58 protein-coding genes and 1 rRNA gene (1 of these 59 running past the window's edge) are annotated in these 57,671 nt (G+C 35.1%); 36 read left to right on the forward strand and 23 right to left on the reverse strand.

The features are described 5' to 3' along the window. The first annotated feature begins 129 nt into the window (after positions 1–129). Positions 130–244, forward strand: a 5S ribosomal RNA gene (gene rrf, locus B9T31_RS15775). A 140-nt stretch (positions 245–384) separates the two neighbouring features. On the opposite strand, the gene B9T31_RS15780 is transcribed toward rrf, so the two are convergent. From B9T31_RS15780 to B9T31_RS15790, 3 genes are all read right to left on the reverse strand, one after another. Next, the gene (locus B9T31_RS15780; RefSeq protein WP_086182891.1) at positions 385–891 is read right to left on the reverse strand and encodes a DUF1440 domain-containing protein; all 507 of its coding nucleotides are present in this window, start codon (positions 889–891) and stop codon (positions 385–387) included. A gap of 226 nt (positions 892–1,117) precedes the next feature. Further along, the gene (gene argF, locus B9T31_RS15785) at positions 1,118–2,032 is read right to left on the reverse strand and encodes an ornithine carbamoyltransferase (RefSeq protein WP_086182892.1); all 915 of its coding nucleotides are present in this window, start codon (positions 2,030–2,032) and stop codon (positions 1,118–1,120) included. Between the two features lie 106 nt (positions 2,033–2,138). Continuing rightward, positions 2,139–2,792, reverse strand: a complete 654-nt coding sequence (locus B9T31_RS15790; RefSeq protein ID WP_086182893.1) for a TetR/AcrR family transcriptional regulator — start codon at positions 2,790–2,792, stop codon at positions 2,139–2,141. A gap of 211 nt (positions 2,793–3,003) precedes the next feature. On the opposite strand from B9T31_RS15790, the gene prpB reads away from it, so the two are divergent. The 5 genes from prpB (at position 3,004) to B9T31_RS15815 (ending at position 7,198) form a co-directional block, all read left to right on the forward strand. Then, positions 3,004–3,888, forward strand: coding sequence for a methylisocitrate lyase (prpB, locus tag B9T31_RS15795; protein ID WP_086182894.1), 885 nt, complete (start codon positions 3,004–3,006; stop codon positions 3,886–3,888). Positions 3,889–3,891: 3 nt separating this feature from the next. Next, positions 3,892–5,028 carry a 2-methylcitrate synthase gene (gene prpC, locus B9T31_RS15800; RefSeq protein ID WP_086182895.1) on the forward strand — a complete coding sequence of 379 codons (1,137 nt, stop codon included), beginning with the start codon at positions 3,892–3,894 and terminating at the stop codon, positions 5,026–5,028. Between the two features lie 249 nt (positions 5,029–5,277). Then, positions 5,278–5,511 (forward strand): hypothetical protein, encoded by a 234-nt coding sequence (locus B9T31_RS15805; RefSeq protein ID WP_086182896.1) that lies wholly within the window; start codon positions 5,278–5,280, stop codon positions 5,509–5,511. A 451-nt stretch (positions 5,512–5,962) separates the two neighbouring features. Beyond that, positions 5,963–6,184, forward strand: coding sequence for a hypothetical protein (locus B9T31_RS15810; protein WP_086182945.1), 222 nt, complete (start codon positions 5,963–5,965; stop codon positions 6,182–6,184). Positions 6,185–6,604: 420 nt separating this feature from the next. Continuing rightward, the gene (locus B9T31_RS15815; protein ID WP_086182897.1) at positions 6,605–7,198 is read left to right on the forward strand and encodes a LysE family translocator; all 594 of its coding nucleotides are present in this window, start codon (positions 6,605–6,607) and stop codon (positions 7,196–7,198) included. An 866-nt stretch (positions 7,199–8,064) separates the two neighbouring features. Here the strand turns inward: B9T31_RS15815 and B9T31_RS15825 are convergent. Further along, positions 8,065–8,340 carry a putative quinol monooxygenase gene (locus B9T31_RS15825; RefSeq protein ID WP_086182898.1) on the reverse strand — a complete coding sequence of 92 codons (276 nt, stop codon included), beginning with the start codon at positions 8,338–8,340 and terminating at the stop codon, positions 8,065–8,067. A gap of 584 nt (positions 8,341–8,924) precedes the next feature. Next, a complete protein-coding gene (locus B9T31_RS15835) occupies positions 8,925–9,134 on the reverse strand; it encodes a DUF2798 domain-containing protein (RefSeq protein ID WP_322853505.1) in 210 nt (69 codons plus the stop codon). Positions 9,135–9,407: 273 nt separating this feature from the next. Between B9T31_RS15835 and B9T31_RS15840 the strand changes: the two genes are divergently transcribed. Then, positions 9,408–10,568: an MFS transporter gene (locus tag B9T31_RS15840; RefSeq protein ID WP_086182901.1), complete on the forward strand. Its 1,161-nt coding sequence runs from the start codon at positions 9,408–9,410 to the stop codon at positions 10,566–10,568. Between the two features lie 174 nt (positions 10,569–10,742). Then, complete coding sequence (locus B9T31_RS15845; protein ID WP_086182902.1) at positions 10,743–11,222, forward strand: hypothetical protein; 480 nt, start codon at positions 10,743–10,745, stop codon at positions 11,220–11,222. A gap of 49 nt (positions 11,223–11,271) precedes the next feature. On the opposite strand, the gene accC is transcribed toward B9T31_RS15845, so the two are convergent. The 4 genes from accC to B9T31_RS15865 all read right to left on the reverse strand — a co-directional run bounded on the left by accC (position 11,272) and on the right by B9T31_RS15865 (position 14,999). Next, a complete protein-coding gene (accC, locus tag B9T31_RS15850) occupies positions 11,272–12,636 on the reverse strand; it encodes an acetyl-CoA carboxylase biotin carboxylase subunit (RefSeq protein ID WP_086182903.1) in 1,365 nt (454 codons plus the stop codon). Between the two features lie 17 nt (positions 12,637–12,653). Continuing rightward, a complete protein-coding gene (gene accB / locus B9T31_RS15855) occupies positions 12,654–13,070 on the reverse strand; it encodes an acetyl-CoA carboxylase biotin carboxyl carrier protein (protein ID WP_086182904.1) in 417 nt (138 codons plus the stop codon). 16 nt (positions 13,071–13,086) lie between these two features. After that, complete coding sequence (gene aroQ / locus B9T31_RS15860; protein WP_086182905.1) at positions 13,087–13,542, reverse strand: type II 3-dehydroquinate dehydratase; 456 nt, start codon at positions 13,540–13,542, stop codon at positions 13,087–13,089. Positions 13,543–14,348: 806 nt separating this feature from the next. Further along, positions 14,349–14,999 carry a hypothetical protein gene (locus B9T31_RS15865; protein ID WP_086182906.1) on the reverse strand — a complete coding sequence of 217 codons (651 nt, stop codon included), beginning with the start codon at positions 14,997–14,999 and terminating at the stop codon, positions 14,349–14,351. A 98-nt stretch (positions 15,000–15,097) separates the two neighbouring features. Between B9T31_RS15865 and ispF the strand changes: the two genes are divergently transcribed. Further along, a complete protein-coding gene (gene ispF, locus B9T31_RS15870; RefSeq protein WP_086182907.1) occupies positions 15,098–15,586 on the forward strand; it encodes a 2-C-methyl-D-erythritol 2,4-cyclodiphosphate synthase in 489 nt (162 codons plus the stop codon). On the opposite strand, the gene B9T31_RS15875 is transcribed toward ispF, so the two are convergent. The 4 genes from B9T31_RS15875 to B9T31_RS15895 form a co-directional block, all read right to left on the reverse strand. Further along, a complete protein-coding gene (locus tag B9T31_RS15875; protein WP_086182908.1) occupies positions 15,574–16,098 on the reverse strand; it encodes a protein tyrosine phosphatase family protein in 525 nt (174 codons plus the stop codon). The genes ispF and B9T31_RS15875 overlap by 13 nt on opposite strands. A gap of 74 nt (positions 16,099–16,172) precedes the next feature. Further along, complete coding sequence (locus B9T31_RS15880) at positions 16,173–17,264, reverse strand: 3-deoxy-7-phosphoheptulonate synthase (RefSeq protein ID WP_086182909.1); 1,092 nt, start codon at positions 17,262–17,264, stop codon at positions 16,173–16,175. A gap of 167 nt (positions 17,265–17,431) precedes the next feature. Further along, entirely contained in the window at positions 17,432–18,310 is an 879-nt protein-coding gene (locus tag B9T31_RS15885; protein WP_086182910.1) for a sulfite exporter TauE/SafE family protein, read from the reverse strand. A 410-nt stretch (positions 18,311–18,720) separates the two neighbouring features. Continuing rightward, entirely contained in the window at positions 18,721–20,274 is a 1,554-nt protein-coding gene (locus B9T31_RS15895) for a PepSY-associated TM helix domain-containing protein (RefSeq protein ID WP_086182912.1), read from the reverse strand. 707 nt (positions 20,275–20,981) lie between these two features. On the opposite strand from B9T31_RS15895, the gene lpxB reads away from it, so the two are divergent. Together lpxB and B9T31_RS15910 are read left to right on the forward strand one after the other, a co-directional pair. Then, positions 20,982–22,166 carry a lipid-A-disaccharide synthase gene (gene lpxB, locus B9T31_RS15905; RefSeq protein ID WP_086182914.1) on the forward strand — a complete coding sequence of 395 codons (1,185 nt, stop codon included), beginning with the start codon at positions 20,982–20,984 and terminating at the stop codon, positions 22,164–22,166. A 191-nt stretch (positions 22,167–22,357) separates the two neighbouring features. Continuing rightward, entirely contained in the window at positions 22,358–24,268 is a 1,911-nt protein-coding gene (locus B9T31_RS15910; protein WP_086182915.1) for a 5'-nucleotidase C-terminal domain-containing protein, read from the forward strand. A gap of 133 nt (positions 24,269–24,401) precedes the next feature. Here the strand turns inward: B9T31_RS15910 and B9T31_RS15915 are convergent, their stop codons facing one another. Beyond that, on the reverse strand, positions 24,402–25,910 hold the full coding sequence (locus B9T31_RS15915) for an acetyl-CoA C-acetyltransferase (RefSeq protein WP_086182916.1): 1,509 nt from the start codon (positions 25,908–25,910) through the stop codon (positions 24,402–24,404). A 240-nt stretch (positions 25,911–26,150) separates the two neighbouring features. Between B9T31_RS15915 and B9T31_RS15920 the strand changes: the two genes are divergently transcribed. From B9T31_RS15920 to B9T31_RS15930, 3 genes are all read left to right on the forward strand, one after another. Then, positions 26,151–27,536, forward strand: coding sequence for a 3-oxoacyl-ACP reductase (locus B9T31_RS15920; RefSeq protein WP_086182917.1), 1,386 nt, complete (start codon positions 26,151–26,153; stop codon positions 27,534–27,536). 132 nt (positions 27,537–27,668) lie between these two features. Continuing rightward, positions 27,669–28,523: a MaoC/PaaZ C-terminal domain-containing protein gene (locus tag B9T31_RS15925; RefSeq protein ID WP_086182918.1), complete on the forward strand. Its 855-nt coding sequence runs from the start codon at positions 27,669–27,671 to the stop codon at positions 28,521–28,523. A 175-nt stretch (positions 28,524–28,698) separates the two neighbouring features. After that, entirely contained in the window at positions 28,699–29,649 is a 951-nt protein-coding gene (locus tag B9T31_RS15930; protein WP_086182919.1) for a tyrosine-type recombinase/integrase, read from the forward strand. Here the strand turns inward: B9T31_RS15930 and B9T31_RS15935 are convergent. The 7 genes from B9T31_RS15935 to B9T31_RS15965 all read right to left on the reverse strand — a co-directional run bounded on the left by B9T31_RS15935 (position 29,624) and on the right by B9T31_RS15965 (position 34,052). Then, on the reverse strand, positions 29,624–29,875 hold the full coding sequence (locus B9T31_RS15935; protein ID WP_228146070.1) for a hypothetical protein: 252 nt from the start codon (positions 29,873–29,875) through the stop codon (positions 29,624–29,626). The genes B9T31_RS15930 and B9T31_RS15935 overlap by 26 nt on opposite strands. Further along, the gene (locus B9T31_RS17720; RefSeq protein ID WP_171264783.1) at positions 29,872–30,027 is read right to left on the reverse strand and encodes a hypothetical protein; all 156 of its coding nucleotides are present in this window, start codon (positions 30,025–30,027) and stop codon (positions 29,872–29,874) included. Before B9T31_RS17720 ends, B9T31_RS15935 begins: the two co-directional genes overlap by 4 nt. 57 nt (positions 30,028–30,084) lie before the next feature. Continuing rightward, positions 30,085–31,551, reverse strand: coding sequence for a recombinase RecT (locus B9T31_RS15940; RefSeq protein ID WP_086182920.1), 1,467 nt, complete (start codon positions 31,549–31,551; stop codon positions 30,085–30,087). A 35-nt stretch (positions 31,552–31,586) separates the two neighbouring features. Further along, entirely contained in the window at positions 31,587–32,405 is an 819-nt protein-coding gene (locus B9T31_RS15945; RefSeq protein ID WP_086182921.1) for a PD-(D/E)XK nuclease family protein, read from the reverse strand. 3 nt (positions 32,406–32,408) lie between these two features. Then, positions 32,409–32,603 carry a hypothetical protein gene (locus tag B9T31_RS15950; RefSeq protein WP_086182922.1) on the reverse strand — a complete coding sequence of 65 codons (195 nt, stop codon included), beginning with the start codon at positions 32,601–32,603 and terminating at the stop codon, positions 32,409–32,411. 199 nt (positions 32,604–32,802) lie between these two features. After that, the gene (locus tag B9T31_RS15955) at positions 32,803–33,348 is read right to left on the reverse strand and encodes a hypothetical protein (protein ID WP_086182923.1); all 546 of its coding nucleotides are present in this window, start codon (positions 33,346–33,348) and stop codon (positions 32,803–32,805) included. 242 nt (positions 33,349–33,590) lie between these two features. Beyond that, complete coding sequence (locus tag B9T31_RS15965; RefSeq protein WP_086182925.1) at positions 33,591–34,052, reverse strand: hypothetical protein; 462 nt, start codon at positions 34,050–34,052, stop codon at positions 33,591–33,593. Between the two features lie 113 nt (positions 34,053–34,165). Here B9T31_RS15965 and B9T31_RS15970 point away from each other — a divergent pair, with 113 nt between their 5' ends. From B9T31_RS15970 to B9T31_RS15990, 5 genes are all read left to right on the forward strand, one after another. Beyond that, positions 34,166–34,417, forward strand: coding sequence for a YdaS family helix-turn-helix protein (locus B9T31_RS15970; RefSeq protein WP_086182926.1), 252 nt, complete (start codon positions 34,166–34,168; stop codon positions 34,415–34,417). A 9-nt stretch (positions 34,418–34,426) separates the two neighbouring features. Next, entirely contained in the window at positions 34,427–34,741 is a 315-nt protein-coding gene (locus B9T31_RS15975) for a hypothetical protein (RefSeq protein ID WP_086182927.1), read from the forward strand. 54 nt (positions 34,742–34,795) lie between these two features. After that, positions 34,796–35,851 (forward strand): hypothetical protein, encoded by a 1,056-nt coding sequence (locus B9T31_RS15980; protein ID WP_086182928.1) that lies wholly within the window; start codon positions 34,796–34,798, stop codon positions 35,849–35,851. Between the two features lie 167 nt (positions 35,852–36,018). After that, positions 36,019–36,432, forward strand: coding sequence for a hypothetical protein (locus tag B9T31_RS15985; protein ID WP_416202547.1), 414 nt, complete (start codon positions 36,019–36,021; stop codon positions 36,430–36,432). Between the two features lie 19 nt (positions 36,433–36,451). After that, positions 36,452–36,958 (forward strand): hypothetical protein, encoded by a 507-nt coding sequence (locus B9T31_RS15990; RefSeq protein WP_322853504.1) that lies wholly within the window; start codon positions 36,452–36,454, stop codon positions 36,956–36,958. 90 nt (positions 36,959–37,048) lie between these two features. Here the strand turns inward: B9T31_RS15990 and B9T31_RS15995 are convergent, their stop codons facing one another. Together B9T31_RS15995 and B9T31_RS16000 are read right to left on the reverse strand one after the other, a co-directional pair. After that, positions 37,049–38,059, reverse strand: coding sequence for a hypothetical protein (locus tag B9T31_RS15995; RefSeq protein WP_086182929.1), 1,011 nt, complete (start codon positions 38,057–38,059; stop codon positions 37,049–37,051). A gap of 184 nt (positions 38,060–38,243) precedes the next feature. Continuing rightward, on the reverse strand, positions 38,244–39,146 hold the full coding sequence (locus tag B9T31_RS16000) for a DUF2971 domain-containing protein (protein ID WP_086182930.1): 903 nt from the start codon (positions 39,144–39,146) through the stop codon (positions 38,244–38,246). 99 nt (positions 39,147–39,245) lie between these two features. On the opposite strand from B9T31_RS16000, the gene B9T31_RS16005 reads away from it, so the two are divergent. From B9T31_RS16005 to terL, 17 genes are all read left to right on the forward strand, one after another. Further along, a complete protein-coding gene (locus B9T31_RS16005) occupies positions 39,246–39,575 on the forward strand; it encodes a hypothetical protein (protein ID WP_086182931.1) in 330 nt (109 codons plus the stop codon). Next, a complete protein-coding gene (locus B9T31_RS17860; RefSeq protein ID WP_171264784.1) occupies positions 39,575–39,748 on the forward strand; it encodes a hypothetical protein in 174 nt (57 codons plus the stop codon). Before B9T31_RS16005 ends, B9T31_RS17860 begins: the two co-directional genes overlap by 1 nt. A 1-nt stretch (position 39,749) precedes the next feature. Continuing rightward, positions 39,750–41,384, forward strand: coding sequence for a portal protein (locus B9T31_RS16010; RefSeq protein WP_086182932.1), 1,635 nt, complete (start codon positions 39,750–39,752; stop codon positions 41,382–41,384). Then, positions 41,381–41,710, forward strand: coding sequence for a hypothetical protein (locus B9T31_RS16015; RefSeq protein ID WP_086182933.1), 330 nt, complete (start codon positions 41,381–41,383; stop codon positions 41,708–41,710). The genes B9T31_RS16010 and B9T31_RS16015 overlap by 4 nt, the downstream gene beginning before the upstream one ends. After that, positions 41,703–42,386 carry a hypothetical protein gene (locus tag B9T31_RS16020; protein ID WP_086182934.1) on the forward strand — a complete coding sequence of 228 codons (684 nt, stop codon included), beginning with the start codon at positions 41,703–41,705 and terminating at the stop codon, positions 42,384–42,386. The genes B9T31_RS16015 and B9T31_RS16020 overlap by 8 nt, the downstream gene beginning before the upstream one ends. A 9-nt stretch (positions 42,387–42,395) precedes the next feature. After that, the gene (locus tag B9T31_RS16025; RefSeq protein WP_086182949.1) at positions 42,396–43,295 is read left to right on the forward strand and encodes a phage capsid protein; all 900 of its coding nucleotides are present in this window, start codon (positions 42,396–42,398) and stop codon (positions 43,293–43,295) included. A 62-nt stretch (positions 43,296–43,357) separates the two neighbouring features. After that, positions 43,358–43,714 (forward strand): Gp49 family protein, encoded by a 357-nt coding sequence (locus tag B9T31_RS16030; protein ID WP_086182935.1) that lies wholly within the window; start codon positions 43,358–43,360, stop codon positions 43,712–43,714. Positions 43,715–43,772: 58 nt separating this feature from the next. After that, positions 43,773–44,333 carry a hypothetical protein gene (locus B9T31_RS16035; protein WP_086182936.1) on the forward strand — a complete coding sequence of 187 codons (561 nt, stop codon included), beginning with the start codon at positions 43,773–43,775 and terminating at the stop codon, positions 44,331–44,333. Beyond that, positions 44,333–46,351 carry a carbohydrate-binding protein gene (locus B9T31_RS16040; protein ID WP_086182937.1) on the forward strand — a complete coding sequence of 673 codons (2,019 nt, stop codon included), beginning with the start codon at positions 44,333–44,335 and terminating at the stop codon, positions 46,349–46,351. Before B9T31_RS16035 ends, B9T31_RS16040 begins: the two co-directional genes overlap by 1 nt. 1 nt (position 46,352) lies before the next feature. Further along, a complete protein-coding gene (locus B9T31_RS16045; protein WP_086182938.1) occupies positions 46,353–46,811 on the forward strand; it encodes a GNAT family N-acetyltransferase in 459 nt (152 codons plus the stop codon). Continuing rightward, entirely contained in the window at positions 46,804–47,289 is a 486-nt protein-coding gene (locus B9T31_RS16050) for a hypothetical protein (RefSeq protein WP_086182939.1), read from the forward strand. Before B9T31_RS16045 ends, B9T31_RS16050 begins: the two co-directional genes overlap by 8 nt. After that, the gene (locus B9T31_RS16055) at positions 47,277–47,714 is read left to right on the forward strand and encodes a hypothetical protein (RefSeq protein ID WP_086182940.1); all 438 of its coding nucleotides are present in this window, start codon (positions 47,277–47,279) and stop codon (positions 47,712–47,714) included. Before B9T31_RS16050 ends, B9T31_RS16055 begins: the two co-directional genes overlap by 13 nt. Continuing rightward, positions 47,714–49,777, forward strand: a complete 2,064-nt coding sequence (locus tag B9T31_RS16060; protein ID WP_171264785.1) for a methyl-coenzyme M reductase — start codon at positions 47,714–47,716, stop codon at positions 49,775–49,777. The genes B9T31_RS16055 and B9T31_RS16060 overlap by 1 nt, the downstream gene beginning before the upstream one ends. Next, the gene (locus B9T31_RS16065) at positions 49,777–52,653 is read left to right on the forward strand and encodes a transglycosylase (RefSeq protein ID WP_086182941.1); all 2,877 of its coding nucleotides are present in this window, start codon (positions 49,777–49,779) and stop codon (positions 52,651–52,653) included. Before B9T31_RS16060 ends, B9T31_RS16065 begins: the two co-directional genes overlap by 1 nt. Before the next feature lie 198 nt (positions 52,654–52,851). Beyond that, entirely contained in the window at positions 52,852–56,400 is a 3,549-nt protein-coding gene (locus tag B9T31_RS16070) for a hypothetical protein (protein WP_086182942.1), read from the forward strand. A gap of 349 nt (positions 56,401–56,749) precedes the next feature. Further along, positions 56,750–57,085 carry a hypothetical protein gene (locus tag B9T31_RS16080; protein WP_086182943.1) on the forward strand — a complete coding sequence of 112 codons (336 nt, stop codon included), beginning with the start codon at positions 56,750–56,752 and terminating at the stop codon, positions 57,083–57,085. Beyond that, positions 57,085–57,671 carry the 5' portion of a phage terminase large subunit gene (gene terL, locus B9T31_RS16085; protein ID WP_086182944.1) on the forward strand. The gene runs 1,063 nt beyond the window's last position, so 587 of the gene's 1,650 nt are visible here — the first part of the coding sequence; its start codon is at positions 57,085–57,087; the stop codon falls past the right edge of the window. The genes B9T31_RS16080 and terL overlap by 1 nt, the downstream gene beginning before the upstream one ends.

Below are 57,671 nucleotides of genomic sequence, written 5' to 3' on the forward strand. Positions count from 1 at the left end.
TGAAAAGCTAAGTAAAATGAACAAACTAATTAAACTCAGATATCTCTGTTAATAACTCTTTTGACCAAGCAACGGCACGTAGTGTAGAAATACAACGAATAAGACCAAATGCAAAGTCATAACAGTTGTGCTGGCGACAATAGCAAGAGTGAACCACCTGATCCCTTCCCGAACTCAGAAGTGAAACCTCTTTGCGCTGATGGTAGTGTGGGGTTACCCATGTGAGAGTAAGTCATCGCCAGCTCATTAAATCCTAACCCCCTTAATCAACAGATTAAGGGGGTTTGTTTATGGAATATTAAAGCCGGGATAATAAGAGTAAAGTTAAATTTATCAGTCTCAAAATATTGAATCTAGAATGCTTAATAAAATAAAACTATAGCTTTATTTAATGAAAGAAAGACGTAAGTTTTGTCTTATCGCTTCAATTGTCCAGATCCAAAATGCCGTACCAACAAATTCAGAAATTAAAGCTTTTGTTCCCGCTATCCAAAGCCATCCTGATAAACCTAAAAGTGGCACGACAAGACCGTGAGCAAGTACAGAAACTCCTATACCAAATATAATTCCATGTAACATTTTAGCTTTCACAAAATATTCATTTAAAATACAATATAGAACAGCAATGGTAATGGAAAAAAGAATATGAACGCCATTGCCTCCCCAATTAATTGTATAATCCATCCATTGATAGGTCATGTTTTCTGTATGAAATCCTAACTTTTCAAGTAAGACGATAGGTGGTGGGGGTGTTTCAATAGTTCTAGGTGGGATTAAGCCCTCAAATCCTGATTTAACAAGTGCAGAAATTATTCCTGCAATAATTCCAATATAAATAGCTAGACATAAGTGCCTTGAATTTTTTGCAGTTTTTTCAAATAAATTATTCATTAATTTAGCCTTTATCTAATCATTTAAATTTTTAGTGTATGAAGTTCATACAGAATTAACATGGCGAATAAAAATGAAATATTATTGAATTGTTGTTTTAGATTATATTGATTGTTTATGTTACTTTTTAAGTGATAGAAATGATTAGAAAGTTATTTTTAAAAATAATCTGAAGTATATATAAATAAAAGCACCTAAAAAGGTGCTTTTATTGCTTAGCAGATCTTTACTTTAAATTTTCATTAATTAAAAACTCAACTAAAGCTTTTTGAGCATGTAAGCGATTTTCAGCTTCATCCCATACCACGGCATTTTTATGATCAAGCATATTTTCTGAAATTTCTTCACTACGATGAGCGGGTAGACAGTGCATAAATAAACAATCTGAATGCGCTAAACTCATGAGCTTTTCATTTACCTGATAATCAGCAAATGCTTTTTCACGAATTTTTTGTTCTTCTTCTTGTCCCATGCTTGCCCAGACGTCTGTAACGATCAGATCTGCATTGACAGCAGCATCTTCAGCTGTGTTGACAAGCTCCGCGCAATGAGCAAACTCTGATAAAAATTTCTCTTGTGGTTCATAACCCTTTGGTGTTGCAATTTTTAAATTAAAGCCCCACATGTGTGCAGCTTCAATATATGAGTTACACATATTGTTGCCGTCACCAATCCAAGCAACAGTTTTACCTTCAATAGCCCCACGGTGCTCAACAAATGTTTGAATATCAGCGAGCAACTGACATGGGTGATGATCATCAGTTAATGCATTAATTACAGGAACTTTAGAATAAGAAGCAAAACGTTCTACAATATCATGACCAAATGTTCTGATCATAACAATATCTAACATGCTTGAAATAACGCGTGCAGAATCTTCAATTGGCTCACCGCGACCAAGTTGTGTATCGCGAGAAGATAAAAAAATTGCACTGCCACCAAATTGGCTCATTCCAGTTTCAAACGATACACGTGTACGCGTACTCGATTTTTCAAAAATCATCCCCATGACTTTACCCACAAAAGGCTGAAAAATTTCGTGGTTATGTTGTTTGCGTTTGAGTTCAATACCGCGATGGATAATTTGGTTCAATTCTGATGTTGAAAAATCACGTAAAGTAAGAAAGTGACGCAGAGCCATGGTTACTCCACAATAATTGCTGAGTTAAAACAACAATTAGTTGTTGGTTGGTTAAAAGAAAAAACAATCGATAACTATACTATACAACAGGAAAAAAGCAAAAAAACTAGACTTTTTGATGAGCGGCTAAGAATAAATCGACAGCATATTCGATGTATTTGAGTATTTCTTGTTCACAAAGCTGAGGATTGAGTCCCATAACGACTTGCCATTCCCAATTTCTTAGAATGCCAAGATAATACATTGCTGAATAGAGTGGTTCGCAGCAGACAATATTGCCTTGCTCTGCTGCACGAATTAATGCATTGGCAATGGTGTTTTGAACTAATTGTGTACCTTTATTATATAAATATGCTGCCAACTCTGGATTACGTTGTGATTGTTCAATGACGATACGCATAAATGCAGTATGGTCTGGATCTAAAATATGTTGATAGAAATTAATTAATGTATTAATCAGATAGTTTCTAAGTTCTTCACAGGTTGGATTAAATGCAACACAAACACCTTTAAAAAAAAGTTCACGATGATAGTCGCAGATGGCAACGAACAAACCTTCCTTATTGCCAAAGTACTTATATATAGTTGTTTTAGAACCACCAGCGTGATTCACAATATCATCAAGAGATACAGCATCATAGCCTTGTTTTAAAAAAAGAGCAGTTGCACTTTCTATTAGGGCGATACAACGTTCATGCCCTCGTTTTGTTGGAGCACTTAGGTCATGAATATAAGATGATAATGGTGAATCTTGGTACATGGAAAATTAAATATGTAAAGGGTTATTTTTATTATATCAAAGATTGCATATTTATTTATTTTTAAATTTTTCTAACTTGAATAAGGTCTTAATCTTATTTTTTCATATGACTAAAGTTTTAGAGTAAAAATTCTAGAGTTTCATGCTGCACTTATAAATACTCGCTATACTCAAGCTTCAATAATAATCTATATGCTGTGGATAAAGGATCATGACACAACAAATATCAGCTGGTTTACGATTCAGAAAAGCGTTGGAATTAGAGTCACCATTGCAAATTATAGGGACTGTTAATGCTTATGCTGCAATGATGGCAAAGCAAGCGGGGTATAATGCAATATATTTGTCTGGTGCTGGCGTTGCTAATTACTCTTATGGTTTACCCGATCTTGGAATGACTAGCTTAAATGATGTCTTGGAAGATGTGAGACGAATTACCGAACGGGTAGAGACACCACTCTTGGTTGATATTGATACAGGTTGGGGCGGTGCTTTTAATATTGCGCGTACAGTGAAACAAATGATTGCGGCAGGTGCAGCAGCAGTTCATATTGAAGATCAAGTGGCACAAAAGCGATGCGGACATCGTCCCAATAAAGAAATTGTTTCACAACAAGAAATGGTCGATCGTATTAAAGCCGCTGTCGATGCAAAAACAGATTCAGATTTTGTTGTTATGGCAAGGACTGATGCATTGCAAAAAGAAGGTTTACAAGCAGTTATTGATCGAGCTTGTGCCTGTGTAGAAGCTGGAGCTGATGCGATTTTTGCTGAAGCGATGACGGATATTACAATGTATAGAACGGTCTGCGATGCAGTCGGTGTCCCCGTATTGGCAAACATTACTGAGTTTGGTGATACGCCTTATTACACAGTAGATGAATTAGGCGAACAAGGCATTCGCATGGTGCTATATCCGCTTTCTGCGACTCGGGCGATGCAAAAAGCTGCTTTAGAGGTAATGCAATCCATCCGTCAGCACGGAACGCAAGTTAATGTATTAGAAAAAATGCAACCACGCAAAGAACTTTATGCATTTTTAGATTATCACGCATTTGAAGATACGTTAGATAAGTTATTTAATAAGGAGAATTAAAACATGGCAGAAGGAAAAGTACTTACAGGCGCAGGATTGCGTGGACAGGTTGCTGGAAAAACAGCACTTTCAACTGTTGGAAAAAGTGGTGCAGGGCTGACTTATCGTGGTTATGATGTCCAAGATCTGGCTGAAAACTGTCAATTTGAAGAAGTTGCTTATCTTATTTTTTTTGGTGAATTACCGACTCAGCAGCAATTAGAGCGTTACAAATCGAAACTCAAATCTTTACGTGTTTTACCACAGGCGTTAAAAGAGGTTTTAGAGAGAATTCCAGCACATTCTCATCCAATGGATGTGATGAGAACTGGTGTGTCAATGCTTGGAAATCTTGAAACTGAACAATCATTTTTAGAACAACAGGATACAGCAGATCGGATTTTAGCAACCTTACCTGCAATTATTTGTTATTGGTATCGTTATAGTCATGATGGTGTCCGTATTCAAGAAAATACAGATGATGATTCAATTGGCGCGCAATTTTTGCATTTATTACATGGACATAAACCCAATGAATTGCATGAAAAAGTAATGAATGTTTCATTGATTCTTTATGCAGAGCATGAATTTAATGCATCCACATTTACTGCACGTGTATGTGCATCCACTTTATCTGATATGCATTCTTGTATTACAGGGGCGATTGGTTCATTGCGAGGTCCATTACATGGTGGCGCAAATGAAGCTGCGATGGAGATGATTGAAAATTGGTCTTCCCCTGAAGAAGCTGAAAGTGAAATGCTTGGTAAACTTGAACGTAAAGAAAAAATCATGGGTTTTGGACATGCTATTTATAAAGATAATGATCCAAGAAATGGGATTATTAAAATTTGGTCAGAACGTTTAGCTAAAGATGTTGGAGATACGGTGCTATACCCTGTGTCCGTTCGTTGTGAAGAAGTGATGTGGAGAGAGAAAAAATTATTTTGCAATGCAGATTTTTTTCATGCCTCTGCTTATCACTTTATGAAAATAGCAACAAAACTATTTACTCCAATTTTTGTGATGTCTAGAGTCACGGGTTGGGCTGCACATGTGATGGAACAACGTTCAGATAATCGTATTATTCGACCAAGTGCTGATTATATTGGTCATGAATTACGTAAAGTTATACCCATTGAGCAACGTTCAGCTGCATAATCTGCTTCACAATAAAGCCTCTATTATGGAGGCTTTTTAGTACCTAGATTTTAATATTTCGACATATATTGATATGAAATTATCAAAGATTCATAAGGTATTTAAAGTTTAAGTAGAAAAATATATTTATGTTAGTCAATAAGGTTTAGTTGTTTAATCATTAAGCTTATTTAGAAATAAAAGCTTTATTCATTGCTGAAACAGTGGTAAAAATGAAAATAAAGTGCATAGTGAAAATAGGTTTATTACATGAAAACTATCGTAAAATATGTCGTACTAAAAAGTTTAGACTATCAACTTGGTACCCCCTTATTTCAAGAAGAAATAGATGCAGATAGCCAGTATTTTGACCAAATACCTGCTACAATTAGTTATCAAAATCATAAGTTTAAAGTAAAAAGCAAAGAGCTTAAACGTATCTTTTTAGCAGAAGAACAGGAAGAAATGCAAACCATTATTGTCAAGGTAATTACACAAGCTTAATTTAAGCATAAATATGTAATGAATATACGTTATTCATTCGTTTAAAAAGCATAAAAAACCACAAGTTTCTTAACGTAACTTGTGGTTGCTGAAAATTTAAAATACTACCCTTATTATATTTTTCTATTTTATTATTATAAGTTTGATTATATATTAATTCAAAAATATTACAATTAAGTTATTGTTTTTAAAAATAAAAAACCAAGCTGTTTACTAGGTTTTTAACTTGTTGATTTAAATATCATTAATATTTATAAATTATTTATTCGATAAGAGAGTAACTCTTCATTGAATATTTCAGTAATTTATTGTGGCGGAACTGAACATATTGTTCAAAATAAATTACATGAAAAAACATAGTTTTTTTGTCATTGTAATTAAATTGTCGCTTTCTCAGAACACAATAGTCTTATTTAAAATCTATGGTGTTATTTTGAGAGTTTCGGTTAGTATTTTGAATAAGTTAATAGAAGAAATTAAATCAACAGGACAGCAATCTCTTAGAATTCATATTGGTTATAAAGCATATTCTGATTTAATGAGAGATAGAGTTTTTTTTGATGAAGTCGCAGGTTCAGCAATGGATCCTACAAAGCGAACGTATAAAAAAATAAAAATTAAGATTACGCAAGATGACTATCAATTAGAAATAAAGATTAAAAGTGATAAATAATTTTAGATTTCTTAAAATTACACAGTTGAATTAATATGAAGTTTATTTTGATTTCACTCAATAATAATGATTATTGAGTGAAATATAGATAGTGTAACGATCATAATTTAGATTATTTTTTCTTCTCAATATTCATGTATGAAAAGAATAGTAAATAGGAGCAGATACGCCTATGTGTATATTTTTTAATAAGAACATAAAAAGTATCAATTTATGTAAATGAAAAATAGATCTCATAATCTAAAAAAGTTGTTATTTTCAGCAAATTGCTAATATTTGAATTTTAAATTAAATATTATTTATTATCTAATTGATTTATATTTAATTATTTTATTTATATATTTTTCCTTACATTTTAAAGATCGACAATGAGAATGAAATATTTAAATATTCGACCAAATTTTCAGGGATAGATAGCAGATGTTTTCATGGCTTTTTATAAGTTTAGTTATTACAATCTTGTTAACACCAGGTCCGACAAACACATTATTAGCATCATCTGGAATTGAATCTGGCGTAAGAAAATCTTTAAAACTTATTCCATCAGAAGCAGTAGGCTATTTTCTAGCCATTACGATATGGGGTGTTTTGATTGATTATGTATCAGAAACACTGCCTATTTTACCGTCATTACTGAAACTTTTAAGTGCATCGTATATTATTTTCTTAGCACTTAAATTATGGAAAACGTCGACGGTTGCTGTTGATTTAAATCAACCCTCTATTGGTCCGAAGTCACTTTTTTGTGCAACATTATTAAATCCTAAAGCATTATTATTTGCTTCAGCCGTTTTTCCAGTTTCTAGTTGGTCTGTTTGGCAAGCATATGCTGTGCATATGGGATTATTCTTATGTTTAATTGTGCCGATTGCATTGTTCTGGATTTTTATCGGTTCTGTATTGGTAAATAATAATATTCAATGGTTTAATCAAAAAAATTTACAGAGAACAGCCTCATTGGTGTTGGTCAGTTTTTCAGTACCATTAAGTTATTCTGCTTTTTTATCGATATAAAATTTATTTTGAAGTTCAAAAAGTTACTTTAAGTTGTTACTAGTTAAGTAATATATAAAACATATAACAAAGATCCCTTCTTGGAATCTTTGTTATTCTTTAAAGAATACTTTCATATCAATTTTACTAGTAAAAAATATATAAATTATAAAAACTCAATTACACAAATATAAGCCTAAATTCATATTCCTATACTAATGGACACCAAGAGTATCATGAATAATAATTCTTATTTAACTTGGTGAAAAAATATTCTAAGATTGAGAACTAACAATCTAATATTTAAGAACCTAAGCTTTCTAACTTCTTCAACACTGAAGAGTTTATATCTTACAAAACAAGCTTAGGCTCATATTCTGATATAAATCTACTACCGATTCCTAATTAAAAAGATCACCCAATACATTTTCAGAACCAAAAATTTCTTTTAACTCATTTATTGAATCTTCAGATAATAACTGTGTAAAGACTAAAGTTAAATTGTATTTTGCCCTAGAACAACAAACATAGAAAAGATTACGATATTTTTAAATTTTTCTTCTTCTCCATTAGGCACACCATTTTTCATCTATAGCAGTAGTTTTTCCCAATCATACTGATTCCAACCGTGACTAAAAATTACTAAGTCATATTTAACTATCTGATTAGTTATAGATGTAATTTGAACTTTTGATCTCCACTTATCATCAAGATCAGCAAGAATATTTCTTAGATTTACGTGAAAAGGTTGAATTAGCTCCCAACAGAATGCATGAATAGTAACCGCATAAATTAATGGATGATTATCTGTACGATTCAAAATTTCATTTTTTGCAATATTCGTATATTTATTCTGAACTTATCTTAGTCGTTATGTAATTTTATTTTTACTCGATAGTAAAAATTTCATATGCTCGTTTTATCATTTTAGTTTTATTTCCCCAGTAAGAATTGATTGTTCTTTGTTGATGGTTTTGGAATGCATTTATATTTACGAAAACTTCCTCTACTTCCCAAATATAGGGATTTTGGCTTTGTTTTACATGAAAAGAAATACAACCATTTTCTTGTAAGGTTAACTTCGTATGTTCAGGAAGAAGTTCTGTGACGATTTCTATTTCTTTTTGAGAGATACATATCAACTGACCACATAGTTTAATCATAAGTTTCTCTTATTATCATCGCTTTGCATTTGATTACCATAATGTCAAAATACTCAATATAGTATATAAAATACAATAGCTTATAATTATGAAATCAATCACTTTTTAATTTAATATTAAATCTAACCTTCAATTAAGGGGATTTGTAATTAACAAGTTTAGGTGGAATACATTTAAATTTTAAATCTTCAGATTTAGGAATGGGATAGCCCATTGAGTTTACATTTTTATAGGTGAATAAAAATGAGCCATCTTTTAATTTTTGATAACTTTTAAAAGATAAGTTTTTATTATTTAATTTTTTCTCAATATAAAACTTACATGATATTGCATCAATGTTCTTCGAATTACCAGCATTAGTAATCGTCATTGATGACAATAAAAAACTCAGGATTAAAAAAATGGATTTCATATCAACTCTACAAGATCAAGGTATTCATTTTTATTAATATAATGTGCTTTATACTGGATGATCAAGTTAACAGAAGTTTATTTATTTTACAGCCTTTAAAAAATCATAGATCAAGTGTTAGTGAATGGAATTTAAGTTGAATTATGAATTAAAATTAATTGATATATTTAAATTACCGTGTAATACGTGTTAAAAGTTTTTCTATGAAAGGAAGGCAGATCAAAAGAATGGGATATGCCAGTAGCCAAGATTCCATCCAATCCCTTAACCACGCCATTAAATTACCATTTTCGTGGAAAAAAGTATTACTACAAGAAATAAATCCACTCATAATACAAGATAGTAAGAGTGGTTTAATCCAAAATATATGTTTGTGATGAATTTTTTTGCATTAATTAAGCTCCATTTAGTCGATTGTATATTAACTTGAAAGTGTTTTGAAATTTATTGTATTTGACTTATGTTATTGCTTAAATTAAAGAAAATCTTTAATTGCGATGATAAAATAGAAAAAATAAGCAGTTTACAAAAAATATTTAAAATTTATTTTTTTGAAATTTGTAGACTATTGAGCTACAAGTACTGCTTATCGGGTGCAACTATATGCAAACCTAAAGCAATGTAACACATTGAAAATACAAGGATATACAACCAAGTGCAATCTATTTCAATTCGAACTAAACTTGGTGGGTTCTATTTTTTCTATTATTCTATTGTCGGTACATTTATGCCGTATTGGAGTTTATATTTAGAACATCAAGGATTTAGTTTTCAGGATATTGGTTTTTTATCATCCATAGCACTGATAACACGTTTTTTTGCACCCATGGTATGGGGATGGATTGCTGATAAATCTGGAAAACGAATGTTGTTAGTACGTATAGCAACATGGATGGAAGCTTGTATTTGGTTTTTAATATTTATTATTCCGAATAATTTTCAATCTATTGCATTATTAATGTTCATTTTTAGTTTTTTTCAAAATGCGATCTTAGCGCAATTTGAAGGAGTAACATTATTTTGGTTGGGCGATCAAAGAGCTGAGTATTATGGTAAAGTACGAAAATGGGGTTCTATTGGTTTTATTGTTGCAGTTTTTGTTATCGGATTAATATTTGAAGTTATTGCACTTTCATGGTTACCCATACTTTTATTATGTATTTCATTTCTTGCTTTTATTTGGTCATTTTCGATAAAAGAGCCAACAGAAGCACCTAAATCTCAAAAAAACCTAGAATCAATTTTACCTATTTTAAAAAAACCAGTGGTGGCGGCCTTTTTTGCAATTGAATTTATTTTATTATTTTCGCATGCACCATTTTATAGTTTTTATAGTAATTTTCTGGCACAGGAGGGGTTTAATACTTCACAAATTGGTTTACTTTGGGCCGTTGGTGTTATTGCAGAAATTATGATGTTTGCTTATGCAAATATATTTATTCAAAAATTCAGTTTTAGATATTTGGTGCTCACATGTTTAATTTTAACAGGGATCCGTTGGATTATTGTTGGGGTTTTTGCCAGTCATTTTATGGTTCAATTTTTTGCTCAAATGATTCATGCATTTAGTTTTGGTTTATTTCATTTATTGGCAATGCAAGTTATTTTTCGAAACTTTAATTTGGCGCAGCAAGGCAGAGGGCAAGCATTTTATAGTACGGTATGGGGAATGAGTGTTGCCAGTGGAAGTATTTTAGCAGGAACGTATTGGAGTATTTTATCGGGTCAAATTATTTTTATTCTTGCTGGTGTACTGACATTATTATGTTTTGCCTTTATTCGATATTTACCGAATAAAACGCTTACAGAACTTTAATTCAATTTATTGGAGATCAATTCTATATCGGAATTTGGTTTAGGAATAGAAAATTAAAAATTGACTTAAAAAACTGAATTTAAATAAAAAATCTGTTGTAATTTGTATAATGAACTCATTCTTCTGTGTAAAATATGATACTGTCGACTTAGATCATCATCATTTAATTTAAATATGAAAACAATATTTATTCTTCCATTAATGTTAGTACTGAATTTTACTGCATATGCAGATGATACCCAAGTAAACATGGGGCCGAAAGTAAACCAATTTCAACCCACTATAAATACGATTAGAGTATCGACAAGACCCGAAATTGTAGGTTTATGGGGAATGAATCTTAATTTAAAAAATCAATGCATTGAGTACTATAACTTTAAAAGTAATAATCAACTTGTGGTTAAAAGTGCCAAAGAATGGTCGACTGGTTTTTATGAGTATGAACCTAGAGTAAACGGAGATGATCAACGAGATACACTCACCATTCATATTACTTATGATAATAATGAAGTTGATTGTTCTGGGTCACAAGTAGATCAATCAGACGAACTTTCTCAATATAGTGTGAAATGGAAAAACGCTAAATCTTTTGAATTATGTAATATTGAAAAAGTAGATGAATGTTTTGCAACATTAAAAAGAGTATTACCTTAGATTAATTTAATACAGTTGTAAAAAAGCCGCTATAAAAGCGGCTTTTTGATTATTCTTTACTAGAGTGACCTTCTACTTGTTTGAGTAGATGTTTTTCTAAATAATGAATATCCATTGCTTCTTTACAGAAATTAGGATCTTGTAAGATGAGATCTTTATGTAATGGAATATTGGTTTTAATTCCAGTTAAAATTGTCTCATCTAAGGCTTGTCGCATGCGCGCAATTGCTGTGTCACGATCTTTACCATGAGAAATTAACTTAGCAATCATGGAGTCATAATATGGAGGAATACTATAGCCTTCATAAATATGTGAGTCTAAACGAATACCAGCGCCACCAGGTGCGTAGAATCTTTCAATTTTACCTGGAGATGGTAAGAATGTCGTAGGATCTTCAGCGTTGATACGACACTCGATAGCATGTCCAAGGACTTTAACATCTTCTTGTTTAACGTTTAGCCCAAGTCCCGCGGCAACACGTAATTGTTGTTCAATAATATCAACGCCAGTAACCATTTCAGTCACAGGGTGTTCTACTTGAACACGCGTATTCATTTCAATGAAGAAGAATTCACCATCCTCAAACAAAAACTCAAATGTACCAGCACCACGATATTGCATCAATTCACATGCATTGACACATGCTTTTAGAATATCTTCACGTGCTTGTTCTGGTAAACCAGGTGCAGGTGCTTCTTCAAGTACTTTTTGATGGCGACGTTGTAGTGAACAATCGCGATCATAGAGATGAATTGCATTTCCATTACCATCGGCAAGAACTTGAATTTCTACATGACGAGGCTTTTGTAGGAAACGTTCCATATAGACAGTATCATCACCAAACCACATTTCAGCATCGCGTTGCGCTGCTTGTACGGATTCAAGTAATGTATCAACACGTTCTACAATACGCATACCACGACCACCACCACCAGATGCGGCTTTGACAATCAAGGGGAAGCCAATTTCTTTTGCTTCGGCTAAAGCATTTTGTGGGGTTACAGCATGAGCAGAACCTGGCACAGTAGGTACACCTGCTTTACGCATCGCTGTAATGGCAGAAACTTTATTTCCCATTAAGCGAATATGCTCTGGGCGAGGACCAATAAAGATGAAACCTGAGTTTTCAACAATTTCAGCAAATTCAGCATTTTCAGATAAAAAGCCATAGCCAGGATGAATTGCATCAGCCCCTGTGATTTCAGCAGCAGTAATGATGGCAGGGATATTTAAATAGCTTTCGCTACTTGCACCAGGTCCAATACATACAGCCTCATCGCAAAAGCGAAGATGCATTAGGTCTTTATCGGCATCGGAATAAATACCAACGGTTTTAATTCCTAAAGTTTTGCAAGCTCGGGTGATGCGTAATGCAATTTCACCACGGTTTGCAATTAAAACTTTTTGCAACATTGTAAATCCCCGAGGTATTAAGCGCGATAACGGAACAGAGGCTGACCGAATTGAATAACGTCACCATTTTTCACTAAAATTTCTTCAACTACGCCGCTTTGCGTTGCTTCAATTGGGTTCATGATTTTCATTGCTTCAATGATTCCCAATGTTTCGCCCGCAGAAATAGTTTGACCTACTTTTACGAATGGAGCCTCACCTGGACTAGGTGCTGCATAAAAAACACCAACCATTGGTGATGTTTCAACAGCACCACGAGGTGTTTTTGCAACTGGCACTTCTGCAATAGGGGCTGTAATTGTCGGAACAGCTGCTGCTACAATCGGATTGCGACGAGTCAGGGCGATAGATTGATCACCTTCTTTGACTTCAATCGCTTGTAAGTCAGACTCAATCATTAAATCGATGAGTTTCTTGATTTTACGAATATCCATGAGACAGTATTCCTGATTAAGATTTTATAGAGAAGTTAAGTTTTTCAATAGCGTAATCGAGTGCAGCGAAATATCCTTTTGCACCGAAACCACAAATTACGCCAATGGCTTTATCTGAAAGATATGAATGATGTCTAAATGCCTCACGTGCATGAACGTTGGACAAATGAACTTCAATAAATGGTATTGCAACACCTAACAGCGCATCTCGAACTGCAACAGAAGTATGTGTTAGTGCAGCTGGATTAATAATAATAAATTGAGTATTTTCTTTTTGGGCTTGATGAATGCGATCTACAATGGCACCTTCCCAGTTACTTTGAAACGTATCTAGTGTTATCAAGGCATTTTTTGCTTGTGAAATGAGTTGCTGATTGATATTTTCAAGTGTTAATGAACCATATACATCAGGCTCACGAATCCCGAGTAAATTCAAGTTTGGTCCATGAATGACCAAAATGGCTGCACTCATTCAGCTTACTCCCGTTGATAAAATTACATTTTATTTTGCAAGATGCCTACAAAATTTGCTTATTATGGCATAAAGTTCTACATTTTTTTTATAAATTCTTTTAATTGACGCAGAAAGCTATAACCAAAATGTTGCTATATAATGGGAACTTTGCGACGAAGTGACAATGTTAAAAGATACCAAATGTGAAATTTAATACTCATTTTTACATTCTAAAATAATTGGCTAAAACTATACATTTAATTTATGTAATATGAAGACATTTATTAATGAAATTACATATTTATGCTTTAAATGATTTAAAACGTTAACTGATACTCTGCGATTGAAAAAATATTTGTGCAATTAACAAAATGCTTCAGTTCAATTTTACGTTTGATGATTTGTATAAATTATCATTATAGTATAAATTTTATGGAGTAGAACTTTGACTTATTCTTACATAAGTTAAAGATTAAGGATTGAGTTTTTATTATTATATTTCTCTAATATCTTCATTTTTTTAAAATTATTAAAATATAAGCTCATAAAAAGCCTGATAAAAGCAATTTTTTATTTTTGTAACCTGCGTTCTATATGAATAAAGTGAGGTTAAGGTATACGTTATTTAAGTGTGCTGTAGGGGCAATTTATTAAAAGAAGGAAATTAATTAAGAGACTAGATTGGTATGATATACAATATCTTAGGGATTGGCGATTTTGTTCATTTTAGTTGAATTAATAGGCAAGGATTTTTAGGGCAAGTCTCTGGCTGTGCGCATTAAGATTGGCAAAAGTTTTGGCTACTTAATTTTGTGATTTAAATATTAGTCATATAAACGATAGGTTCCAAGAAATATTTCACAGCCTTTTTGGTCTGAGCTTACAGAAAGGTAAGCTTTTGAATATTTAAAGTGATATTTGCAGTCATTATTATTGTCAATAATATCTGATTTTTGCGCTGGTGTTGAGTAAGCCAATAAAGATAAATTTTGTTTCTCTAATTTATTGTTTGGATTTAAGTAAGCAATGCCTTCGATTTTAATATTATTCTTATTGAGTCGATGAATTTGAATATGGATAGGTTTTTGCGCTAATTCACCATTTTCAACTTTTAAATAATGCTGAGTAAGACTTTGGTTTAATGAGGCAAAAAAATTCAACTGGTCGGTACGTAAATCTATTTGCTGTTGAAAGCATGATTGATATTTACAACGTTGTAATTGGCGTAACCAAATAACATGCGTATCTTGCAATAAGCGTAATGGCGCATCGGTTACCATGTAGGCGGTTATTGCTTGTGCTTCTAATTTTTGCTTTTGCGCTTGAAAGGCAGATGAACATACCGTTTTTAGTGCAGTAGATTTCTGATGTGAACAGTTAATTTCTTGTGCAAAAGCTAAAGACGTAAGAAGGTATCCAAGACCTAGGGCAGAAGACATCATTTTTACGAGATTAATTACTTTTTTTGACCGCATGATCGCTTATACTTTCACTTTATTTTGCTGGTTCAACTATAGCTAAATAGAAAGCATGAATACAAGATTTCAACGATTATTTTCTTAAGGAATTACACATGATTCAACAAATACGGATTGGACAGGGAATTGATGTTCATGCATTTGAAGAAGGTGATTTTGTAACCTTAGCAGGTATTCAAATTCCACATACACAGGGTTTAAAAGCACATTCAGATGGTGATGTAATTTTACATGCACTTGCTGATGCATTACTCGGGGCACTTGCTTTAGGGGATATTGGGCAACATTTTCCTGATACAGATCCGAATTTTAAAGGTGCGGATAGTCGTGTATTGTTAAAACATGTCTATCAGCTTATTTTAGATAGAGGTTATATATTAAATAATGCCGATATTACCGTTGCCTGTGAAAAACCGAAGTTAGCACCTCATAATTTAGCAATGCGTCAAAGTATTGCGGATGTTCTTCATGTTAATGTCACTCAAATCAGTATAAAAGCGACGACAACAGAAAAATTAGGTTTTACAGGGCGTGAAGAAGGTATTCTTTCAACAGCAACTGTGCTTATTTCTCATGCTAAATGATCTGTATGATTAAGCTCATTTTGTAATTCTTGAGTTGCTTTGCGCCCTTGAAGCTGTAGAGCAACTGCATGAACTAACCCTGTCCATGTTTCATCAGGTTCCCAGATTTGGTGCATTAATTCCTGAGCAGTGGGTAAGTCCATATCCATATAATATTGACGGTATAGATACATTAAACTACTCACGCGATGGTTTTTTGCACAATGAACCCACACCATTTTCTCTTGAATGAGGTGATGAATGAGATCTAAAACGAAAAGACATTGTTCAGCAGAAGGTGTATTCCATAAAATAGGAATCTGAAAATATTCAAGGTCTAATTCTAAACAAATGCGATCTTCTTGTTCTAGATGTGGATTTGCATCTGTAAGGGCTAAATTAATAACAGTATTTACACCATATTCTTTAATGGATTGGAGTTGTTCTTGGCTGGGTTGACCTGATGTAAATAGGTGGTCGTGAATAAACTGGAAATTTTGAATTTGACTAAGTTGATTTTCAATATCATTCATGACGACGAAAAGTTCCTTATCTTTTATACACTATAAAACGAAAACGCCATCTTAGCGATGGCGTTTTAATAAAATTAACGATTTGGTAGGACATCCTTAAGGGCATCATGCATTGCAAGAAGCGCTTTTTCAGTTGTATCCCAATCGATACAGCCATCAGTTACGGATTTTCCATATTCTAAATCAGATAGATTCTCTGGAATATCTTGACGTCCACCTTTTAGATGACTTTCGACCATAATGCCGACAATTGATTTATTGCCTTCTAAAATCTGTTCAGTAATATTTTTAAGTACTAATGGTTGTAAAAATGGATCTTTATTTGAGTTTGCATGACTTGTATCAATCATAATTTTATTGCTAACTTTTGCTTTCGAAAGAGCTGCTTCAGCTTCAGCAACAGAACCCGCATCGTAGTTTGGTTTTCCATTACCACCACGTAAAACAACGTGTGCATATGGGTTTCCACTGGTACGGATAACAGAAACTTGACCATTTTCATTTAAGCCAAGGAAGCTATGTCCATGTTTTACAGATTGCATCGCATTGGTTGCAACGGTTAAACCGCCATCTGTGCCATTTTTAAAACCAACAGGAGATGATAAACCAGATGACATTTCACGATGCGTTTGGCTTTCGGTTGTACGTGCACCAATTGCAGACCAAGATATTAAATCTTGATAATATTGAGGTGAATTTGGATCAAGTGCTTCAGTCGCACAAGGTAAACCTTTTTCATTCAGTTCGAGGAGTAATTTACGACCTAAACGAAGACCTTTTTCTATATTAAAAGAGTCATTCATATCTGGATCGTTAATAAGACCTTTCCAACCTACAGTTGTACGTGGTTTTTCAAAATAAACACGCATCACGACATAAATAGAATCTTGAATTTTGTCACTTAATACTTTCAGACGATCTGCGTACTCATGTGCCGCTTTGATGTCGTGAATAGAACATGGACCAATAACGACAAAGATGCGCTGATCTTTTCCATCTAAAATGTTGCGAATCGTTTCACGACCTTTGAGTACTGTTTGATAGGCATTTTCAGTTAAAGGTAATTCTGTTTTTAATTGTGCTGGAGTTACAAGAGGTTGAATGCTCTGTACGTTCACATCATCGATATCATTTTGGGTAATAGAATTTGACTGTAAAGTATTCATTGCCGTCACTGGTTTGATTATACAAGATTATTTCATTGCCCGACTATAACACAAATCTACTGTTCATTTGTTATCAAAAAGATCAATACATTGTTGAAAAAAAAGTGATGAATCGGGAGCTTAATTAAAACATAAGCGATTATTTTAACAGCTTATGCTGATAAAACCTATGTATTCACTGACAATGGTTTATTTATTTGTTGAATCTGAACGGGTTTAGATTTTACTGGGTTAATCATAAAATTTAAGCCCAAAGCAAAAAGAGTAACGCCTAAAATTTTTCGAATATAACGTTCTGGTAAACGAGAGCTAATGAGTGTACCCACAATAATCGCTGGAATTGAACCAAAAAGTAGCCAACCTAATAGTTCAAAATCCACATTGCCTGATGACATATGTCCTAAACCTGCAACGAATGTTAAGAGCACAGCATGTACAACATCAGAGCCAATAATGCGAATCATGGGTAAATTTGGAAACATTAATATTAATGCCATAATCCCAAATGCACCTGCACCCACAGAAGAAAGCGTGACAAAAACGCCTAAAATAATCCCCATAACGATAATATAAACGCGCTTATTCTTCGCTTGTTCGCGGATTTCTTGTATGTTTTGAGTGATTTCTGTCTCTTTGTTTTTTCTAAACTTTTCAAAAAATTGTTCGATATATCCACGGAACATGATCGAAATACCCGTCAAAGTCAACATGAAGCCGAGCACAATGGTTAGTACCATTTTATAATGCGTAGATTGACTTAAGTAATGATCAAGTACCCAATGTGTTGCAAATGAGGCAGGAATACTGCCAACAGAAAGCCAAAGCACAATTGGCCAGACAATATTCATTTTTTTGGCATGAACTAATGAACCACAGAATTTAGAAATAGCAGCATATAAAAGATCAGTTCCGATAGCGATATGAGGTTCAATTCTGAACAATGTAATAAGAATAGGTGTCATGAGTGAACCACCTCCTACACCTGTCACGCCAACGCAAAAACCAACCAATATGCCTGCTAAAATAAACTCAAGTGGACCAAACATAGTTAGATGTCAATTATAAGAAAACGTGCATATATTATTACTTTTGCATATAAGTGGTTGTCTTGATAAGTGATTTGCTTATCTCTAAAAAAGATAAAGGGATTTAGGTGATTTAATCTCGCATCTTTACTTTGGTTTAAGGTTGTTTTTTAAAAGAATAATCAAGAATATAATTGGCGTTATAAATATCCATAAGCTAATAAAAGCAATCGAAAAACCATAAACTTGAATCAACATGAGCAAGGCAATGATCAGTAAAATATAGGCGATGCATTGTGTGCATTTAGGGTATTGAGTTAAGACATAAAATGGCGTATTCAAGATATTTTTATATTGCTTTTTATTGATGCAATAAAAAGCATAGAAGGCAGAAAAAATGAACACTAAACTCAAAACAAGAAAAAAGATTTTCATGATTCGATATCCTGTTGAGCGACTTTTCTTTTCGCTTTGATTTTTGCAAGGGTTTTATTACGAATAGGGGTAATTTTTTGATGAATAAAAATGGCACTCAAGATGAAGAGTAAAATAAATAAGTCGAATCGAATAAACTTCCAATAATGACTAAAATGATCAATTGGCAAATCGCGAATTAAATAAATCCAATTGATGATGAGCAGTAAACTACTAACCACGATGAAGAGTTTTAAGAAGGTTGACCATAATTTTTGTGTTTTAATAATGAGTGCAAGTAAAAAACATGCGCTCCAGATAGAGAAAAATACAGTAATTTCAAGATTGTGTAGTGAATAAATGAGAGAAATACGATTCGTTAAAAAATAGCAGATCGTCGCAATAGGGAGGCCAATAAGTGTGGCAATGTTTAAACGATCAACTAAAAAATATCCGAGATGAAATGTATTGGAAGGATATTGTATTTGTCGCTTTAAGCTCCATAGCAGTAGCCCAGAAGCAATCATTAAGCAACCGAGAATACCAGAGATAAAAAGTCCAAAGCGTAAAAATGGTTGTGCAAATTTCGCCATATGTAGACCGTAGACGCTCGCATTTAAAGTTGCTATCGCACTGGTGTTTTTCATATTTTGTTGAATTTCACCTGTTGAGGCATTGAGGGTAATTTGCGGCGCATTACGAGAAATAGAATTGTCTTGTAAGGCAATAAATGTAATTGTTGATGTGGTGGTATTGGGGTTTTTTACATTAATATTCGCAATCTCACCAGCGCCTAAATGCGGTGTAACTCTGTTTTGTATCTGTTGTATATCGAGCATTGTTGTTGGTATTGATGTGGTTTTTTGAAGCGAAGGTTGATTATTGATTTCTTCAAAATATTGAAATCTATCTTTAGCATATAATTTTTCAATGCCTTGTGGTAAATAGAGATAAAAGAAAATAGCTAAGCCAGTAAAAGTAATTATTAGGAAGAAGGGAAGTGCGATGACAGAAGTAACATTATGAAAATCTAAATATGAACGAGGACCTTTAAATGTTCTTAAGGTAAAAAAGTCGGTAAAAATTTTTTTATGCGTGATAATGCCTGAGATTAAACTAATCAACATAATAAATGCCGCAAAGCAAACAATTAACCGTCCAACATAATAAGGAATACCAAAAAGTTGGAAATGAAAAGCATAAAAGAAATCGCCAGCAGGTTCTTGAGTTAAGTTTAATTCTTTGCCCGTATTTGGATCTAAAGTTTTACCTTCATATGAACCATCTGGCTTTTGCCAATATATTCTATTGACGGGATTATCTTGGTTTGCAACTTGAATGAACCAAGATTTCGCATCATGTGCATTTTTTTGTAAATATTCGAATGTTTGTTGAATGGTCTCTTTTTGATTGACTTCAATGGTTGCCAGAATGGGCTGCGACCATACGTTAATTTCTTGTCGATAGTAACTGAATGTTCCTGTCAGAAATATGCAGAATAGTAACCAACCTAAGAGTAGTCCTAGCCAAGAATGTAACCATGCCATAGATTGGCGAGCAGATTTATGCACAACTTATCCTAAAAATTGACTTAAACTATAGAAACAAACGAGACTAATTAAACTTAATATGGTAAGTTTAATTAGTGATTGAACAATAAAGTTATAAATAACGTAAATGACAAAATATATAATGCTGATAAAAGCCGCGAGATATATGGCTTCTGCATTAGGTAAAATATGATAATGATGAAAAAGTAAGGCAAGACTTAATGACAAATACTTTGCAGACAAAAAACCAATAACAAACGCGAATACAAAACGATAAGTAATCGATATAGGGTAGTAGAATTGGGTAAGCATGTTAAATAGATACCATCTAAATCAATGAACTTAAGCGATATTGAAATTTTATTTGCATTTTACATCTATGATGAGCGGCTCAAGTGAATGAGGCAGTTACTTGATTAGCCCATTTCTCATGAACGAAATGCATTCTCAGTTTCACCACGAACAATACATATGAAATAAAATATGTCAGATGGTGGATGAAGGAAGAATGCATCAAGAAATATTAATGCAAATAATTATCATTTAGTTTATTGTTAATTTGAATGTAAATAAAGGTGATGATGATTGTTAATTTAGATTAAATATGAAGGAATCTAGAATATTCAGATAAGCTATTAAACAATTACAGCATAATTTAAAGAGAAAAGTATTGAAGTGTTAATTGTAGGGTATGTTAAACTTTTACCGTATATTGAGAGGATTTAGACTTGCAAAATAGGAAACTAAGAATAGGAATCGTTGTTGGGGAAGTTTCAGGTGATACGCTTGGTGCTAAATTGATTCGAAGTTTTCGTGAGCAAGGTATAGACGCAAAATTTGAAGGTATTGGTGGGCCACAAATGATTGCGGAAGGCTTTAATAGTTTTTATCCAATGGATATCTTATCTGTGATGGGAATTGTTGAAGTACTCAAAGATATTCGAAAATTATTTGCTGTTCGTGATGGCTTAATTGATGCTTGGGTGAATCATCCTGTCGATGTATTTATTGGTATTGATGCGCCTGATTTTAATTTACGTGTATCTAAGGCAATTAAACAAAAGCATTTACCGATCAAAACCATTCAGTATGTAAGTCCATCAGTATGGGCTTGGCGACAGGGGCGTGTACATGGCATTAAAGCAACGATTGATTTAGTGTTGTGTTTATTTCCTTTTGAAAAAGCATTTTATCAACAGTGGGACGTTCCTGCGGCATTTGTTGGGCATCCACTTGCAAGTCAGTTACCATTAGTAAACCCTTTAAATGAAGCGAAATTAGAACTCGGTTTAGATCCAGCTAAAAAATATATCGCTTTGTTACCAGGAAGCCGTAGAAGTGAAATTGAAAAACTTGGACCTATTGCATTAGATGCTGCCAAAATTATCAGTCAGAAGCACCCTGAATATTCTTTTTTAATTCCTGCAATTAACGATGCGCGTAAAACTCAAATCGAAGCATTATTAACGACTTATCCAGAACGCTTAAAAAATAAAGTGTACATCATGGAAAATACCTCAACAGAGTCTAAAATTGGCCGTCAAGTCATGAATGCCTCTGACATTATTGCACTGGCTTCTGGTACAGCAACATTAGAAGCAATGTTATTACATCGACCAATGGTGACCTTTTATAAGCTGAATTGGTTAACCTATCGAATCGTAAAATTATTAGTCAAAATTAAGTATTATTCTTTACCGAATATTATTGCGGGTAAGAAGGTGATTACCGAATTAATTCAAAAAGATGCAACAGCGACAAAACTTGCACATGAAATCGAATTATTAATGGATATCGAAGCCAGTCAAATTCAAGTTATGCAACATATCACCATGCATAAAAAATTACTTTCTGGTAATAGTGAAGATCCAGTACAAGCGATTTTAAATATTTTAGAACCTAAAGATTTATGATTTAGGTTCTTGGATTTTAGGTATTACAAAAGCGCATCAGAATATTTACACCCTCTTATGCTGATTTATTGGATTCCAAGAGGATGAATAATATTTTAATTTTAGTCAGTTCCGTTTTAGCGTTGATTCATCAAAGTTAAATAAATCATCTGCAAAATACCCATCAATCTTTACCATTGATTGGGAATATCATGTTAATTCATAATAAAAAATCGATTCTATTGCTAAGTATATTATCTGTGTTATTGGTTGCGTGTAATGATGATAATGATCATACGACCAGTAAACCACCTGTGCCTGTAGAAGCGAAGCCACTAGAATTAAATATTTTACATATTAACGATCATCATTCACATTTAGATGAAGAAAGCATTAAATTCAAAGCGAATGTAGGTACAGGAGAAGAAGAGTTTAGTGTTGCCAGTGGTGGCTTTGCTCGTGTTGCGGGCTTAATGAATCAATTAGCCACCGAAAAGAAAAATGTTTTAAAAATTCATGCAGGCGATGCAACAACAGGTGATTTGTATTATAACCTAACAGATGGCAAGGCCGATGCCGATGCAATGAATACAATTTGTTTTGATACTTTTACGCCAGGAAATCATGAATTTGATGCAACTGATGCTGGATTGAAGAAGTTTATAGACTTTTTAGATCAAGGTTCATGTAAAGAGAAGACTAAAGTTCTGACGGCAAATGTAACGTTTGGTGCGTCATCACCGCTGTATAAAACCAATCGTATTCAAAAATCACAAGTTTTTGAAAAAGATGGTGTTAAATTTGCGATTATTGGTTTGACGATTGCGAAAAAGACCAAAAATTCATCCCAACCAAATGCAGATACTATCTTTGCGGATGAAATTGAAACGGCACAAAAAGAAATTAATCAATATAAAGCACAAGGCATTAAAAATATTATTTTACAAACGCATGTTGGTTATGATTTAGATTTACAGTTAGCGAAATCTTTAACCGATGTTGACGTCATTATTGGAGGCGACTCACATACCTTATTGGGACCTGATAGTCTTAAAAAATACAATATGACACCTGAGGGCGCTTATCCTACGCAAGTTAAAAATAAAGATGGCAATTTAGTTTGTGTCGCACAAGCATGGCAGTATAGTTATATTGTGGGTGATTTAAATGTCAAATTTGATAAAAATGGTAATGTGGAAAGTTGTAGTGGTACACCGCATGTTTTGATTGGGGATAATTTCAAACGGACAAGCAAAGATGCACCTATTGTCACTGAACCTGAAAAACAAGCAATATTGACTCAGTTTAAAACAGACCAAGCACCATTTAAAGTAGTCACACCATTACAAACAACATTTAATGTACTTAAGCCATATCAAGATCAAAAGAAAGGTTTTGCAGAAAAAATTGTAGGTCAAGCGACAAATAATCTTTGTGCTCGCCGTGTACCTGGAATATTAAGAGATACTGCTCGTTCTACCTTGGGTGATATTTGTAATAAAGATGCACACGTGAATGAGCATGGTGGAGATATTCAACAGATTATTGCTGAAGCATTCTTACAACAAGGTAAAACCTATTTTGGTGCTGATATTTCGTTCCAAAATGGCGGTGGTGTACGTGAAGATGTGGCTTTAGGCAATGTTTCTGTAGGTAAGATTTATAGTGTTTTACCTTTTAAAAATACATTATTACGTTTAGACATGACGGGTGCAGAAGTTAAAGCGACGCTTGAAGATGCAATCGATGGTGTAGTGACACAAAATAATACGGGTAGTTACCCATATACGGGGGGGCTACGTTGGAACGTCGATTTTACCAGAGATAAAGGTCAGCGTTTAAGCCAAATTCAAGTCCGTAATGCATCAAATCAATATGAGAATTTAGATTTAAATAAAACATATAAAATCATTACAATTGATTTCTTGGCAAATGGTGGTGATTACTATACAACGCTTAAATCCATTACAGGTGAGCGACGTACCGATGTTGGTCTGGATTATGCTGAAGCATTTCTGACCTATGTACAAGGACTTTCAGGTCAAGACGGTCAAAAGAAATTAAATAAATTACCAACATCTGAGTACAGTACACAGTACTTTATTGATAAGTCGAAAAACTAAAGCATGAATAGAATAAAAAGAGCGAACTTTAGTTCGCTCTTTTTATTTACACTATTTAATTTTACATTCAATGCATCATCAAAAAATAATAATTATTCATTTGATGATTTGAGGTAGAAGCCAAGTTACATCATTATTTTTCAATAATGGCTGTAACACCTTGACCACCAGCAGCACAAATTGAAATCAAAACACGGCCTGAACCTTTTTGATGAATGAGTTTTGCAGCGGTTGCAAGAATACGACCACCTGTTGCAGCAAATGGATGACCCGCCGCTAAAGATGAACCTTTCACATTTAATTTAGAACGGTCAATAGAACCTAATGGAGAATCTAAACCTAAACGATCTTTACAGAACTTAGGGTCTTCCCATGCTTTGAGAGTAGATAATACTTGAGATGCAAATGCTTCATGAATTTCATAATAGTCAAAGTCTTGTAGTTTAAGTCCAGCACGATCTAACATACGAGGTACGGCATAGGCTGGAGCCATTAACAGCCCTTCTTTTTTAACCACAAAATCGACAGCTGCGGTTTCACTGAAGCTGAGATAGGCTAAAACTTCATGACCATTGGCTTTAGCCCATTCTTCAGATGCTAGCAATACACAAGATGCACCGTCAGTTAATGGTGTAGAGTTTCCTGCGGTCATGGTGCGTGCATCGCCTTTACCAAACGCTGGTTTAAGTTTTGCAAGTTTTTCAACATTAGAGTCTGGACGTAAATTATTATCGCGCTCTAGCCCTAAAAATGGGGTAATTAAATCTTCAAAAAAGCCTTCTTCATAGGCAGCAGCCATTTTCTGGTGCGATGAAGCTGCTAATTCATCTTGAGCTTCACGAGAAATACCCCATTCTAACGCCGTAATTGCTTGATGATCACCCATTGACAAACCTGTACGAGGTTCACCATTACGCGGTGCTTCCATTAGTTTCTTAAAGTTAATTTTAGATAATGCTTTGAGGCGATCTTTTGCAGTTTTAGCTACGTTTAGTTTTAATAAGGCTTTTCGTAAACTATCACCGAGTGCGATAGGGGCATCAGATGTCGTATCTACACCACCTGCAATACCAACTTCAATTTGCCCAAGTGCAATTTTATTCGCAACTAAAAACGCGGCTTGTAAGCCAGTTGCACAAGCTTGTTGAATATCGTATGCCGTCTTCTGCTTGAAAAAAAAAGTATTTAATACACATTCACGCGTCATATTGAAATCACGGCTATGTTTAAGTACAGCTCCAGCCACAACTTCGCCTAGGCGTAAACCTTGTAAATGATAGCGTTCTATTAAACCATTGAGTGCAGCAGTCAACATATCAGAATTTGATGCTGAGAAATATGCACCATTCGAGCGAGCAAATGGAATACGATTCCCCCCAATAATTGCAACGCGACGGATTGTATTTTGACTCATATTTAGATCCTGTTGATCGGAAATTTTCGTTGTGGTTGTTGGTGTAGAAGTGGTTTTTTTTCTACGGGTAGAAGCTGTAGCACGAGTAGAGGCTGCTTTCACAGTCGTTGCAGACGCAGTCGTACGTGTACGTTTTACTGTTTTTGGCGAGTGTGTTGTTGAAGTATTCTCTGCGGCTGGTGTTGCCGATGTTTCGATAGTTGGATTTTTTTGATTTATTTTGCTCATATAGATATCCAAACAGATTAAAGCATCTTTTAATGAAGTACCTTATCATACTATTGATTAAGCGAAATTGACTAGAATGACAGAGATGAGAGCATTCGGGTCAAGACATATCCTGATGAACTCAAGTATTATTTCCTAGAAATCGGTGCTTGTATTGAAATAGAAGATTTAGGCATCATGTTGAAGTTTATAGATAACTTAAAAATCATTCAAAATTAATTTGCCTGTGAGACCATGATTATGACTGACCAATATCAAGCATTTGCGAAATCACCGATTGGTAAATTTGTCATTAAAAATTTAGGATTACCTTCTCCTACTTTTTTGGAGCGTTTTGATAGTGTAACACCCGTGGTTAAAGGAAGTGTTTTATTCGGTGCTGCATCTGCAAGTTCATTGGCACCTTCAATTGCTCAGGTATTAGCCAATATCCATGCAAATTGTTATACAGAAAATAATGTAGAATTACAGCAAATTTCAGCACAAGCAGGTTTATCTGTAAATTTAGTGAATGAGCATACTGCAAAATATAAAGTCGTTATATTTGATGCATCAGGTATTGAAAACTCTGAACAATTAAAAGCGTTATATCATTTCTTTAATCCAATTGCTCGTCAAATTCAAAGTTCTGGTCGAGTCATTGTTGTTGGTATTACGCCTGAAACAGCTAAAACGGTTAAGCAAGCGATTGCACAACGCGCCTTAGTTGGATTTGTTAAATCTGTAGCAAAAGAATTTAAAAAAGGGATTGCTGCAAATTTAATTTATGTCGATCAAGATGCAGAGAAAAATCTAGAATCAACATTACGTTTTGCAATTTCGCCACGTTCTGCATATGTCTCTGGACAAGTGATTCATGTATCTCAAGCAAAAGTTATAGAGATTGATTGGGCTAAGCCATTAGCAGGAAAAACGGCTGTGGTCACAGGAGCAAGTCGTGGAATAGGCGAAGCAATTGCCCATATTCTTGCTCGAGATGGTGCACATGTGATTTGTTTAGATGTTCCTCAACAACAAGCAGATTTAGATCGTGTTGCCAATGAAATAGGAGGTTCAACATTAGCCATTGATATCACGGCTGATGATGCAGGTGAACAAATTAAACTTGCTGCACAAAAACAAGGTGGTTTAGATATTATTGTGCAAAATGCGGGAATTACTCGTGACAAAACATTAGCGAAGATGAAACCCGAACTGTGGGACTTAGTGATTAATATTAACTTGTCTGCAATTGAACGAGTGAATGATTATTTATTGACACATGCTGGTTTAAATGAAAATGGTCGTATTATTTGTGTATCTTCAATTTCTGGGGTTGCAGGTAATTTAGGACAAACCAATTATGCAACCTCAAAGGCAGGAATTATTGGTCTGGTTCAATACACCGCTCCAACCTTAACTCAGGGTATTACAATTAATGCAGTTGCACCTGGATTTATTGAAACTCAAATGACGGCAGCAATTCCATTTGCTATTCGTGAAGCTGGACGTCGTATGAATTCGATGAGCCAAGGTGGTTTACCTGTAGACGTTGCGGAAACAATTGCTTTGTTTGCAACAGCTGCTTCATCTGGTCTGAATGGTAATGTTGTACGTGTCTGCGGTCAGAGCCTTTTAGGGGCGTAGATAAGATAATTTTAAGCTTTATTTGTTTCAAAATGAGACCAATAAAGCAGTGGTTAGATGAGCATTGATGAAATAGATCAATGGTAAACTGACATCGTCTATCCTTATATTTTAAAATACATAGGTTTTAGTATGAATATTCGCCATTTTGCTCAACTTCCTAAGCCATATTTGGCTTATCCCGATATTGTAAAAGGATTAATTTTTAAAAAAAAATTTATTGAAAAGAAATTACCAGAAGTTGAATATATTGTTGATGCACTTCGAGTTGATTTGAAACATTTGAAAGCTTATAACAACATTTGTGGTTTTAAAAATAATGGCTATATTCCAGCAATTTATTTGGCTGTTTTATCACAAAGCTTACAAATGCATATGATGACTAAAGAAGCATTTCCTTTTGCAATTTTGGGTTTAGTTCACCTTCAAAATCAAGTTACGCAGTTGAGAAAAATTGGTGCCAATGAAACATTAACTTTATCATGCAAATTTGGTGATTTAAGACCGCATGATAAGGGCTTACAATTTGATTTTATAACCACTGCACGTGTAGGTAAAGATGTTGTTATGGAAGGTTTAACAACATATTTATCTCGTCAAAAAACGACTGAAAAAAGTGAAAAGAATTTAAATGATGAGCGTCAACCAGTATTCACATTAGTAGAAGAGTGGAAGATATCTGAAAACTTAGGCCGTAGTTATGCACTTGTTTCAGGTGATTTTAATTTAATACATCTTCATGCATTGACTGCGAAAACATTTGGTTTTAAACAAGCCATAGCGCACGGTATGTGGAGTAATGCAAAAGTTTTATCAAGTTTAAACTTACCAGAAAAGTATCAAGCAGATATTGTATTTAAACTGCCTATTTATTTACCATCAACAGTTGATTTTTTGACTGCTCAGGAAAAAGGAATAACGGATATTCTTATTCGTAATAGCAAAAATCAAAAGCCACATGTGATGGGAACAATTAAAGAATTATAATATTACGTATTAAAAAGCCTGTAATGGGCTTTAAATTTAACTATGTATTAAATCCATATACTCATATCTTTTAAAATACAGTTACTTAGACGTATTTTTAAAATCAATTGCAATTGTTTGCTAAAGGTTTTTAAAATAGAGTGCAACAAAAGTGCAACTAGATTGGTTTGAGTATATGGCTACATTTCAAAAGCGTAATGGTAGGGTTACTGCTACAGTTCGCATCAAGCCAAGTCCACCCAAAAGCAAAACTTTCAATACTTTACGTGATGCAAAAGCATGGGCGCAAGAGTTAGAAGTAATCTTACGAAATGAAAAAGAACAAGTTTTCGATCATATTATTTTTCGTAAAGCATTAGAGCAGTACAGGGATGAGGTTACAGTAAAAAAGAAAGGAGTGATACAAGAAACCGATAAAATTAATTTTATATTAAAAAACATGAACTGTGATTTATCTTTGCGAAAAGTAGATAAAGAATATTTAATTAATTGGCGTGAGCTTCGATTACAAAAAGTCAAAAGTGCTACTGTTAGGCGAGAAATGATTGTTTTATCAGCTTTCTTTACCTGGTGCATTGATGTTAAAACATGGCTTACTAAAAGTCCTATGAGTGGAGTTAAGTTACCTAAAGACTCTGATCATAGGGAGCGAATTATTTCAGATGATGAAATTGAAATCATGTGCGCTAATTTAAAACCTGAAATGGTGTATTTATTTTTATTTGCACTTGAAACAGGAATGCGTCAAAGTGAAATCACAGGCTTAACATGGGATCGTGTTTTTATCTCTAAAAGTTACCTACAGTTAGTTTCAACTAAAAATGGTAGACCAAGAGAAGTACCATTAAGTAAAAAGGCTTTAGATATTTTAAAAAAAATTGGTATTAAAGAAATAGGGTCTGTTTTTAATATTAAATCGCAAGATGCGAGTACCGCCTTCATGGATGCTAGAATTGCATCGGGATTAAGTGGCTTTACCTTCCATGATGCAAGACATACAGCGGCAACTCGAATTGCTTTAAAAATCCCTTTATTAGATTTATGTAAAATGTTTGGTTGGTCAAATCCGAAAAGAGCAATGGTGTACTACAATCCCACAGCTAGTGAGATTGCATCGCGGCTTTAACTTCTTTGAAAGAATATTTACCCTGTACGCTTTTTAATTTAGCTTTAGCAACTAAATTTTTAAATATGTGGCGAGTAAGACCTGGTATGCGTTCGCACAATTGTCCGATGTTTAAAAGTTCATCATCCTTTTGTGCGAATGCATCCATAATTGCATTACGACAAACACGATCTAAGAGAGTTTCTAGTTCTATTTCAGTCATGGTAATGATTTTAACTGCATTCACGACACTTCTCCCAAACTTTCTACAACACATTCAGGTAACCCAAACACTTCATTAAAAGCTTGATCAAAACCGCCGTCAGCAATGAATTGGTCAATTGAGTTTTCTTGCTTGTCAGTTTGAATTTCTTCGATAATATTTTCTTGAATTTCCATCACATCACCTATCTTAAATCTTTGATAGGCCACACCTTATAAATGTGGCCATACTTACTAGCGTTGTAATTCTTCTTCACGTTTTTGAGCTGCTAAATCGATACGCTGTTTATCTTTGTCTGATAATTCATCAATAGCAGGGTCGGCATATTCAGCATTAATATCGTCTTGAGATTCTGCAGATTGGATTCGTGCTATAACAGCATCAACATAGCTAACAGACTCATTTACATCGGCAAACATGTCTTGCTGATCTTCTAAGAACTTTTTACGTGCTGCGTAGTCTTTAAGAATTTCAGCCATATCATCCGTGCTTAATTGAGGTTTGCTATCTCGAATTTGAGTGCCAAGCTTTTCTAAGTCCGCAACTGTATTTGCATCAACAATCATTGTTTTAAAGCCATTTTTTAAGTTGTTGCTTTTGATCTGATTGACGCTTTGAACTGGATTAATTCTTTCTTTGTGTTGAGCATAAGCATCTTTTAGATAAGCTAAGTGTGCTTCGGTCAGACGATCATCAATAATAAATTGCTCACGAAGTTCGTTTAATTCGGCATTAGATTCAGCCTGATTCATCTTCACTAGATAATCTTTACGGATGTTAAGAGAAGTTGCACTAGTTTTAGTTTTTTGAACTTTTTCTTCCGCTTCTACTGGTGGTACTTCTTCATGTTGTGGCTCTAATTCTTCTGCAGAAGATTCCACTTTAACAACCTGTTTCTTAATACTATTTAGTGTAGTCGGGATATCTTGTGGTTCAGGTTCGGGTGTCACATCAATGATAGCTTCGATTTCTTCTTCTTGAGTACGAAGTCCCATAAGAAGATCAGGTGCGTATATACGTCCAAAGAAAGAAGCAGCACGATAACGAAGCATTTGTTCAGGCATTGATTGCCATTTACTACCATTTTTTTGATACCAACCTTCCTTAACTGCCATTTCCATAGTGATTGGTGTTGACTCAAGGCGTTCACCTGTAGCTTTTTCAATCACCCAAGCGACACATTTATAATTTTTTACACGTGCAACAAGGTTTGATTCAACTGGCTCTTTTTTATTGGTTGCTTTGCTGTAGACCCATTCAGTAGTGGCATAAGGGATTTCAATTTCTTCCTCACCACCAGTAATATCAAAGCGTAAAGGACTATAACGACCACTACTATTAATAGCAGCAATGATAAATTGACTTGACCAACTTGGACGTCCATCAACTAGATAAAGGTTTTGCATAATCATCATTGGATCTGCACCTAAACGTTGTGCCATATTCAAGGCAATAATGCAGTTGGATACGCCATTTGGGTTTGGTTCATTGCGATAGTTCCATTTTTTTGCCTTTGGGTCATAACCATCTTTGACCTGAATTGTATTTCTAAAAGCTTCGGGAATGATTGTACTGTTTGCTAAGCTTTCAGCCATATGGTGCATTGCTTGGAAACCACGATAAGTATTAAAGTTTGCTTCAATATTTTCTGGTTTACGTTGAGTGCGTAGTTGTTCAGTAGTCATTACTTGTGAAGTCATGGAATTTTTCCTTATATTTAATATCTAAAAGTTAGTTACTTACGAAATTTGCATGTAGAGAAAGCAGGGCAGTATTTTTCATTGCAAAGCATTGATTTTGAATTACCAAAGAAAACACCATGTTTTAAAATATTGGCTGCATAATGAAGTAGTCCTGGCTCTTCTTCTGTGCCTAGCAATACTTCTGCAGGTGATTGAATTTCACCGATTCCAATATGTTGCCCTTTGTCAGTTTTGGCTGTTGTCAGACCATAAATTCGGGCAGGTGCTACAACTGGTTCTTGTAAAGCATGGGATGCCAAAATGGTATAAATTCCCATTTGCGGTGAATGCCCTGTAGTTTTTACAATTCCGTCATTTCCTACTGAATTTTTTCCAGTCTTAATGTCGCCAATACCTAGATCGTTATTTTCATTTTCATAAATGCGATCAATTGTTCCTGTTAGCTCAATTCCTAAATCAGCAAGAATTAATGATTCGCAACGAACCTCAACTCCGATGTATTTTTGAGTAGGAGCAATATGTGTAATGTATTTGTGAACTAGTGATTGCCCAATATTTTCAGCACTATTTTGGTCTAGGTCTGTCCAGTCAACATCTTCATTAGGTTGCCAAATTTGCTGATGCAAAATTTCTTCACACTCTTCAACAGATACATCTTCATCTATAAGGCTTAAATGATCCCATTGAGTTACTGCTTCATGAATAGCTGTTCCGAGTCGAGTACGTGCCCCAGCTGGATTATTTTTCTTCAAAATATTTTTAGCTTCCCAGCGTGCAGGACAGTCAAATAAATCACCTAAAGAGGAAGCACGTATAGGAATTACTTTATTTGGTTTAACAAATGCATTCATGACCTACACTCCAAAGATAGCTATCTTGAAAAAGTTGATAACAAGCCAGAAAAACCAAGCAAGAATTGCAAAAAGGACAATATCTTTAAGATCGGCAATAATTTTTGCACGGCGAGAAGGGCGCATTTCTTTAGCTGTTGGTTGTTGAAATAATATTGAAGATGTTTGAGATTGACTCTTAGAACGATTCTGTTTCATAATTACCCCGTAGTTTGGAAAAGCACATTTGGTTTCGCGGTCAGGTGTGCTTTTTTGTTGTCTATGGGAATTATTATTACAATAATGTATTTTTTATTCAATACATAAATGTAATATTTTTAAAATAAAATACAATTATGTATTTTTCATGAGTAAGAGAAAGCCCACAAAAGTGGGCTGTTAAATGATTTTAAGTAATTTAGGGATTGAATTTTATAGAATTATAGAAATGATCAACAGCATTTCGATCCTTTTCAGAAAAGTAACCATCGTAATAATTTAATGTAATTTTAATAAGTTTATCGTTATGCAAAAATAAAGATGTATTATCAAATGAATTATTCAAATCATCATCAGATGTAAACATATACCTAAAAACTTCTTTATTATTTATTTTTGCTTTATCTGCTTTAATGAGTTTTATTTTTCCGCCTACAGCTGCATCAGAAGCCATTTTTTTTGCAAAATCATCTTTGTTTAACATTAGATAATTAATAAAATCCGTATTAGATTTTGTATATTGATTATTTTTATCTATAGGGACAATATCAATAGAAATCATTACTTGATTCTCACAAGCAGTACAACTCAATCCAACACCTGTAGGGGTTTTTTGTGAACTCCAGCCGTCTAACTTGTACGTCATAGTTTTATCATGGTTGTCATGATCGCTTTCGATTTTAGAAGTTCTAGAGCAAGAGGTTAATAGGAAAGAAATTATTAATAGATAAATTAAATTTTTCATGATGCAAACCCTACCCACTTAAAAAACCAATATATAGGCCATATCTCAGCTAAAAATAAATTACATGGGATTAAAATAATCCAATTCCACCAGTTGTAATTAGTATTAAAAAACATCAAGTAGATAAGCGTAGGAATAGAACCTAATTGCCAAATCCAAAATGCTAGAATCCCTTTATTCATAGTCACCCCAATTCTTAAATAAATAAGTAAAAAATTATAATATTTTATTAATCTAAAATTCTAAGATGCACTCTTCTTGGTGGAGGGTCTCAGATATTTTTCCAATAAATCATCTAAAGCAGTTTCTGCATGATTAATAACAAAGCTAATCATTTGAAGGTCTTGACTAGAAAGCTTTTTATCATTTTCTAAAGTATCTATTGTCTTGCAGATTTGTATAAGTTTGTCATATTTGGAACATGTAATAGCTTGTGAATCAACAGGAGCTTCACTCTGTTGTTTGACTGTTGAATCAATGCCATCTAAATACATTTTTGGAATATCTGTTTGTGATTCCAGTTTTCTTGCTTTTCTTTCACCTATAACTCTTTTTTTCTTGATGATGTTAGATATCTCGCCCTGATTTAATCCAAATTTTTCAATAAATTCCTGTTGGTTCCTGTAGTGAATAGTCACCCAAGAATTCAGTCGATCAGCGCGAGCATCTGAAGATGCTTTATTTGGGTCGATATCTTTAGTCATGTTTTCGATTCTACCAGTGCATTACAAAAATGTATAAACACAAAAATGTATTTAATGTTGATAATAAAAATACAAAAATGTAATATTGAGTGATTGATGTAGTGGGGTTTCAAATGAGTAACAAATTCGTGACTTACTTTCGCAGTCTAGATTTTGATCAAAAAGCTGCTTTAGCCGAAAAGTGTAAAACATCTGTGAGATATCTAACGAAGCAGGCAACCCTAATAAATACAGGGAAAGACAAGAGTCTATTTAGACCATCTATTTGTACAGCGATTGAAGTCTTTTCATCTGGAGAGATAACGAGAAAAGACTTAAGACCAGATGATTGGTCTGATATTTGGCTTGAATTGATTGAGGTTTGAAGTTTGCTTATGTCAGAAAAACTTACCGAGAGCATTACATTTAAATGCACGTATGAAGAGAAGCGTGAATTTGAAGCTATTGCTAGAGCTGAAAAAACAGATATTTCTAAATTAAGTCGTGTTTGCATGAAAGAGAAAATCTCAGATGTTCGTGAATATTTAAATTCTCTCAGTTCATTCGTAAGTATTACCACAGATACAAGAGATACATTTGAACTAATACCACCTCCAAAAATTATTGATGTCACACCAAAACACACAGGCATAAAAAAAGCCCAACTGTGCGACCAGTTGAGCTTTCCTGCCGTTCATACCGAAATATAAACAAGGTAATTAACCAATGCCGAATTTAACACGATTTATGGAGGTTGTGAAGTTATGAGTATTGCTCAAGTAATTCCATTTAAAAAGACTTCACAGCCAAAGCAAGAGGCTGGAAAAAACATGTATAGCGATAAGTTTACAAACGGTCATGTTATGTCTAGCCGATTGTATAGAAAGGAAGTGCGACCCTTTTTAAGTAACGCGGCTCGGAACGTCTATGCAGAACTAGAAGATCGTATCAACGGACATTTAAAAGAGTCTGATTTTGTCAGTCACTCACAATTACAAGGAGGAGAATTACCAGGATCAAAAAAACTTAGTTCTAAAACGGTAGATGTCGGCATTAAAGAACTTTTAGAGCTTGGAGTTATTTCTATTATAGCAATTGGGAAACAGGGTATTAAAAAGTATCGAATAAATGAAATATCTCTAGTAAACCACTTTACTAAGGAAAGCACTTTACTAGGGAAAGTAGTTAAGGAAAGTACTTTACTAAGTGAATCAAACCACTTTACTAAGGAAAGCGAAACCACTTTACTAAGGAAAGACACAATAGATAATAAGAATTTATTAGATATTAAAAAAAGAACTTCCCTTGCGGATAACTCAGATTCAAACATTTTTTTAGATTCGATTGAATATCACCGTGAAGATCAAAAAATTTACACCCTGAGAGAATTAGCGAATGTCTACTCGGTTCAAAATGATTTTACCGAGCAAGCTAAAAAACAAAATCCAAACTTTGCCGATGATTTCATTTTATCCGAGCTGAGAAACTTTGCTCAGTGGTCAAAAATGAGAGAAAAAACAACTGCACAAGGCTGGATGAACTATTGGATCTACCGCATTCAAAAACTTAAATCACCAAAGCCAACAACGGCAAAACCAAAAAGCACAGAGCTTTCAAATTCTCAGATTGAGTACTTCGCATCAAAACTCGCTAAAGATCATGCATTCGCTTCAAAACACGCTGAAACAGGTGAAACACAGCAGTCTTTCGAATCACGAGTGCTTAGAAATTTAAAGTCACCTGAATACATCAAAAAATGGGCTTCATATCTGCATGATGTGGGGTTCAAAGGTCAATTGGAGAATGCTCATGACAAATGAAAAACCCAAAGATGCAGAGTATATCGAAAACGATGGCACGTACTGGAAAAATGAAAAGGGCATATGGTTTTGGTGGAATGGACATTGGGGTTGGTGTCCATTCATCGGACTAGTGAATTACAGACTTTTGGACAAATTAAGAAAATTATGAGGATTAAATGATGAGAATGAGTGAAGATCAACTAGAAGCACACCTAAATAAGCACCAAATGCGAAAAAATGAGGGTAAACAGCCCGATAAAACTAAAAATGATGCTAGGGCACTAGGACGACTTAAACGAGGCGAAATGAACAAAACAGAGCGAAATTATGCAGGGTACTTAGAAAGCCAAAAAATTAGAGGAGAAATATCATATTACGCATTCGATTCAATCAAGTTTCGTTTAGCCGATAAGACGTTTTATTCACCTGATTTTATTGTGATGAAAGCAAACGGTGAGCTTGAAGCACATGAAGTTAAGGGACATTGGGAGGACGATGCCAGGGTAAAAATCAAAGTAGCAGCTTCAATGCATCCAATTCCATTTATCGCCGTGTACTGGAATAGCAAAAACAATAATTGGGATTTTGAGAATTTTTAAAAATTTATAAGGGGTTGTTATGAGTCATGCTTTTAAATTTGGTCAGTATGTTTCTGCTGAACTTGTTTCTAGTCAATCTGGTGGGTCGGGTTCAGTTGGACGGTATGGAACTGTTGATTTTATAGCATCTTCGGACTGTCCTCGCGCACGCGCGCGTTTTATTAATCAGCGGAGCAAAAGGAAGGTCAAAGAATTTCTATTAAAACAGCGTGGTTATAAGCGTCCAGACTTCAATCGTATGATCTTAGATTTAGGTCGCTTGGCTTGGACACATGAAAAGATCGCAGACGTTCTACCAGTCAAGGGAGCTTCTACAGTGAGCGAATGGGCGAGAGGTGGCGTACCTAATTACGACAACGGTGCAGCCTTAATTATGCTTTGGAAAATGGAGACTGGTATAGATCGTGAGCCACTGGAAGGTGAATGGGGGACGTACAACTACAAAATAGGTCAGTTAGATATGTTTGATGATTGGAGTGAAATAGACGGCGTTATAGACCAGTTGGGTGAGGAGATAGATAGGTGAGGAGAGTAATTCAAAAAGTTCTTGGTAGGTGAAAACCAGTGTTAATCTCTGGTTTTTTAAATATAATATTTATTAAAAGATAATGATTAATTAATCTTTAAGCTTATCCCAATCAATCGAATTCCAAACAATATCTTTCTGGATAGGGTCGAATAACACTTTATTTAATTTATAAAAACCTTCGTTTCTTATTAACTTATACACACTAATTTTCTTTTGATTGCTAATGCATTCGTGAAGAATTGGTATAAATTTTTTATTACTAACTTTTGTATAGCTCATATCTGAAAGCGCACCTGCAATAAAGTCAGGAATTCTAATCAAATTATCATAATCTGTATTTTGATTGGAAAAGAAAGATAATAGTTGATTTTTATTTTTAGCAGACAATTGAAAATCATGAAATATCATATCAAATGCAACTGGCGATTTATCTTTTTTTGACATATACGTTAAAATTTCATCTCTATCAGAACACCAGAGCATAATATTTTTATGGTTGGTATTATCTGCAATTAACTTAAATATCGTTGATACTATTGTAGTGCATAAATCTATTTGCCCCAAAGTATTAAGCTTTACATTTGGTTTATTTTTTAGCATGTAAATAAATTCTTGAGAAGTACTTATACTTGATCTTATTCGAGAATCTTTAAAATTAACAAATAGTTGATTTTTATAATATCTATTTAAACTATCATATCTTTTAAGAAAATACTCTTTTGAACTTACACCCTTAATTTTATAGGCGTTAAAGTTTTTATCCATAATTAAGGCAAATGTAAATATTGGAAGTTGGTTAATACATTTTAAAAAATTATAAAAATTATCACCTAAATACGATTTCTTTATATCTTGACGGTGAGTGTTATGAATCAGATTATTGAAAGATCTAATCCAAAATGAATCTTGATGTGGGAAAATTGTAAAAGCAATAGCTATATGATGCTTATTATTATTCGGTTGGAAACAGTAATCACTGTAAATAATCCATTTTTGGGACGTTTTATTATTGTTGATAAATGACATCAAATAAGAGTCTTTTTCAAAAATTTCAGTAAACATCTGATGAAATTTTGGTAAATAATATTTAATTTGCATAATATAAAATCCGTATTATATTTCAGTTAAAATATAATTTCATTATTAATTAATAAATTAGATTTTATAATATTATATTTAATGGAATTTAGCTTCAAAAAATCATGATATGCAATCATAAATACTAACCTAAACGTGATGTTAACTGAGAAGATAAAAAAGCCCTTACTCCAAGGGCTTACAATTATGGCTTACTTTTATCTAATCGCGGATGGTTTGAAACCTCCAGTTTATACATTCCTTTTACGAGGCTTGTATTAAAGATCTCCACTGTAGTGTTGTTTCTTTCATTAAAATCGCTAACCGCAGATTGTATGTGAACTAAATAGTCTTTATTAAAATTCAACCCAAGTGTGATAGATGAAATAAATTTTGGGTCAAACTTTAATAAACGGGGATCTATTTGCTCTTTAGACTTCCAGTTTGGATTTCCAATTAGTCTAAATTCTTTTTCATAAGCCCATTCTTTTGATTTTTGAAAAAAAATACTTGTAGCTGTTTTATAAATTAAATCTTTATTTTCTTCACTATTATGAAGTATATCTTGAAACTCACTAAATGATAATTTTATATCTGGATATTCATTTGTATATCTAATAGGTAATGGTAAAAAAATAGATTCATTTAAAGGAATTTTGAACTCAATCATAAAGCCAGTATGTTGATTAGCATAGTGAGACCACATTAAAATGCTTAAAGGATTTGAATTAAAACAAGTGATTAACGTTTCTTCTCTCAAATGCTTAAATGAGTTATTAATGAATTGAGGCATAAGACCCATCTTATGTAAAAAATATTGTTTAACATAAATCCAATCAGAAGGAGGTATATCAATATCAAATAATGAGCTTACGTCCTCTCGGGAGATATTTGAATAGTCTAGAGTAAGATTGAAATGACAATCGTATGGGTCATTAAATGCAATAGGATAGTTATATCTTAGTTCGTGGTTGTTAAAAATTCCTAATGTGCTAAGTGAGGAATCTAAAGAAACGTGTTTATATAAATAATAGAAATTATTATCTTTAATTAAATCTCTATACTTCTCTGAATTACGATAGATTTGTGATGTACCACTATATTTCATTTATTTAACTTTCCCTAATAGCTGATGAATTATACCCAACAAATCGCCATACAACATCCTACACACTAGCCTTATTCAATCTCGAATAGGGCTTTTTTTATGGCTACAGCTCCACGTAAAACTCAAACACCTGGTGTAAAGACTGCACCAGTTGAAGAAGTACAAACTACAGACCAACAAGCCGATGATGCTTTAGATGCAATCTTGGGATTACCAAAGGATGAGCAGTCTACTAATGAGACTAGTTCACCTAGTGAACCAGTTGAAGAAGATGGAGCTAAAAAGGAATACGAAGAATTTCTAGCATGGCGACAAAATAAAACTGAACCAGTAGCACCGCATGAAGCTACTTCAAATGCTACTACTCCAATCATCAAACGTACTCGTCAAGTTGTTGGTCCCAACGGCTGGACAACGGAGGAATACTAATGGGAGGTAAACCAAAAGTAGTCCAACAAGACCCCGAAGGTGATGCACGTAAAGCTGCAGAAAAGGCAACGGCAGAAGCTAATACCAAAAAAGCTATGCGCCGTCCTACTGGCTCAGTGCTTGGCGGTCTATCTGATAGTGCTACAAAGAAAACAACGCTAGGCGGTGGCTAATATGACTATAGATGCTCAGAAAATCTGTACTCGTTTTGGTCAAATGAAGATCGCACGTTCAGTACATGAAGCACATTGGGGTGAATGTTATCGCTTTGGTGCGCCTGAGCGTCAACAAAACTTTAACTCTACAGAGTCAAATCAAGGTCAAAGACAAAAAGAACGTGCAGATCTATTCGATTCAACAGCATCGGATTCAGTTCAAGTACTTGTTTCAATGATTATGAACGGCGTTACACCATCGAATGCAATTTGGTTTAAGGCTCAACCTGACGGTATAGATGATTTATCTGTACTGACTGAGGGTGAACGGTGGCTTGAAGATGTGTGCCAATTCATGTGGCGCAATATTCATGCTGCTAATTTCGATTCAGAAAGCTTTGAAACAGTCACAGATATTGTGACGGCTGGATGGGGTGTGCTTTATACCGATATTGATCGTGAAGCTGGGGGCGGTTATGTCTTTGAGTCATGGCATCCTGGTAATTGTTATGTTGCTTCATCACGTGCAAATGGGGTTATTGACACAATCTATCGTGAACATGAAATGACAATTGATGCAGTCGTAAATACTTACGGTGAAAACAGTTGTCATATTAGTGTGCTTCAAAGATTAGAAAGCAATCCTGATGACAAGATAAAGCTTTTACACGTTATTCAACCGCGTAAATCAAAAGGTGCAGGGCAGATCAATAAAGATATGCCTTTTGCGTCATACCATATCGATTTTAATAACAAGCATACGATGAAGGAGTCGGGCTATAACGAGTTCCCTTGTTCAGTTCCTCGTTTAAGACGTATTCCTAATTCAGTGTATGGCAATGGTCAAATGTCTATCGCTTTACCTGATGCTAAAACATTAAATGATTTGATGAAGAACATGCTTCATTCAACAGATTTAGCCTTAGGTGGTATGTGGATCGGTGAAGATGACGGCGTATTAAATCCGAGTACTGTTCGTATAGGCCCTAGAAAAATCATTTCAGCAAATAGTGTTGATTCAATGAAGCGTTTAGATACGGGCACTAACATTCAAGTTGCAGAGTATTTAATGAACATGCTTCAAGGTGGGGTTCGCCGTAAGTTAATGGCTGACCAATTACCGCCAGTCGGTACACAGCAAATGACAGCTACAGAGATTCATACCCGTGTAGAAATGATTCGTCAGATGCTTGGTCCAATGTATGGCCGTTTACAGACTGAATATCTACAAAGCATTTTAGACCGTTGCTTTGGATTGGCTTTACGTGCTGGTGCTTTGGGTAATCCTCCTGAAGACCTTCAAGGTCGAAACCTATCTTTTAAATTTGTGTCACCTATGGCACGTAGTCAGCGCATGGAAGAAGTCACAGCAACAGAACAATACGTTGCTTCGCTTGGTGGTATGGCTGAGGTTGAACCTGAAATATTAGACAACATCGACTTTGATGCCGTAGCAGCAGTTACAGGCACAGGGCGAGGTGTACCACAGTCAATTATGCGGACTAAAGAAGAAGTTGAAGCAATACGTACACAAAGACAAGAAGCTCAAAAGCAACAAGAGGAAGCACAGCAACAACAGCAAATGATGCAAACCGTAGGGCAAGAAGCAGCTAAAGGCATTGGTCAGCAAGTCGCAACAGGAGCATTACAGTGATTAAAGCAGTTGAACCAACTCAAGAAACTACGCCAATTCAAACCGAAGAACCTGACCAGGAACAAGGCAATTTTGTACGTAATAGAGCAATGAAACGTGCAAGCCCTGAAACCTATCGAAATGTATTTGATTTAGACATGAATGGTCAGCGTGTACTGGATCATCTTCAACTTACTTTCGCAAACAAATCAACGTATGTACGTGGCGGTCAAGATGCTGAACGTGAGTCATGTTTCAGAGCAGGTCAAGCCAGTGTAGTCAGTTTTATTTTTAATCAAATCAACAAAGCAAACGACCCAAATTATCAAGGTGACATAGATGAGTGATTTTTTAGAAAACAATGATCGAAGTGATGCTGAAAATCAAAATAATGACGGAGGTAATCAAAGCTTACTTGGTGGTGGACAGGATCAGCAATTAGATCAGAACAATCAAGAACAAGGCGGTGAAAATCAACCTGAGGTTATTAGCTCAATTGATGACTATAAAGTTGACGTTGAAGGCTTTAATTATGATGAATTTAAAGCGATTCCTGAAAACCAAGCCTTTTTAGAACGTGCGAAAGAAGCAGGCTTAGATAATAAAACTTTAAATTTTGCGCTCAAAGAATATAACGACATTATTCAAAATGTTGTTGGTGCAAATGTCGCTTTAGATACCGAAGCTTGTATTACTGAAATGAATCAAGTTTGGGGCGGTGAAGCTGATACTAATTTTAAATTTGCTCAAGCTGCAGCAAACAATGCAATTAACAATGGAATTTTAACTGCAGAAGAAGTGAATAGTCCTGAGTTTGGAAATAATCCACTTGTCTTAAAAATGGCTGCTTATTTCGGTGCACAACTTCAAGAAGATACACCACTGTCAAACACACAACAAAGCGGTGTTGATGATGTTCGATCATTACTTCAATCGGAAGCGTACTTGAACAGTAGTCATCCTGATCATCAACGTGTTTACGCTCAAGTTCAGAAGTTTTACGAAAAGCAAAATAAGGGGTAAAAGATGCCAATTGCAAATGAAAATAAAATAACTGCAGCATTTGTACAGCAATTCCATGATAGCTATGAAATTGCTTGTCAACAGAATGTATCTCGTCTCTTGGGTACAGTAACAAATCGTGGCCGTATTCAAGGTGAAGCATTTACGATTAACGATATGGGACAAGTTGAAATGAAGCCCTCTGGCGCTCGTTTTGGTGACACGCCCTGGACAATTCCTGATGCTGGTGTTCGTTCCGTAACGATGAATGATTTTGATTTATTCTTGCCGATTGAAAAGCGAGACGAACCAAAACTCAAAGCACATCCTGACGATAAATATATGAAGTTGCTTCATAATGCTCATAATCGCAAAGTTGATGATGTGATCTATCAAGCCTTAATTGGTTCTATTGCTCGTAAAACAGTAAATGATGCTGGTACAGCTTCAACAACTAATGTTGTTTTGCCTACTTCACAAATTATTGCCCCTACACTTGGCACACTTAAACAGCAAATTATCAAAGCAAAATCACTTTTCCGTAAAAATGAATGTGATGAGCAAAACGGTGAAGAGCTATTTCAGATTTATACAGCCGATATGATGAGCGAGTTTCTAAACGATCCAACGCTTACCAATGCCGATTTTATGAAAATTCAAATGTTACAGGATGGTGCTGTAGGGACTAAATGGCTTGGTGTGACTTGGGTTGCTTATGAAAAGGTTGCTAATGGTGCAACAGCAGATTCAAAGCGTGCGCCAATGTACTGTAAATCTGCGGTGCATTATGGTGATGCCAATATCACTGACTTTGGTATTTCAGTTCGTCCGGATAAGAAAAACATTAAACAAGTTGGTGGCGTTCACTCTATGGCAGCAGGGCGAGCAAATGAAATCAAAGTAGTTGCTATTGACTATATTCCTAAATAATTAATTCCCTACATCTCAACAGATGTGGGGTTTTTCATATTAAACAATTAAAGGTAAATAGAATGAGTAATACAGAACAGCAAATCGAAAAAGAAATCCAAGATAAAGGCTTAAATGCACCACGCTTAACGCCTGATTATATTGATTCAAAAATTCATGCAATCCGCTATTTAACAGGTGATGTTTCCCCAGCTTTTGCAAACGAAGATTATTTTTCAACTGCAGATAAAAGTACACCTTGTTTAACAATCTGTATTTTAACTCTTGAAAATGGTTTCACTGTTACGGGTGAATCAGCGTGTGCAAGTCCTGAGAATTTCGACAAAATTATCGGTCAGAAAATTGCGTACGAAAATGCACGAAATAAAATTTGGCAACTCGAAGGGTACTTACTGAAAGAGAAGCTTTATAACGCTTAACACCCAACAAACCTACATACCAAAGCCTTCAAGATAAATAAAACTTGAGGGCTTTTTTATGTCTACAAATATCACAATCTGTAATGAAGCACTGAATGTGATTGGTGCTGGTTCAATACAATCATTTGAGCAAAACACAGACAACGCACGCCGTTGTGCATCTGTTTACGATTCGACACGTAAGGCACTATTACGGATGCACCCATGGTCATTTGCTAAAAAACGTGCACAGCTTGCGCCAACAACATCACGGCCATTGTTTGGATATGGGAATGCGTTTCCATTGCCTAAAGATTTCATACGTGTAATTGATACAAGTGTTCTCGAATATGAAATTGAAGATCGTTATATCCTTGCAAACACAAATTTAATTAATCTTATTTATGTGTCTGATAATAAAAATGAAGAAACTTGGGACTCATTATTTCATGACTGCATGGTGTTGTATCTAGTCAATAAAATTGCAAAAGCGATTACTGGCAGTAATGCAGAAGCAGATAGTGCATGGCAAAAGCTACAAAACATGCTGAAACAAGCACGTGCAGTGAATGCACAAGAACGACCTAGCCAAAACTTATCAGATAGTTATTCTCCGTCACTGATTGAGGTACGTTACTAATGAAACAGTACATCATGAAGAATAATTTTAGTGCTGGCGAACTATCACCTATGCTTTATACACGCACAGATATTCAGCAATATTCAAACGGTGCAAAGGTTTTAAAGAATGTTATACCGTTGGTTGAAGGTGGGGTAAGAAAAAGACCAGGAACAATTTTTATAAAAGAACAAACTGGCTCAGTCCGTATCATTCCTTTTATTGTGAATTCTAATAATTCATACATGTTGATTTTAAAGGCGAATGGAATTGATGTATTTAATCCACGTACTAAGTCAGTTGTTGCAAGCTTAACAACGCCGTATACAGAACGACAAATACAAGATATTCAATTCGTTCAATATCGATTTAACCTTTTTTTAACACATAATGAGGTGCCAATTCAGCGTTTAAGATGTAGTGAAGATTTTACAAACTGGCAAATCAGCGAGTTTATTTATACCTATGCGCCTACTGATTCAGAAAATGCACGTTATCCATTTAGAAAGGGGAAGCCTAGCGGTGCAAATTTAGGGGCATTTATTTCATTTACGCTTGATGCTGTTACTGAATGGGTAGATACGCAAACTTACTTTAAAGGGGACGTTGTTGTTTTCTCTAGAATTCTTTATCAGGCTGTAGATGATAATGTAGGGAAAATTCCTAATACTTCAATTGAGTGGGTTGTAACCAATAATGATATTACATCCGTGTTTACACCTGCAGATATTGGAAACTATATTGATGTGAATGGCGGTCTAATTAAGATCACAAAATATAATAATGCCAATAGTGTAAGCGGTGAAATTGTTAAAAAACTAGAATCAGACATCAATGCTATAGAACGATCATGGTCAATTATTCCCCCTGCATTTAATGCATCAAATGGTTACCCCAAGTGCTGTACTTTCTTTAAACAACGCCTTGTTATTGCGAATACAAAAAAAGCGCCAAATAAGATTTGGTTTAGCGCGGTTGGTGACAATGGCAACTTTTTAGAAACAACAGATGATAGTGATGCATTCAGTATTGTTTCTGCTTCAGGATTATCCAACAGTATTTTATTTTTAGAATCGCAACGTGGCGTAATTTGCTTAACGTCGAGCGGTGAGTTCATGGTTGATTCTGACGGAGTACTTTCACCGACAACAGTAAATATCAATGAGCATTCAGCATATGGTTCATATCCTGTCACACGACCTGAACGAGTTGGTAATGAACTTTTATTCGTACAACGTGGCGGTGAGCGTTTACGTGCATTGACGTATCGTTATGAAGTAGACGGCTTAGTATCACCAGAGATTAGTTCGCTTGCGGTACATATTGGTGAGCAACACAAAGGAATTAATCAAATTTCATATCAGCAACAGCCTGAAAGCCTAGTGTGGTGTGTGTTGGGTGATGGGACCATGGCGAGTATTACATTCAATCGTGATCAAGAAGTCATTGCATGGGCTCAACATAGTTTCGGTGGAAGCGTTTTAAGTGTTAGCTCTATGCCAACTCAGCTTGGATCTGATCGCACATTCATCTTAATTAATCGAAAAGGTGTTGTTTGCTTAGAAGAATTTTCATTTGATGCTTTGGTCGATTGTCAAATTACTGGAACCAATATAGCAATACCTAGATATTTGGATGATGTTGTTGCTTATCAGCGTTCAGGGGATTCTGTTTATCAGGTTGATGTAAACGAAGAAGGTGTGAAAAGTTTAGGGCAAAACATTGAATGTATTGTTGAGCTATTCCCACCTGAGTTAAGTGAAGCACCTTTATCGTCATTTCTACATAAAGCAAAAGTAGATCGTACAGCATTCTTTTTTAATAAAACTATTGCACCTGAAATTAACGGTGAGCTAATTGAAGTATTTACGTTCTCGGATAATGTTTTAGGTCCTAAACCGCCGTACACAGGGTATCACTTACATGAGGGTGGTTCATGGACTGATTTGCACCAAATACCGTTATTGATAACACACAACAAACCGCTACCGTTTCACTTGCAAGCTATCACGATGCAGATGTCAATAAACGAGAAATGATATGCAAGTGAGAGTAGCAACGCTTGGAGATGTGCCAGCTATCATTCAGATAGCTCGGCAATTTATTTTAGAAGCTCCAAATTATTCCAATCGTGAATTAAGCGAAGAATCATTAACCAAGAACTTACAGGCAGTTATCAACGGTAGCGGTGCTGTAGTTCTTGCAGAGCGTCAAAGTAAAGTTGTTGGTGGCATTGTATGCCTAACTTCAAAAGATTGGTTTAACGATGAACTGATTGCATTTGAACAAGTCTTTTATGTTGATCCTAAATTTCGTTCTAGTCGTGCTCCATTTTTATTACTAGAAGCCTTCATTCGTTGGTCAAAGCTTATGAAAGCAAATCGCATTCAGTGCGGTACAACGACAAAAATTAATACAAAAGGTTGTTTGCGGTTATATGAGCGTTTCGGCTTCCGTGAATATGGTGTTGTATTTGATATGGAGCTAAAGCATGAATGAGATCATTACACCTGAAAATAAAGAACTCTTAACGCTGATCTTGGGTGATATTCGAAAACAGTCTTATATCAGTGCTGTGCAAAGCTTACAGCAAAATATTAAAGAACATGCAGAACTGATTGATGTGCCAGTACAACATCATTTTGCACCAGGTGTTTATATGCGTCAGATGGATGCAAAAGCAGGGACTTTAGTTGTCAGTAAAATGCATCGTACTGAGCACATGAATGTTTTATTGAAAGGTTCATTAACGATTGCAACAGAAAACGGCATTGAGTTTTTACAAGCACCTTGCGTAATTAAATCTATGCCTGGAACAAAACGAATCGGCTATTTTCATGAAGATACTTCATGGATGACAGTGCATCCCACAATTGAAACAGATTTAGAAAAAATTGAACAACAGGTCATTGTGCCTGAAGCGGAAGAAATTAAATTTTTAGAATCAATTCAGGAGATTGCACTATGTCATGGGTAGCAGTTGGCGTTGCAGCAGTGGCGGCAGTAGGTGCCGCATATCAAGGTTATACAAGTCATGAAAATAGTAAGTATCAATCTAAACAAGCGGAAGCAGATGCGAAAGCTGTAGCAGCACAAGGGCGATTAGAAGCTGAGCGCATTCGCAGAGATAAAACAAAAGCACAATCTGCAGCAAAAGCAGCTGCAGCGGAAAACGGTTTAGATATAAACGAAGGGACTGCGGTAATTATCAATGATCAGATTGAAAAAGACGGTTTATATGATGCGAATATTGCTGAAATAACTGGTCATAACAGTTCACAACGTCTCAAAGGTGAGGCGAGTGTACATCGCAAAAATGCTCAAACGGCTTTAATCGGTGGTGCAATTGGTTCAGCTAGTTCTGGTGCATCAATGTATGGATCGCTTGGAGGATGGAAGTAATGGCTAAAATTCCGATGGGTAGTTTTGGTAATGCTCTACCACAAGTTGAGCGTATCCAAATGCCACAACGTCAAGACCTTTCAGGTGCTTTAAATGGTATTGCTCAAAATGTTGGTCAAGCAGTACAGCAAAAAGATGAAGTACAACGAGAAACAGAAGCATCAGCAAAACGATTAGAGCTTTACCACAATCAATTGGCTGAGCAAGAAGCTAAGATCAAGCTTGATGAAGTACTTACACGTGATATGAGTGAGCAACTTACACTTGTTAAAAATGACGTTTCAAATGGTGAATATAATGCTCAGGAAGGTGATGAAGCTTTAAGAACTTGGTCATCTGCCAAGTATAAAGAAATAGAAAATGATCTACCATTGCATGTACGACCACAATTAAAACAGTATTGGGATGGTCATGTTAATCAACAAATGACCAGTTTATTACCCTTACAGCTTCGTGCTGATGCTCAAAAGTCGATAGCTTTAGTTGATAGAGCAACAGATATTGCGACTCGTTATGATCGTGCTCGAGGTCGTGAATATATACAACCTTATTTAGATACAGCGCAAATGTCGGAAGCAGAAAAGCTTGAACGAATAAATAAATATGAGACGACACGCGATATTTTAGAAGTAGATGATCGTATTGCTGTGGCAGTTAATGGCAAAGAAATACAAGATTTAAATACGTTAATTTCTGATCTTGATTCAGGTAAATATGCTCATTTGGATGGTTCGGTTGTACGTCAGAAAAAGAATCAAGCATTAAGCAGAATTGATGCAATCAACACTAAACTTAAAGTTGAGGAAAATAAACGGATTCAAGATGCTGGCAAAGTATTTAATGAGTTTAAATCACAAGTATTAACTGGTCGTATGCTTGAGGATGAGTATAGAAATAATATTCGTGATGCAGTTAAAGGTACTGAACATGAAGCTGAGTTTACTTTCTATGATAAACATTCAGCTAATTTTCAATCTTTTGGTCGATTATCTACGGCTGAAATGCAAAAAAGAATTAATCAAGAAAAGGCTAACAGCAAGAATAATGCTACGTCTGACGCTGTGAATGAAAAAAAAGTGCTAGGTGTGTATGAGTCGCTATACAAAGAAAAGCTAGCCAATATTAAAGCCAATCCAAACCAGGCAGTCAAAGAAGCAGGGCTAGAAGTTCACTCATTAACGGCTTTAGATTTAAAGGTTAATCCGTCTGACTTTATAAAAAATGCAATTGATAATGGCTCAAGTCAATTAGCCTTAAAAGATGCCAATTTGAAATTAATGCCAATATCTGCAGAAGAATTACCAGAGGTCAAAAAAGCTTTTGATGAAAAGAATGTAGATCAAAAACTAGAGTTTATCGGCGGATTGATTCAGCAGTCAAAAGGCATGAAAGATGGTCGTCAAATTTGGGGGGCTATTCTTAATCAACTCGGTGATGGAAATCAAAATTATGTTGCTGCAGGATTAGCAAAGCAATTAGGGTTTAAGTCTGATCATGGCCGTGAGTTATCTACATCAATTGTTAACGGTACACAGTTGCTTAAAAACAAGCAATTAATTATGCCAAAGGAAAATATTTTAAAGGCTAAATTTAATGAGTATCTAGGAAACACAATAACTGGTACAGATGCAAATGCACTGTATCAAACATTTAAAGCTGTCTATGCAGATACATTAAACGAGCGATCTATTCAGCATAAAACAACAGATGAAGATCCTAAATCGGATGTTTTGGAAACAGCATTAAGTTTTGCAACTGGTGGTGTATATACACAAAGTGGAAAGCAACGAGTCTATACAGGCGACAAGGTGAGTGACTGGAAAATATCTAAACCTTATGGATGGAAAGATGAAAAGTTTGATGCTTATCTTGACAAAGGATACCCACAGTTAGCAAAGCAAACAGGCTTAACAGTCAATGAATTAAAAGAATTTAGACTGCAGCGTTCGCCAGTAAAGACTAAAAACGGTGAACTTCAATATGACTTAATTAATGAACGTGGAAATCCTTTGGTTATTAAGGATGTGCAATGGCGTATTTTCTTACCAGGAGTATCTAAATAATGTCTACTTGGTTATCTGAAATATCAGACGAAGAACAGCAAAGTTTTAATGAGCGTCAAAATAAAGGCTTACCAAAACACGTAAGTAAGAAGAATGAACCAGGACTATTTGATGGTGTAGATACTGCAGTTTCACGCGGTGCTTTAGCTGGTATTGCAAAGGTTGGTGACACGATAAAAAAACCATTTGAACGTATTGCTGACCATCTACAATATTCTATTGATGATGTGCGTAATGGCGGTCTTGATGGTGCATTAGATGTACGAGAAAAGTCATTCTCTCAATTTCATGAGGAAAAGAATAAAGAGCGTAGAGATACACTAGTACATGTGATTGATGCATACCAAGATACTAAAAATACTGGTTTCGTTGGTAATCTACTTTTTGGCGTTTCTGACTTTGCAGCACGTGCAACAATAGGTGGTTTGGCTGGTGGTCCTATGGGTGCAATTGCTACCACTGGACTATCTGAAACGAATTACAGTTATGAAGAATTAGTACATAAAGGCGTAGATGAAAATACAGCTTTAGGCGTTTCTGCAGTCGATGGTGTCGTTGCAGGGGTAAGTGCTGGATTACCTATTTCTTATGGTTTAAAAGGTACGGGTGGCATTGCAAAGGATGCAGCTTTATCTATTGGTGGAGCGACTGGCTTATCCGTTGGTGGTCAGATAGTTAGTGGTGAAATACTTAAAGCGAATGATTATGAAAAACAAGCAAAGAAATACGAAATTACAGCCGAGTCTTTAACAACAGAAGTTGCTTTAAATGTCTTATTATTTGGTGCTGCACGTTATGCTCAAGTGCGATCCGAGAAAAAGAAAGCTGACTTACGTGTAAAAGAAAATATTGATCCAGAAGTTCATGCAGATGCAATTAATGGGGCACTAGCATTAAATGAAGCTGAGTTAGATCGTATTGCACCAGTAAAGCCAGCTAATGCAGCTCAAGAAAATAATCATCTTAAAAGCTTAGATAGTGCAATCGAGAGTATTAAAACTGGTCGTCCAGTTAATGTGATGCATTCAGTGAAAGGTGAAGAAAAACAAAGAACCGTTGATTATGAAACAATGCCCTTGCCAACAAATGCAAAAACAATCGCACGTAAAGCACAACAAGAAGGTATAAGCCCATCAGTAGCTTTGACAATTTCTCACTTAGAAACAGGTGGAAAATTCAATCATACAGCACAAAATTCAACATCATCGGCACATGGTTTATTTCAGATTGTAGATAAAACGTGGAAAGGTCAAGGCGGTGGAGATCGTAATAGTATTGATGAACAGATCAAGCAAGGCTTAAAGCATATTAAAAATGCGAATGCTTTTATGCGTAAAAGTTTAGGTCGTGAACCTGTAGCACATGAGCAATATTTAGGTCACTTACTTGGTGCAGGCGGTGCAAGCCATGTTTTAAAAGCTGATCCAAATGCAAAGTTAATAGATATTGTTCAAAAATATGATTCTAAAAATGCCAGTGCGATAGTTAATAACAACGGCATGAAAGGTTTAACAGTTGGTCAAGCGATTGATAAATGGCGTTCTAAATGGAATCTATTAAGTACTCGTTACGGAAATGACAACATTTCCACCGTGCACGCTTTAGATGGTTCTAGTTATGACGTTGCTTATGAAGTGAAATCATTGGATGAATTGATCGCTTCAAATGATACGGCATATGGGGTCAATCTAAATTATCCAGGAGAATTACAACCACGCGATCGAACACGTGAAGCTTCTCGCCAACAAATTGAAAATATTGCAAATGATTTACGTCCTGAGTGGTTAATGGAATCTCATAAACTTCAAGACGGTGCGCCTATTATTGGTATGGATAATGTTGTTGAATCGGGTAATGGTCGAACTTTAGCAATCACAAAGGCTTATGAAAGTGGGAATGGTGAAAATTATCGCAAACATATAGAAGATTATGCACGTGAAAAAGGTTGGGATATTTCAGGCATTAATAAGCCTGTTTTAGTGCGTACACGTTTAACCGATACAGATCGTGTGCAATTCACTAGATTAGCAAATGAAGCAGATGTAGCTCAATTCAGCGCAACTGAGAGAGCTAAAACAGATGTAGATCGTTTACCTGATGCATCATTACTTAAAATTAATAATGATGGATCAATGAACCTTGATGGTTCTATGGATTTTGTACGTGGCTTTGTGAATCAACTTTCACAATCAGAACGTGCAAATGTAATTACTGCAGATGGTCGTTTATCTCAAGATGGTAAAAGACGTATTGAATCAGCAATTGCACATCAAGCTTATGATGATTCTAGTCTTGTAACAAGATTGGCTGAAAATTTAGATGATCACAGTAAAACGGTTTTAAATGCTTTGCTTCGTATGGCTCCGCAATTGTCACAACTTGGTGCATTAGTTCGACAAGGTGGACGGCATCAAAATACGATTGCAAAAGATTTAGCTCAAGCAGCTCAAAAGCTGAGTGATTTAAAATCAAATGATCTAACTGTTCAGGATTATTTACATCAAGGTCAGCTCCTCGATGACGGTTTAAGTGATGGTGCAAAAGCATTTTTAAACGTATTTGATACGAATAAACGTAGTGCTAAGGCAATTTCAGACCAGATTCAAAGTGAAATAGATCGGATCGATGCGATGGGTGATCCGCGACAAGGTTCATTATTTGGTGATAGTCCAGAAGAATTAGCAGCATTAGATTTGATTATGCAAAAACCTGATCAAGAAATTTCAGTTAGTCGTATTCGTCCAGATGGTGAAATTGAAGAAATCACAATGACATTACGTGAACGATTAGATGAATTGGAAGCGGAAGCAAAACAAGCACAAGAAGATACTCTAGCGACTCAAACCGCTATTAATTGTGCTTTACAGTTTGGATGATAGGCAAAATATTACTTTGGCCATTTTTATTACCACGTTTGGCCAAACTTTTAAGAATATATAAGATTATGTTTTTATTGTATTTACTGTTTTGTAACTATTGGCAAAATATTACATATATATCTAGCTATTTTTAGATACCCAACAAACCTAAATAAAAACCATGCTCAGATAACAAAAATTATCTGAGCATTTTTTATGAAAGAACAATGTAAAGCAGCAGTTGCAAAAGCACTTGGTAAAGCTTCATTAAACCAACAAGAAGCACAAAAGATTGATCAGCGTGTAATTGATGCTAAAAAGGCATTAGCCAAAAAAGATCGTCAAGCTTGGCATAATTTATCTGAATCTGAAAAATTAATTCAGGCAAGCGAATTTGTTGCCCAGGACATTCAAGCGCAGTTAAAGCGAAAACATAAAATTGCTGCTCAAGATATTCTTACGCAGTCTAAAGGTTTTGCTGTTTTAGATGACACATCAATAAATTTAAGTGCTGCCGAAAAAGTAGATCGTATGATTGCAGCACATGGTGATATGTCAGGCATTCAATCAATTGATACTTGGGCAAAAAGTATAGCGAGTATACAACATGGTGAATTAACCAAATTCTATGCAAATATTAAAGGTGGTATGGGTATATTCACAGATAAAGATTTAGTTCAAAAAATTATTAGAGAAAGATTCGGTGTAAATACAGGTGATTCAGTTGCTAAAAGCATTTCAGATAAATTAGGTAATGTATTTGAAAACATGCGAGAACGCTTTAATCGTTCAGGTGGTGATATTGGCAAGCTAGATAATTGGGGGTTACCGCAAACACATAGCTTAGAAAAAATAATTAAGGTAGGCAAAGAAGCTTGGGTAAGTAAAGCTGAACAGCTTATTGATACAAAACAATATGTACATGAAGATGGTTCATATTATTCTCAAAAAGAAATACGAGATTTACTGGAATATTCATACGATTCGATTACCACTAATGGTGCAAATAAGACTGAAATTGGTCGTCAGTCATATGGCGGTGGTTCAAAAGTTACTAGTCGACATTCTGAAAGTCGTGTACTTCATTTTAAAGATGCTGATGCATGGATGGAATATCAATCTGAATTTGGAGGGATGCCTTTTACTGATCTGGTTGAATCTCATATTAATGGCCTGTCTAAAGACATTGCATTGGTAGAAAAATTAGGAAGTAACCCAAAAGGTGCAATGCGTATTTTAATGGATGCAGCACGGAAGAAAGATGCTGAAAAAGGTTTTGATCATGCAAAAACAAAGAAAACATTAAAACGTGCTCAAACAATGTTTGATGAAATAATGGGGGAAAATTCACCACAATCAGAAGTGCTTGCTAATTTGGGTATAGCGTATCGCTCAATGAATGTTGGTGCAATGCTTGGGGGGACAACATTATCAAGTGTTACAGATCAAGCAATGATTAAAAAAACTGCAAATATTCATGGCATTGCATGGCGTAAAGTATTTGGTGAGCAAATGTCTCAACTCAATCCAAAAAATAAAGAAGATCGTGAGTTTGCACATAGCTTAGGTTTAGCGACAGAAGAAATGCTAGGTTCTATTAATCGTTGGTCAGATGATGGGTTGACCTCAGTACATGGTAAATCTCAAAAACTGGCTAAGGCATCTAATGCAATTGCAACTCAAGTAATGCGCGTATCAGGTCTAAATGCATTAACTGCAGCATCAAAAGTTGGCTTTACCAAATTACTTATGGAGAAGTACGGACGTTTAAGCCGTGATAAATCATGGTCAGATTTAAAAGATATTGATCGTGAGATGATGTCTAAAACAGGATTGAGTGAACGTGCTTGGGAAGTAATGCGTTTAGCTGATCCAGTGGTAGATCGCAAAGGCAATCAACTAATGTCAGCACGTTCTATTTATGAAATTCCAAATGAAAAACTGCTTGCTGCAATGGATAGCGATGTCAAAGCACTAGTTGATAATATTGATGGTCAAATAAAGGAATTAGATAATCGTAATGTTTTAGATGATCAGCGAATAATAAATAAAATGCAAAAAACTGATGATATTAAACGACAGCTATCAAAACGTCTTTTAGATTATGCAAATAAAAAAGATACCAATGCTCAAACAGAAAAGCAGGCTTTACAAAATCGTATCGATTTAATTGAAGCTCAAAAAGAAGCGGTAGCAGCTCAAGCAGATATGAATGCTTATATTAAAGCTCTTGAAAATCAGGATGAATTAAAAGGGTTTATTGATGGTATTACACAAGGCAAAACAATTGACAACCTGACAGAAAAAGCAAAGAAATTAGGCCGAACGCTTGAAGAGTTAGATAACAAAGTTTTATTGAAAACCACAAAACTGAATGACAAAATTAAAACTTTTGAAAAAGATATTCAGGGAAAGTTTGTCGAGTTTAATGAGTTACTAAAAGGGAAAGTAAAACTCTCAAAAGAGAAATTGGCAAAATACGAAGATAGATTATCTGATCGACTAAATAGATATGCTTCACGTAGAGATGTTATAGCTCAAAAAGAAGTTGATACTTTAAATGATTTGAAAGAATTAATATCTGTAAAAAAAGAGCAAATCGAGACTGATTTTGAAATTCGTAAAGCAGTTGTACAAACAAGAATCAAAGGAAAAACTGATAAAAAAATAGATTCGTCAATCTCACGTAATGCAAGAAAGAATTATAAAAGTGGTGAGGACTTAGGTTATAGACTTGGTAATGCAGAGCGAAGGATAACTGAGTTGCGTGCAAAAATGCGCAATACTGATAGTACAGCAAACAAATCAATATCAGAAAAGTTCAAGGAATTAGATAAAAAAGTACGTGATATTGATGTTGAGTTTTTAGAATATCAAACGAGAGTTTCTGAAAGACAAGCTCGACGAGACCATGTGTCAAATACTCTTTTTAAAAGCATTGATGGTGAAAAAAAGCTATTAGCACAAAAAATTAAAGATGAAATTGCTTCACAGTTTCAAGCTCATTTACTGGATGAGCAAGGCATGGCAGTACTTGAAGCAGGGTTGAGGGAAAGAACATGGATGAGTGCAGGACAAAGTAAAGGTAGTGGGATGGGGGAGATTGTTAAATCTATGCTTCAATTCAAATCATTCTCTGCATCATTTCTTATGCGACATGGTAGTCGTGCAATGAGTCAGCCGACATTGCAAGGGAAAGCAAAATATGCAGCTTCTTTGATTGCTATGACAACACTATTAGGTGGTTTGGTTGTACAGCTTAAAGAATTGGCAAACGGCAACGATCCATCAACCATGTGGGATAGTGAAGACCCGAAAAAGACAGTAGACTTTTTTAAACGTGCTTTTGCAGCTGGAGGAGGTTTACCAGTTTTAGGTGATATTCTAGTTGCTGGTATGGATCCAAGTGGGCGAGATGCTGGGGATTTTGTTGCAGGGCCTTTAGGTTCTGATTTCACAACAGTACTTGCACTGACAATTGGTAACGCAACTCAAGCAGCTAATGGCATTGAAACGAATGCAGGAAATGAAGCTTTTAAATTTGTGAAAAATAAAATACCGGGACAAAACCTTTGGTACACGAAAGCAGCAACGAACCGCTTAATATTTAATGAGATACAGGATATTATTGCTCCTGGTTATCGTGAAAAATTACAAAGAAAAGCAGAGCGTCAATTTGGGCGTACGCAGTGGCTTGGTGATTTTCACTGGGGTTCAGGCTTTGAGCATGTAGATGCTCCTGATTTTGAAAAGGTAATAGAATGATGAGAATAATAGGATTTATAGCATATTGGGCTTTAGCAATAACGCAATTCTTAGGGGTTTATACTTATTTTGGTGATGTTCTAGATTGGAATGGATTTGTCGCAGTAATTATAGCATTGCTACTCGGAGGCATTCCCATTGTTGGAACAATTTTAGGAGTTATGGGGGCAACACAGGGATGGGGGTGGGAGTTAGTTCCTGCTTTATGTTTATACTTATGGCCGTTTATTGTATTTGTAATGCTCGTAATAGTATCGAATCTAACTAATCGTGATAGATACTGATTGATTCACCCAAAAAACCACAATTCCATCCCCTGTATATATAGACAATATACAGGGGATTTTTTATGACTGAAAAAACTAAGGCAGGTCACTTAAAGCCTGAAACCAAAGAGAAATTAAAACTTTGTCTTGAAATGGCTGCTACGGATACAGTCGATTTAATGACGGAAGCTTATGGACAGAACCTTTTTGAGAAAGAAGGTCGAGGGGATAAGGTTTGGCTTTATAAAGGCGCGAAAGAAGCTCTCACATGCATGGAAAAGCTCAAGCGAATTTTAAATGATGATGAGTTATCCGTGGGTGATCCTAATGATCGGAAAATCTCACCAGAAGCACAGGCAGCAGCTTTGCTTGAAAGTGTTGCTAAGAAACTAGAAGAACGTAAACAGCGACCAAGTTAATGATTAAAGTCAGCTTTGCTGCGTTCTTCTTAATCTATGCGGAAACAATGGGGTGGGATGTTCCTGATTTCCATTTAGATGTCTGTGATTTTTTAGAAGATTATGGGGCACTTGGTTTGCTTATGATGCCTCGTGGTCATGGTAAATCAACCATGCTTGATATTTATAATGCATGGAAGTTGTTTCGAAATTGCCAACACATGATATTGCATCAAGGCGCAACAGATACCGATGCTTCAAAATGTAGTCGTGGTACTCAACAAGTAATAGAAAAGCATCCACTTTGCCAAATTATGGGCGTACACAAAGCACGTGGTGAACTTCAAAAATGGTGGGTGAATGGATCGGATGATGTTCGCCATGGTTCACTACATGCACGTGGGATTTTATCAAACGTCACTGGTGCACGTGCTCATGAAATTCAAAATGATGATATTGAAATGCCAGCCAATATTGGCACACCTGAAGCACGTGAAAAATTACGTTATCGAATTTCAGAACAAACACACATTCTTATACCAGGTGGACAAAAGTTATTTGTAGGTACGCCACATACACACGATTCACTTTATACAGAAGTAAAGAA

Origin of the sequence: Acinetobacter sp. ANC 4558 (assembly GCF_002135375.1) — a bacterium.
In the GTDB taxonomy this organism is placed as follows: domain Bacteria; phylum Pseudomonadota; class Gammaproteobacteria; order Pseudomonadales; family Moraxellaceae; genus Acinetobacter.

Coding starts and splice junctions, on each gene's coding strand:
- B9T31_RS15780 (WP_086182891.1), bottom strand. CDS start 891: ATGAATAATTTATTTGAAAAAACTGCAAAAAATTCAAGGCACTTATGT.
- argF (WP_086182892.1), bottom strand. CDS start 2,032: ATGGCTCTGCGTCACTTTCTTACTTTACGTGATTTTTCAACATCAGAA.
- B9T31_RS15790 (WP_086182893.1), bottom strand. CDS start 2,792: ATGTACCAAGATTCACCATTATCATCTTATATTCATGACCTAAGTGCT.
- prpB (WP_086182894.1), top strand. CDS start 3,004: ATGACACAACAAATATCAGCTGGTTTACGATTCAGAAAAGCGTTGGAA.
- prpC (WP_086182895.1), top strand. CDS start 3,892: ATGGCAGAAGGAAAAGTACTTACAGGCGCAGGATTGCGTGGACAGGTT.
- B9T31_RS15805 (WP_086182896.1), top strand. CDS start 5,278: ATGAAAACTATCGTAAAATATGTCGTACTAAAAAGTTTAGACTATCAA.
- B9T31_RS15815 (WP_086182897.1), top strand. CDS start 6,605: ATGTTTTCATGGCTTTTTATAAGTTTAGTTATTACAATCTTGTTAACA.
- B9T31_RS15825 (WP_086182898.1), bottom strand. CDS start 8,340: ATGATTAAACTATGTGGTCAGTTGATATGTATCTCTCAAAAAGAAATA.
- B9T31_RS15845 (WP_086182902.1), top strand. CDS start 10,743: ATGAAAACAATATTTATTCTTCCATTAATGTTAGTACTGAATTTTACT.
- accC (WP_086182903.1), bottom strand. CDS start 12,636: ATGTTGCAAAAAGTTTTAATTGCAAACCGTGGTGAAATTGCATTACGC.
- accB (WP_086182904.1), bottom strand. CDS start 13,070: ATGGATATTCGTAAAATCAAGAAACTCATCGATTTAATGATTGAGTCT.
- aroQ (WP_086182905.1), bottom strand. CDS start 13,542: ATGAGTGCAGCCATTTTGGTCATTCATGGACCAAACTTGAATTTACTC.
- B9T31_RS15865 (WP_086182906.1), bottom strand. CDS start 14,999: ATGCGGTCAAAAAAAGTAATTAATCTCGTAAAAATGATGTCTTCTGCC.
- ispF (WP_086182907.1), top strand. CDS start 15,098: ATGATTCAACAAATACGGATTGGACAGGGAATTGATGTTCATGCATTT.
- B9T31_RS15875 (WP_086182908.1), bottom strand. CDS start 16,098: ATGAATGATATTGAAAATCAACTTAGTCAAATTCAAAATTTCCAGTTT.
- B9T31_RS15880 (WP_086182909.1), bottom strand. CDS start 17,264: ATGAATACTTTACAGTCAAATTCTATTACCCAAAATGATATCGATGAT.
- B9T31_RS15885 (WP_086182910.1), bottom strand. CDS start 18,310: ATGTTTGGTCCACTTGAGTTTATTTTAGCAGGCATATTGGTTGGTTTT.
- B9T31_RS15910 (WP_086182915.1), top strand. CDS start 22,358: ATGTTAATTCATAATAAAAAATCGATTCTATTGCTAAGTATATTATCT.
- B9T31_RS15915 (WP_086182916.1), bottom strand. CDS start 25,910: ATGAGCAAAATAAATCAAAAAAATCCAACTATCGAAACATCGGCAACA.
- B9T31_RS15920 (WP_086182917.1), top strand. CDS start 26,151: ATGACTGACCAATATCAAGCATTTGCGAAATCACCGATTGGTAAATTT.
- B9T31_RS15925 (WP_086182918.1), top strand. CDS start 27,669: ATGAATATTCGCCATTTTGCTCAACTTCCTAAGCCATATTTGGCTTAT.
- B9T31_RS15930 (WP_086182919.1), top strand. CDS start 28,699: ATGGCTACATTTCAAAAGCGTAATGGTAGGGTTACTGCTACAGTTCGC.
- B9T31_RS17720 (WP_171264783.1), bottom strand. CDS start 30,027: ATGGAAATTCAAGAAAATATTATCGAAGAAATTCAAACTGACAAGCAA.
- B9T31_RS15940 (WP_086182920.1), bottom strand. CDS start 31,551: ATGACTTCACAAGTAATGACTACTGAACAACTACGCACTCAACGTAAA.
- B9T31_RS15945 (WP_086182921.1), bottom strand. CDS start 32,405: ATGAATGCATTTGTTAAACCAAATAAAGTAATTCCTATACGTGCTTCC.
- B9T31_RS15950 (WP_086182922.1), bottom strand. CDS start 32,603: ATGAAACAGAATCGTTCTAAGAGTCAATCTCAAACATCTTCAATATTA.
- B9T31_RS15955 (WP_086182923.1), bottom strand. CDS start 33,348: ATGAAAAATTTAATTTATCTATTAATAATTTCTTTCCTATTAACCTCT.
- B9T31_RS15965 (WP_086182925.1), bottom strand. CDS start 34,052: ATGACTAAAGATATCGACCCAAATAAAGCATCTTCAGATGCTCGCGCT.
- B9T31_RS15970 (WP_086182926.1), top strand. CDS start 34,166: ATGAGTAACAAATTCGTGACTTACTTTCGCAGTCTAGATTTTGATCAA.
- B9T31_RS15975 (WP_086182927.1), top strand. CDS start 34,427: ATGTCAGAAAAACTTACCGAGAGCATTACATTTAAATGCACGTATGAA.
- B9T31_RS15980 (WP_086182928.1), top strand. CDS start 34,796: ATGAGTATTGCTCAAGTAATTCCATTTAAAAAGACTTCACAGCCAAAG.
- B9T31_RS15985 (WP_416202547.1), top strand. CDS start 36,019: ATGAGTGAAGATCAACTAGAAGCACACCTAAATAAGCACCAAATGCGA.
- B9T31_RS15990 (WP_322853504.1), top strand. CDS start 36,452: ATGAGTCATGCTTTTAAATTTGGTCAGTATGTTTCTGCTGAACTTGTT.
- B9T31_RS15995 (WP_086182929.1), bottom strand. CDS start 38,059: ATGCAAATTAAATATTATTTACCAAAATTTCATCAGATGTTTACTGAA.
- B9T31_RS16000 (WP_086182930.1), bottom strand. CDS start 39,146: ATGAAATATAGTGGTACATCACAAATCTATCGTAATTCAGAGAAGTAT.
- B9T31_RS16005 (WP_086182931.1), top strand. CDS start 39,246: ATGGCTACAGCTCCACGTAAAACTCAAACACCTGGTGTAAAGACTGCA.
- B9T31_RS17860 (WP_171264784.1), top strand. CDS start 39,575: ATGGGAGGTAAACCAAAAGTAGTCCAACAAGACCCCGAAGGTGATGCA.
- B9T31_RS16010 (WP_086182932.1), top strand. CDS start 39,750: ATGACTATAGATGCTCAGAAAATCTGTACTCGTTTTGGTCAAATGAAG.
- B9T31_RS16020 (WP_086182934.1), top strand. CDS start 41,703: ATGAGTGATTTTTTAGAAAACAATGATCGAAGTGATGCTGAAAATCAA.
- B9T31_RS16030 (WP_086182935.1), top strand. CDS start 43,358: ATGAGTAATACAGAACAGCAAATCGAAAAAGAAATCCAAGATAAAGGC.
- B9T31_RS16035 (WP_086182936.1), top strand. CDS start 43,773: ATGTCTACAAATATCACAATCTGTAATGAAGCACTGAATGTGATTGGT.
- B9T31_RS16040 (WP_086182937.1), top strand. CDS start 44,333: ATGAAACAGTACATCATGAAGAATAATTTTAGTGCTGGCGAACTATCA.
- B9T31_RS16045 (WP_086182938.1), top strand. CDS start 46,353: ATGCAAGTGAGAGTAGCAACGCTTGGAGATGTGCCAGCTATCATTCAG.
- B9T31_RS16050 (WP_086182939.1), top strand. CDS start 46,804: ATGAATGAGATCATTACACCTGAAAATAAAGAACTCTTAACGCTGATC.
- B9T31_RS16055 (WP_086182940.1), top strand. CDS start 47,277: ATGTCATGGGTAGCAGTTGGCGTTGCAGCAGTGGCGGCAGTAGGTGCC.
- B9T31_RS16060 (WP_171264785.1), top strand. CDS start 47,714: ATGGCTAAAATTCCGATGGGTAGTTTTGGTAATGCTCTACCACAAGTT.
- B9T31_RS16065 (WP_086182941.1), top strand. CDS start 49,777: ATGTCTACTTGGTTATCTGAAATATCAGACGAAGAACAGCAAAGTTTT.
- B9T31_RS16070 (WP_086182942.1), top strand. CDS start 52,852: ATGAAAGAACAATGTAAAGCAGCAGTTGCAAAAGCACTTGGTAAAGCT.
- B9T31_RS16080 (WP_086182943.1), top strand. CDS start 56,750: ATGACTGAAAAAACTAAGGCAGGTCACTTAAAGCCTGAAACCAAAGAG.